Raw genomic sequence first — 57671 nt, 5'->3', positions numbered from 1 at the left:
AAGTGGTGATTTAATACCTGAATCGATGAGCCGGGTCTTGCTTCGGGGAAAAGGCCTGCCATTATCCGACAATACGACAATAACTGTTTGTTCCAATACCCCCTGCATTTTCAATTCTGCTTCCACCTTTCCGATATAATCATCAAAACGGGCAATTTCATCATAATATTGGGCCAAATCCTTCCTGGTGGCTTCGGCGTTTACCAAATGTAAGGGGACATCGACCAGCGCTTCCTCATGAGAACCTGAAAAATCGTTGGGTCCCCAGGGACGGTGCGCATCCAACGAGGCCAACCATAGAAAAAAAGGTTTGTCCTTTGGTCTTTCCTGCAACAAGGGCACCCATTGGGCTTCTCCTCCATCACCGATTTCCTTACCACTGTCATAAATGACATCAAAACCTTTCCTTGGAGCAGGGCCCATGTGCCATTTCCCAGACTGGCCGGTGAAGTATCCGGCTTCCTGCAACAATTCGGGAAAAGTAAGGATGGATTCCGGCAAAGGCGTATGCAATTCGGCTGCGCCAGTGTTGTGGGGATACCGGCCGGAGATGATGCTGCAGCGGCTGGGACTGCAAGAGCTCGTCGTCAAATAAAAATTGGAAAACATCAACCCCTCTTTTGCCATCCTGTCAATATTGGGCGATTTGACCTGCGTATTTCCTGTTGCACCCAGGTCCTCATAGCCAATATCATCCGCTATGATCATGATGATATTGGGTCTGGTGTCCTGGGCCCATGCAGCAGAATAGGCCTGGTCAACCAGTAAAATCAATAAGAATAGAATTAGCTGTTTCATTCTTGAAAGTCTTTTTCAAAGTCCGAATCGTTGACCCAGCCGGTATTGAATGACTCCCCTTGCATGAATCTGGTATAAAAATCCCTTTGGCTTTCCTGGGCATACTCGTAATTATCAAATATCTCTCCATTGCCAAACATACGGGGGTCATCCTGTTCTTTCAATTGATTCACCATTTGCTCAGCCAGGTTTTCTTTTATGTTTTGGTACTCCGGGTGCAACGCCAGGTTATTCAGGCACAATGGGTCCTTCTGCCGGTCGTACAATTCTTCTGCTGCCCTTTTTCCAAAAGACAGGTTCCAGAAATGCTCCTCTCCTTCTACCCTTCTTTGGTTGAGGATGACCGTTTTTGTGGCCCCGCCGTCCGTATTGAGATAGCCGGTTTCCGGATTTCCTGCCGGCCAGCGGTTGGGTTCAAAATTTTGAATATAGGTGTATTCCTCTGTGACTATTCCCCTGATGGGATAGCCCTGGTCATCAGGCCTGCCGATATCATGGCGCTCTTTTCCGATCAAAACCCTGTTTCTGGAAGGATCGGTTTTTCCTGATTCCTCTGAACTAAATATGGGAAGCAGGCTTTTGCCAGCCATGGGGGCCATACCTGCACTGTCCGGATGAATTTCCGCCAGTTCCAAAAATGTAGGAGAAAAATCAGTGAAGTTGACAAAATCATCGATTACCCTGCCGGGATTCTGAATGCCCTTGCCCCACATGATGGCCAGCGGCAAATGATTGGAAAGCTCGTAAGCCTGCCCTTTTACCCGGGGAAAGGGCATCCCATTATCTGCGGTCACAATTACCAGCGTATTGTCCAACTCCCCCCTTTTTTCCAACTCGGCCAACATGTCTACCAGGTGCCGGTCAAAATATTCCGTTTCAAAGGCGTAATCCAATAAATCATTCCTTACCGAATCGTTATCAGGCCAGAAGGCTGGAACCTGATCAATCATATCCAAGGACTTCCCTCCAAGGGCCACACCAGACCCATAAGCATAGGCCCTGTGGGGCTCTGTGGATCCGTACCAAAAGTAAAAAGGCTCCTCTTCAGGTTTCTCATCCAAAAATTTTTGGAAATTGCCGGCATAATCCACCCGGCTAATCTTCTCAGTAGGCGGTTCGGTGAGCAGCTCACTGTACCTGGGGCCGGTAAGGAGACGTGGTTCTCCATTTCTCTCTCCGGGATTACCAGGAGCCCACCCTTTGCCTGTAAAACCGGTAAAATACCCGTTTTCCCCCAAAACTTCTACATGGGACAAGAATTTAGAGGGGAAAAAAGGCACATGATTGGCTGCCTCTTCCAGCTGCCAGGAATTCCTTCCCGTAAGGATAATCGACCGGGAAGGGGAGCATTTGGCATTGGGAGTATAGGCTCTGGTGAATAATAAGCCTTCACTGGCCACCCTGTCAAAACCAGGGGTATTGATCCAATCTGTACCATAAGCCCCCATGTGCGGATAGGATAAGTCATCTGCTATTGCAATGAGGATATTGGGTCTTTTGATCTCTTCTTCCTGAGTCTGACAGGCCATGCTAAGGATAAGCAGTAAAATCAGAAATTCAGGCAGGTACTTTGGGCATGACATGCTGATATCAATTAGTTGGAAGAAACACAACGAAAACCGGTATGCTCCAGACCTGTATCCGGAGAAGATTTCATTTTTGCACTTACCCGGTATCCTTCACAATAGGACACATTGCAGAGAAAAGAACCTCCTTTGACGATTTTTTTGGGGACAGTGGGCTCCTGAGGATCATAACTGTCCTTTGGCCCCTGAGGATTGACTGCAACATCTCCATCCAATCGGGAATAATAATCTTCCCGGTACCAATCATTCGTCCATTCCCACACATTGCCTGCCATGTCATACAGGCCATAAGGGTTGGGTTCGTAGGACTTGACCGGCGCTGCTCCCTGGAAGCCATCCTCTCCTTTATCGGTAACGGGAAATTCTCCCTGCCAGATATTGGCCATAAAACCACTTTTCTCCACCGGATCGTCTCCCCAGGGAAAGGATTTCTCCTCCAGACCCCCGCGGGCTGCAAATTCCCACTCGGCTTCAGTAGGTAAACGCTTTCCGGCCCATTTAGCATAGGCGACAGCATCATCCCAGGCAATATGAACTACCGGATAGTCTTCCTTACCTTCAATGCTACTGCCCGGTCCCTGTGGTTGCCGCCAGTTGGCTCCCGGAGTCCACTCCCACCATTGAGAAGCATTGTTCATGGCCACTGACCTGTCTGTAGAATGAAAAGTCAATGATGCCGCTACCAATACTTCTTCCGGTGGTTTGGGTGTACCGGGAGGCAATTGTTTTTTTATTTCTTCCCAATCTGGCTTTTGCTCAGCTATGGTCACATAGCCTGTAGCCTCCACAAAGGCAGCAAACTGCTCATTGGTAACTTCTGTTTCATCCATCCAAAAACCATCCACCTTTGCCTTATGGGCGGGCAACTCATCCTTTCTGCCCCGATCATCGGTAGCCCCTCTGGTAAATTCACCACCCTCAATCCATATCATGCCATCGTGGGAAGCCGGTGCTTCCCTTTCAGGAATATCATTTGATGTAGCATTATTGTTTGTTGAAAACCTGTCTGGTACATTGTCATGGCAGGAAGCCATGTCTTCTGCTAACTCCTCATCTCCCTGCTCTTCCTTTTCAGCGGAATTGGAACAGGAAAATTGAAAGGCCACCGCAATGACCAGAATAAACAAAAGGCTTGTTCTTTGGTACTTCTTCATTATTAATTATTTTATACTTTCAATTCAATCAAGTTAGGCAAAATGACCTATAGATCAGTTTTATTTTTGACCAATGCCTCAGAAAATACATGTAAGGTGCTTTTACCATGTACCATTCAGATAATCCAACCTGCGTTTTACCTCCGCATTGGAGTTTTTCAATTCTAAATTACCGGCATCGACTATTCCTTTATATTTGCTATGGTCCTTGAAATATACCAGAGAATTCATCGCTATCAAAATGGATACCGGGTCCTCTTCTTTTTGGATCCAATCCAGGAGCAAGGGTATCGGATCTCCCTCTTCCAGTACCCCATGCAATTCAATGGCCCTTAACTTCACCATGGCATCTTCCTCTTCTTCCCAATCGGGAAAGGCGCTGTAATCTGCTATGCTAGTTTTTCCATGGGAAGCGGCCACCTGATAGGCCCAGTACCTTTCCAATGCCGTACCCTCCCTGAGGATTTGCATGTTTTTCTCCCGCACCTGATCCCAGGGCTGCAAAGCCCAATCATTGATCTCTATAATTTTTTCAAGTTTGGGATGAAAGGACTTACCATATGACACTGGGTTTTGCAGGGCTTCATTTACCAAAACATTTTCGGGTAAAAAACCCAAATCATTTTTTTCCAATAACCAACCATTTAAATTCACCCTCAATTCCATTACTTTTTGCTTCATCTGGGGGTCTCCAGCCAGGTTATTGGTTTCAAAAGGATCCTTTTCCAAATCAAACAAACGCTCTGCCTGCTTAGGTTCGAAAAAGGCCTTTTGGATGGCTCCCAATTTCCCTGCCTCATACAGGCGCTTCCATTCGGCAAAAGCCAGCATTTTATAGCGGTAATTGTTTTGCAAAGCATCCGGATAAAAAGGTTGGTAGCTTCGAATGTATTTCCACTTCCCTTTGCGAACCGACCGGACCATTTCATATTTCTCATCGAAGCGATCGGCATGTCCATAGGCTTCATCTCTGGATTCCAGCTGTTCCCGCCTCAATGCTTCTCCTAAAAATGGCTTTCCATCCATGGCTTCGGGTAGGTCGAGTCCCGCCAAATGGAGCACGGTAGGGGCAAAATCAATAAAACTCACAAATGCTTCCGGCTGCTCTCCCCTTTGGTAAGGCACCAAATGCTTCCAATTTTCCGGAACCCTGACTACCAGGGGCACATTCAGCCCGGTTTCATACAAATATCCCTTACTTCCCGGTAACACCCCTCCGTGATCCCCAAAATAAAATACAAAGGTATCTTCCAGCAGGCCTTCCTGCTCAAGCTCCGCAATTTTCCGTCCCACCCAGTCATCTATTTCACGAATTTTATCCCTGTGGTAGGCGGTGGTAAACCGAAATAAGGGGGTATCTGGAAATTGGGAAAACAGCTTCACCTGATCCGGATGATCCGTTGGCTGGTAAGACTCCATCAGTTCTTCCGGGAAATGCAGGCGACTTTCATGGGATTCCATAAAGGTCTCCTGGTGAAAAAAAGGCTGACTTGATACAGGTCTGTCTTGCCAGGAGGCGGTATTGGAGGAGGCATCCCAAACGCCATCACCTTCCGTTGCATTGTAATCTTTTTTGGCATTATTGGTTGTGTAATAGCCTGCCTGCCGCAAATATGCCGGAAACATTTCCAGTCCTTCGGGCATGGGTGCCATTTTAATTTTACGGTGCAGGTGCATGCCTGTTCGGGTAGTCAGTGTCCCCGTAATCAGGGTACTCCTGGCTACGGAACAAACGGGAGCATTTGAAAAGGCATGCTGATAGGTCAGCCCATTGGCTGCCATAGCCTGTATATGGGGGGTAGCTACGCCTCCGGAGGTAAACAGGTCCATAAAATGCTTTGAATTGTCCTCAGAAATCAAAAAAACAATATTGGGACCCTCCTTTTTTGAAGCAATGCTTTCATCTCCTTCCTGCGCCAATAATCCGGTGGAAAGACTCCCTAAAAGGAAACCAATGAGGACAGGTACCTGTAAAATTTTACTTTTCAATACCATATTAAGAAATTCGAATTTGATGGTGAAAAGGGGTAAATCCACACAGATAGGCCGTAGGCGCATCCATTTTAGGCAAAGCACCTCTTATCTGCACCCAGCTGTGTTCGTGAATGCCTGGACCAAAATGAATGGCTGATTCCCCATAGGAATATTTTCCGGTATCTTCCTTTAAATAAACCACATCAGCCAACTGCTCATGAGGAACGGTGCCTACAAAGGTTCCCCCTGGCCTGAAAATCAATTCTACAGCCACAGGGACACGGTCGGTTCCCTGTATTTCAATGTCTATTAAAAACCCTTCCTGGTCCTCGCTGATGGTGGCTTTACTGGTCAAATGCTGCACCTCGGAGGTTGGTCTTTCAGACCTGGACATTTTAGACCAATCCCCATCCCCTGGTATTTCATCTTTTGGAAAAGGTTGGTAATAGGGACCTTCCAAATAGCTTGTCAATACGTATTTACCATTTTCTTCGCTAAATGAATCTGAAGAAAACTGGCCCTTTCCAAAAAACGCACTGGCAAATCTGATTCCCTGCAATGCTACCTGCTTTTTATGAAAGGTAAAAAAAGCTGTACTCCCGGCCAAAATAGAGGCATCATAAGCTCCTCTCCTTATCCTGGTCAACCTGGAATTCTCAAAGGTCCGGGCATAATTCACCGGCAGAGGTTCTGCAGCCGGTAAATCTTTCCAAAGATCCGGGTCTTCCAAAAAATAATACAGAAAACCGGTGGTTTTCTCAAATGCGGTATCCTCAATTAGTTTACAAGCAGCAGCGAATTGGCCATTATTGTCCTTCAGGGCTAGGTACCTGTAAGGATAATAATAGTTTTCCAGCGTACCAACAATGGAATTGTCCTGCCGGCCAGAAGCCTCTGTGACAATCTCCCCATTTGGGTGCAGGTAATAAAAATTCATTTCCAGGTTCTTTCGCACATAATCCAAAAGTTCCGGCTTATCAAATCCTCTGGCCATACTGATCAACACCCTATTGCTGAGAGAAGAATAAATATAGCTGCTTTTCTCCTCATACTGTCCATCAGCATCCATATCTATCCCCTCCATTAGCCATCTTTCGGCCCTTTCCAGGTATCCCTGGTCCTTATTTATTTTATACAATTCCGCCAGGGCAGCACATACCACCCAGCGGTGATTGGGTGTATGTATCCCTCCCACTTTTAAAGCCTCCCCTGCCTGTTTCAAAAAACCATAAAGGGGTGTACTGATTTTTTCCTTTTCGGAAACAGTACTTTCTTCCAATAGCCGCCAAACGGGAGCCAGCCATTTTACAATAAACCCGGTATCCGGTGTGGAATGGAAATTCGTGGATAGCAAATCTATGGTACCATCCTCATGCTGCAGGTTCTTGAGAAATGCTGCCGCATGTCCCAAATTCTCCACCAGTGCCCGGTCCTTAAAAAAATCCGATTCAGGACTTACCAGGGAACAAATGCCTGTTTTAAGAAAGCTGGTTACCGCATGTGGGGATGCGATGTCATTACCATCCAACACGGCCCCAAAGACGGGGGAAGAAGGCTTGTCTACATACCTTGCCTGTATCCTGTTTACCGCCTGGTCATTATTAGCAATCATTTTGATCAGCCAGGCTGGTTTTTGCAGCTCCCTGGAAAACCCGGTCAGGCCTTCCATGGTGAACGGAATGAATGGTGCCAAAAGGGTGAGTTGGCCATTTTTACGGATAAATGATCTCCGATCCATCAAATTTGGTTTGGTTTTGGGTTTAAATGAAATGTTGAATATACCAAATTTTACTTTCGGTAAAACACTGGGAGTAAAAAATATATACCCCGATACTTGATTTAAGATTTACTAAACCAATAGCAAACCGCATTCCCGCAGGTCTGAACGAAATTCCGCTGTCCAGAATTGTTCGAAAATGCCGCCCGTTTTTTCAAAACTCTCCTTAAACTGAACAAAGGTCATTCCCGCATTTTCCCGGGCCAGTTTTTCAAGCATCCCGACCAACCAACGCCCCTGCTTTTCCTCAAGGGTAAAATCTATGATTGCTGCCGGACTGTGGAAAGTCAGGTCCAGAAGGGTTTGGGCCTTTCCTTTACGGCTTATTTTTTTAATTCCTGGTGGATTTCCCAGCCAAACCACCTTGGCTGCCTGCTTCTGAACCAAGGCATCTGCTGCTTCCAGACAGTCGGCAATGTAATGCTCCCCAATACCAGGATGGGGAATCTTAAAATCGAACCAATCCTGCAAGGGAAAATCAAAACCTACCCCATGCATGTAATTGTATAGGGAGGTTTTTAAACCCTGACTGAATTTTTGGTGGTCTATCCCGGATTCATCCCGAAAGGCGATATCATTATTGGCAAAGCCAATGGTCTTTTTTTCCGGTATGACCTGAAAGGCCTCAGGATGTAATCCTACCGGGCTGTGGGCAGTCATGGCAAATTGATGCCAAAAGCCGGATTGCAGCACGCCGCATTCGAAAAGCTGCCTGACCATCTCCAGGCTGTCTATGGTTTCCTGAACCGTCTGGGTAGGGTAGCCATACATCAGGTAAGCGTGTACCATGATTCCTGCTTCGGTAAAATTGCGTGTCACCTGCGCCACCTGTGCCACCGTCACTCCTTTATCGATCAGTTGCAACAGCCGGTCCGACGCCACCTCCAATCCTCCAGAAACCGCGATACAACCAGAGGCTTTTAGAAGCAAACACAGGTCCCTGCTGAAACTTTTCTCAAAACGTATATTCGTCCACCAGGTAACGGTCAATTTTCGGCGCAGGATTTCCAGTGCTACAGCCCTCATCAAAGCCGGCGGGGCAGCTTCATCCACAAAATGAAAACCATTGTCGCCGGTTTGCTGCATCAGTTGCTCCATTCGGTCCACCAGCAAGCGGGCCGCAATGGGCTCATATATTTTGATGTAATCCAGGGAAATATCACAAAAAGTGCATTTTCCCCAATAGCAGCCATGTGCCATGGTGAGCTTGTTCCACCTGCCATCAGTCTATAAACTGTGCATGGGGTTCGCTATTTCGATGACCGAAATGTATTGGTCCAGCAACAAGTCCGAATAATCAGGCGTACCCAACTCACTTTGCCGGTAGTCGTTTTCTTCCGATAGGTTATTATAAATCACCTTCCCCTGATCCAGCATAAAGGTCCGCTTCAGGCGGCCGGGACTTACTTCTGATGCAGTCTGATTTAAAACATGATCCGCCAACAATTCTATGGGCTTTTCCCCATCATCCAAACAAATGTAATCCACAAATTCAAACACCCTGGCATCGGTCAGGGAGCGCAATTCCGTATTGGGAAAGCCTCCACCCATGGCTATTTTTATTTCTTTGAAATGGGCTTTGATGTAGGCACCACAGCGTAAGGCACTGTAGAGATTTCCCGGAAAGGGAACCGAAAAACAAACCATTTTTGGCTGGATTTGCCGGATTCTCTGATCCAGGATAGTCAATGTGAGCTGATCAATGAAGGTAGGCCCCTGCTGCAGATTCCCATACAACTCGTCAAAACTATTGGCACTTTTTCCCAGGCGTTCGGCATAACGGCTAAAACCAAAATGGGGATCGATGCATTCGATGATAAAATCTGAAAGGTCTTCCAAATACAAGGTGGCCAGGTGCTTGGCCCGGTCCTGCAAGCCCATGTGGCCAAAAGCCTCATCCAGATCATCCAGCTGTTCAAAACGGGATGCCCTGGGGAGGAAGTTTTCCGTACACACCTGCCTGGCAAAGGTGGGGGTTTTGTCCTGAAGAAACCGGATCACTCCTTCTATGGTACGGATATAACGACCCCGCAAAGCATAAATCCTGCCGGCATTCTCTGAGCCAATGGTCTGCGCATTTTCCGCATGGGAAAAAATTCCTTCTAGCCCTTTCTTTGAAAAAAGCGAAAGAATAACCTCAATCCCCAGATCCATTTGAAAACAGGAAATATTCCTGGTGTTTAAAAAGCCCTTTAGGTAAGCTGTGCCCGGATAGGGGGTATTCAACTGGGTAAAAGGAGGCGTGATGAGTAATAAATCTTTCAAGGAAACGGTATCTTCGTGATAGAAGGATAAAGGTAGAGAAAAACCACCTTTCCTTTTCCGTTTTAGGGCTTAATTTACTTTTTTCCTTTTACCCGCCGGACAAGATTTTTACTCCGTGTAGGCCCATTCTACCTGGTCCCAAACTTCCGGTCCATCGTTTTTCTGGAAACTTCCCGGACTGCTTCTGCCATTTTTGATCAGGGTGATCATTTCTTCCTTCATCTCCTGTACCCTTTCCGGGTATTCCGCTACGAGATTATTTTTCTCCTTCGGATCTGCAGCAAGGTCAAATAGCTGCCAGTCCGGAAGACCTTCCAAACCATCCCTGCTAAGTGGTTCGGTCCATCCTCCGGAGCCGGGCCAGAAAATCAGTTTCCATTGGTCTCTTCGGATGGCAAACCGGCCTTCTATGGAATGATGGACAATGGATGCCCTTTGCGGTTGTGCATCGGGCTGGGACAGCAGCGGAAAAAAGCTGAAACTATCTTCTCCAGCATCATCAGGTAGCTTGTTTTCCAGCATTTCCGCTACGGTAGCCATCAAATCCGTGGTACAGATTAGCTGATCTGAGGTCTGGCCGGGGGAAACCTTTTCCGGCCAGTGGACAATAAAGGGAACCCGGTGGCCACCTTCGTAAATATCCGCCTTATGTCCACGAAATCCTCCGCTGGGATCATGGCCTACCTGGGCCAATTCCGGATAGTTTGCCCTTGGTGAACAACCATTGTCGGAAGTAAATATCAGCAAGGTATTGTCCAGGATACCCTGCTCTTCCAGGGCCTGCACAATTCGGCCCACCACATCATCTACCTGCAGCATGAAATCCCCGTACATGTTGGTATTGCTTTTGCCCATGAATTCCGTGGTGGGTAGAATGGGTGTATGAGGAGCCGGAAGTGCGAAATAAAGGAAAAAGGGGTCTGAAGTAGCTGCCTGCTGCCGGATATAATCCACTGCTTTGCCGGTCAGGTGAGGCAAAACCTGCACATGGTCAAAATCCGCTCCGGTAGGACCGTCCCGCCAGAAGCCTTTGTCATCCACATTGACCGTCCTCCTATCCGGCAGGGCAGTAACGCGGTCATTTTCGACGTATACATAGGGGGGGATATCCAGGGAACTGCTAAACCCATATGCATAGGAAAACCCGACCTGGTTGGGTCCGTTTTTTATCGGCTGGCTGTAATCCACTTCCAGGATCCGGTTCAGGTTATCAATATTTTCATATTCCTGCTTGAAAGACCAGTCCCATCCCAGGTGCCACTTGCCTACAAATGCGGTACGGTATCCGGCATGCTGGAGGAATTTGCCTACCGTCAGGCGGTCAGTAGAGATCAAAGGAGCAGAAAAACCTCCCAGCACCCCATTCTTTAGGCTTGACCTCCAATTGTACCGCCCTGTCAGAATCCCATAGCGGGTTGGCGTACAAACGGCGGAACTGGTATGTGCATCCGTAAACTTCATTCCACCCTGAGCCAATTGGTCCAGGTGCTTTGTCAGAATCCGGGATTCGGCATTGTAGCAGGAGGCATCCCCTATTCCCATGTCATCTGCCAGAATGTAAACGATATTGGGCTTTGTCTGATTTTGGGCTTTACCTGTGAAATCGAGAGCAAAAAATAAAATGATCAGGATCAGGGGTATTTTTGGGGGCATCATTAAGAAAGTTTTTTGTATGAAAAGCATTGATTTTCTGGGGTTGAAAATAATGGTTTGCTTCTCCCAAAGCAAGAGGTAGTTTGCGATGTTGACTAACTTTGCCAAAGTTTTGGAACTTTGGCAAAGTTAATCGCACCGTTTCAATAAATTTACTATTTTAGGGTATGGAAAACAAGAAACCTAACGAAAAGCAGATCGAAGAAATAGCCGATTTACTGGACTGTGGTATGCTGTGCTTCTATCACCGGCCGACGGGTGCCATCGAATCCCATCCTGACCCGGATGATCCCTTTTTTGATCCCGAACCCTGGGAAGACCTTATGGAAAAAATCGAAGCAGACTGGACCAATTATGACAGATTTGAAAAAATGGAATCCCGGGAGGCATATCAGGTAATGGAAAATTTCGCCTTCTCTTTGAATGATGCTGTTTTCAGGGAAGAAATATTACATGAATTGTCAAAGCGAAAACCTTTTCAGCGCTTTAAGATGATGATCGACGATTCTGATTACCGGCAGGACTGGTTTGATTTTAAGAAAAAGGCCTATATTGATTTTGTAAAAGAACAGATTTATGGGATGTATGGAAGCTTTTAGCCATTCATAAGGTCAAGACCTGTCAGGTTTTGGAAACCTGACAGGTCTCTTTGTTAAATTATGGTTTTATTCCAAATCCTTATTCATCAACCCCTCTTTTTTCATCTCCATCATGTTTTCTACATGGTCCCAGCTATCAAAGAAATTCAGAAAAAAATCCCTATTCAACATGAATACTTTTCTGGGATTTTCGTAAGCATGCCAACTCGTCCATTTCCAGCGGGGATGATTTTTAACGAAGCCATGTTTGACAGGATTTAAATGGATATATAGAAAAGCTTCCTGCCACTGTTGTTCGGAGAGGATGGGTGTTCTTTTGAAGTTTTTGATAAACAGACTAACCCTTCTTTGGTAAACTTTATTGTAAGATTGGGTATAGGAACTAAAAAAATTAGCGAATTGCCGGGTGACTAACTTTTCCAAAGTTTCAAACTTTGGAAAAGTTGAACGTAACCTGTTTTCCGAACAGACGCCTACCAGAAAATGGAAATGATTCGGCATTAAACAATAGGCATAGGTATCTACTACCTTATCGAGGTATTTATTATACTGCTTTAAGAAAAACCGATAATTCTCCTCCTCTCTGAATAGGTTCTCTGCTCCGTTGGCGTGATTAAAGATATGGTAGGACTGGCCGGGTTCCATCTTTTTGACTTTAAAATAGCTGCCTATCAGTTTTTAGGAGTTTAAGCTTTCCCAAAGTTTCAGAACTTTGGGAAAGCTACTATTATTGGAAAGCTATTTGAAAATACTATCATTTTGTCAAACTTTAAAAAAATCAGGTTATTATTTTCATCCTTACTTTGAATGTGCTAAAAAGTTTAAAAAAGCAGGGAATTGCTTTCAGATTGGTATCTTCATGAGGAATTGACAGCGAAGCAATTCACAATAAGGATTATTCCGTTGTGAAAACATTTATGAGGGCCCCGGTAGATTTATTCTGCCGGGGTCGTTATTTTTATCCACACTTGAAACTACTTTTTTTTGCTAAAATTTAAAAATTTAAGAATGAATTTTTGACCAAATCCAGTTTGAAAATCATTTTTTTGCCAATTATCACTTCACCATCCTATTATTTTGTTCTTCAACTATTGTCAACCTTATAATTTTAAAAAATTAATCCCTAACGAGGAAGCAGATTGAATTGTTGGTTTGCCTTTCTACTAACTTTGCCAAAGTTTTTGAACTTTGGCAAAGTTAAATTAAATGTATTCCTAACTGGTTTGTCAATTGTAAGGAAATTTAAAAAATTCGTACATTACGTCCAGAAATCAAACCTATAAACCCAATCCACCATGACTCGAATAACTGTTTTTGCCTTATTCCTTTTATTCAGCCTGAACCTAACTGCTCAATCCATTGACCAGTCCATAGACCAGCACCGAAAAGGCCAACTCATCATCGAAGCCAGTCCAGGGGCGGAGGTTTCGGTAAAGCAACTTTCCCATGAATTCTGGTTTGGAGCGGCGATTGCAAATGGGCTGGGTTCCGGAAATATGAGTCCGGATGACCTTCAGGAATACAAAGCCCATTTTTTGAAAAACTTCAACAGTGCCGTCACTGAAAATGCCCTCAAATGGGCCAATATGGAACCTGAAAAAGGAAAGGTAAACCACCAAACCGTAGAGGGAATCCTGCAATGGACGGAGGAAAACAACATACCGCTTCGGGGACATAATTTGTTCTGGGGCATTGACAAGTTTGTACAGCCCTGGGTGAAGGAGCTCAGCGATGCCGAGCTGGAAAGCACCATTAAGGAAAGGGCCATATCCATCGCCCGCCGCTACCGGGGCCGTTTTGTTGAGTATGACCTGAACAATGAGATGATTCATGGCAATTATTACGAAGACCGGCTGGGGCCGGATATCACGGCAAAAATGGTCCAATGGGTCCTGCAAGGAGATCCTGATGCCAAACTTTACCTCAACGATTACGATATCCTGACCGGCAACCGGCTGGAAGATTACCTGGCACAAATTCGGGGCCTGTTGTCACAAGACGTGCCCCTTGCCGGCATAGGGGTACAGGGTCACCTGCATGGAAGTACCTTTGACCGGCAGGCGCTGAAAGCCAGCCTGGACTCCCTGGCCCAATTTGGATTGCCCATTCGGATCACGGAATTCAACATGCCCGGTCAGCGGTCCAAGTTCTACACAGACACCGACCTAAAAATGAGTCCCGAAGAAGAGCAGGAAAATGCTGCTGAGCTGGTGGATTATTACCGCATTTGCTTTGCCCATCCTGCCGTAGAAGGCATCCTCATGTGGGGCTTTTGGGAGGGAGTCAACTGGATCCCCGCCTCCTCCCTTTACACCCGGGACTGGCAAGCCAAACCGGCCGCAAAAGCCTATCAGGAGTTGATATTTGATACCTGGTGGACAGAAACCACTGGTTCCACAGATGCTGAGGGCAAATTTTCCATCCCAGCATTTTATGGAGATTACCAGGTAACCGTTGATGGGAAGTCACAAGAACTGTCTCATCGCAAGGCCCGGGGAGAAACGAGGATTGAATTCCCCCGGCCTTGATGACTTATTCGTAATCGGCTTCAGTCAGACTTTCCAACACCGATTGTTGCCATTCCCTGAGTTGGTCTTCCATATTCCCGGCAAGTTCCGCCTGGCTGTCAATCAAATTCTTTTCTTCGGCAGGATCGGATCGGATATCAAACAATTCCCTTTTGGCATCCTCTCCTGTTCCCCCGTGAATCACCAACTTGTATTGCTTGTCCAGCAAAGCTCTGGGACCCGAAAAATCTTCCTCCTGAATATCCCTTTGATGAAAATTTCTGAAGTTTCTGGTGGCAATGCCATTCATCAGTTTCACCAGGGGGGTAGTACCTTTCTGGAGCTCGGGATCGATATAGTCTTCCAAGCCATCCCCACCATTTCTGGGGCTGCCATTCCAGAAGGCAATGGGCTCCGGTCTTTGGTGCATCCTGTTTTCCAGCATGGGCAATAAACTGATGCCATCTATGGGTCGCTCAGGCAAGTCCGCTCCAACAATATCCAATAGGGTTGGCAGTACATCAGAAGAAACCGCATGGGTATCATTGATCATGGGCTGATTGATTTTAGCAGGCCATTCCAGTACCGCAGGTACCCGGACACCTCCCTCATAGACATTTCCCTTCTGCCCCCGGAAGGGTACGGTAGCATTTCCCTCCTGTGGGGTACCATTATCTCCAAAATACCAAAGCAGGGTATTGTCCCGTTGGCCTTTTTCCTGCAGGTAATCTCTCAATTGGCCTATAGATCGGTCCATGGCAGTAATTTCTGCAAAACGCTCTTGCAGCACATCTCTTTGCAGGCGTTCTACCCGGGATCCCGTTTCGTTGGATGTCAGCTTTACCATGCGGTCACCAAAATCTTCCGGAAGGTCGTCATACAAGGCCAGGTCTTCCGGAGTACCACTGTAAGGTTCGTGGGGAGATCCATACCAGATAACCACAAAAAAAGGTCGGTCTTCTTCCATGGCTTTATCCATAAATTTCCGGGCTTCACGGATCAGTATTTCAGAACTCTCTCCCTCAAACACGACGGGCGCTGCCCCATTGAGAGAAAGCGGCGGGTCCATTTCAAAAAAATTGTCATGAGACAGGTATTCCTCAAAACCAAAGGCTGCAGGATTGGTAGGGGATCCGGTTTTCACCGGGCCCAGGTGCCATTTGCCATAGTGTGCGGTGGCATAGCCGTTATCTTTCATCAAGCTGGCAATGCTGATTTCTTCAGGTCTGATGGAATATCCCGGAGTGAATGTACCATATCGGTTGGGGTGTCTTCCAGTGATGATACTTCCGCGGGTGGGCGAACAAACCGGAGAAGCCGAATAAAACCGATCCATTCTTAGTCCTGTGGCCGCCATTTCATCCAGTACTGGCGTATGCAGGTAAGGGTGGCCATTGTAGCCGGTCTCATCCCAGCCATGATCATCCCCCAAAAGTAAAACCACGTTGGGTTTGGATATGTCGCTTTGCTCCTGGCTTTCTGGTTGGCAGGAAACCGCCGCCGGGAGGAGAATGGTGAGCAATAAGTATTTCAGGTTTTGGGTGATTCTCTTCATAAAATGATTATTTATTTTGGGATTGAAAATTAGGTTTCTTTTCCTCTCTTTCCAAATAGCTATTGATTTCCGCTTCGATCAGCCGATGAGGTTCTTCCATTTTACGAACCAAGTCGGGGTGTAAATCCGAATAAAAGAAAACCAATAATAGGCTATTTATCCGCAATTTCATTTTCATTCGCTTCTTTTAAGAGTTATTTTCCTTTTCCGGTAAATCATTTTCCCTTATTTCCCGCAGTTTTTGCCCGAGAATTTCCTGCATCACCTCCACCCTTTGTTGATAGGCAGGATAATGTGCCAGATTGTTATATTGCTTGGGATCAATTTCCATATCAAACAGCTCCATTCCCTCTTCCCCATTTTCTCCATATTGGATAAAGGCCCATTTTTCATTCCTGATCAGGAAAGTATGGGTACCTCTCCAGACATTGACTGAAAAGGCAAAATCCCTGGTTTGGTAGTCCGGATCATCCAGCATGGGTGCAAAACTGAGTCCCTGGATTTGATCCTCAGGGACAATACCCGAAAGTTCGGCAATGGTGGGATACAAATCGATCAGCTCTACAAAAGAATCACAAACCTGTGCTTCTTTACCAGGAACTTTTACGATCAGGGGCACCCTGGAAGATTCTTCCTTTAAGCTGACTTTCATCCAGAAATCATGTTCCCCCAGGTGAAACCCATGATCAGAAGTAAAGATCACAATGGTATTGTCCTCCAGCCCTTCCTCTTCCAGGGTTTGTAAAATTTTACCTACCTGGGCGTCCATATACGTTACAGAAGCATAATACCCGGCAATGGCCTTTTTCTGTTGGTCCTCCGTCATCTTGGCATTAAGGGTGGTTACGTAATTGATACCCTTCTCCGGAATATCATCCCAGTCGCCCAACACCTTGGGCGGAAGCACTACTTGCTCATAGGGATACCGCTCAAAGTAATTTCTGGGTGCCACAAAGGGCACATGGGGCCGCACCAGTCCCACCGCCAGAAAGAAAGGTTCATCTTTTAGTTTACGGATCAGTTCAGAAGCTTTTTGCGCTGTTTTCCCATCGGAGTGCACCAAATCATCTCCATCGGCTTTGACTATGGTCATGACGTTCCCACCCTTTCTGGGCAATAGTCCAAATGGATTATTTTGCACCAGTTCGGCCTCTCCTTCGGCGGTCCATTCCGGCCCCCGGCTATTGTATCTTTCGTTCCAGGAAGCCTCATCATCCGTACCGTTCGAGCCTTTTTCTATATCCCCAGGCACTCCCATATGAAAGATCTTACTTACCCGTGCGGTATGCCAGCCTTTTTCCTTGAACAGCTGGGTCCACATCTTCTTTTCCGGTCCGATATTTTCCCGGCCACTGACATAGCCAAAGGTACCGGTGGCATGCGGGTAATAGCCCGACATCATGGACGCCCTGGAAGGACCGCAGACAGGATATTGACAATAAGCCCGTGTAAACCGCGTACCCTCACTGGCCAGCCTGTCTATATGGGGGGTATAGCCGGCACTGTTCTCATAGGAAGACACCGCCGTAGTGGTCAGGTCATCGGAAATGATAAACAGGATGTTGGGTTTTTCGCTGGACTGGGCGTAGCCGGCCATACAGCCGAAGAGTAACAGCCCAAGTAGTAACTGTTTTTTAATCATGGATCTATTATTTAATGGTATTGACGTGCAAAAAAGACAAAAAATCCCTCCGAAAAAAGCCGGAGGGATTTTCAAATCAATAACCTGCATTTTGTGTCAGATTGGTATTCAATTCCCGCTCTCGCTGAGGAATGGGCCAAAGGTAATCCCTGGCTGGATCAAAGGAACGGTCAAATCCATCCAGGCGTAGTTGTTTCCATTCCCCATCTTCTTCATAAAAGCGCCCCATTGGTACCCCTGGCATGACCTCTTCTGCCAGCTGCCACCTGCGGATGTCAAACAACCGGAGCCCTTCGAAGGCCAGTTCTACCGACCTTTCCGTCCGGATTAGTTCTCTTAATTCATTTGCCGTAGAGGCCATTTCAGGCGTGATGGGTGGCAAATCTACACTTTCCCGCTGCCTTACTTCATTGATCGCCTCATAAACAGTTGGGTCAATTTCGCCCAGTTCGATCTTTGCCTCTGCGTAGGTCAGTAAAACCTCCGCATAGCGCAACAGCATGATGTTTAACCCGGAGTTTGAAGGATTCGAATAGTCTTCTTCATCTACGTATTTCCGGATATTGTACCCGGTGGCGGTAGAATAAACGGTAATCTGTACCGCATCCGATCCATCTGTACCGGGAGTAGAACCATATATTCCTCCATCCGGCAGGGGTGTTCGACCGGAAATGAAAACGGATTGATAAAGCCTGGGATCCCTGTTTTCCAACGGGTTTTGTGGATCGTAGCCACTTTGGGGGTGGGTGATGGGCAATCCATTTTCCATGGGATACAGGTCGATCATGGCCTGAGTTGGGACATACAGGCTTCCCGAACTACCCGGAATCTGGCTCCAGGGAGCCGCTGAGGCATAAATATTATGCGCATTGACATCAGCAGCAAATTCTCTGGCCAAAAGCACTTCCTGGTTGTTTTCCCCTTCGTATTGAAATAGCTCAAAATAGTCCGGATACAAGGCGTATTCCTGACTATCCATGATGGTTTTAGCAGCTGACGCAGCCTCGGCATACCGGCCTGCATAGAGCATTGCCCTTGCCTGAAGCCCCAATGCTGCCCCCTTTCCTATCCTGCTACCATTCTGGTAGGGCAACCAGTCTGCTGCCTGGCTCAATTCCTCAGCTACAAAATCCCAGATTTCATTTACCGGAATACGGGTAACAGACCTTCCGGTCTCTATGTCAATCCCGGAGGTAAGTAGAGGCACATCCCCAAAAAGCATGGCCAACTTGATATAATGGTACGCCCTCAGCGTCATGACTTCGCCTTTCAGCCGGTTGATCGCAGCCGGGTCCTCGGCTTCTACCTGGTCGATGTTATCCATGAAATCATTCGCTCTCCGGATAGCGCGATAAGCATTTTGCCATTCGCTGAAATACCTACCCGAGGCGATGGTTCCAAAACCCCGCTGCAAGTCCACATTGGCATTGAAGGGATGATTGGTCAATAAATGATCCGTCAGGCCATCATAGGAGAATATGCTGGTCCCATCCAGTGTGGGATAAACCGCATTGGCTGCAAATTCAGCATCCCCCAGGGTTTGCCAGAATATTTCTTTTGAAATTCTATCATTTGGTATGGTTTCCAGCAAATCGGGTTGGCAACCCATCCATGCTAAGGTCACCATGGAAATCCATATTTTTATATTGCTATATTTTTTCATCTCTCATCTTGTTTAGAATCTAACATTGGCACCTAATGAATACATGCTCACTTGTGGATAATATTGTCCCCTGCCGGAAGGAATTTCCGGATCCAGGTCCCAGCGATTAAGTTCTGAAAAAGTCAATAAATTAGTAGCTCCCAAAAACAACCGAATCCGCTCTACTGAGAGCTTATCTATAATCATGGAAGGTAAATTGTAACCCAACACGATGTTTTTCAACCTCAGGTAAGAGGCATCGATCAGCTGCGTATCAGAGGTTTGGAAGTTTCTGCCATCACCTTTGATGGGCCGGGGAAATTCCGCATTTGGATTTTCCGGGGTCCAGTAATTGTCTGTGTAAATGGCGTGGGTAAAAGTTTCATAGGTTGCAATTTGTTGGAAAGCGCCGTCCAATCTGGTTTTATGCCCTGCCGCTCCCTGAAACTGAAGGAATAAATCAAAGTTGCCATAAGTAAACGTACCGTTTAGCCCAAAATCAAATCTGGGAAAAGACAATCCAAGATACTGGTGGTCCTCTTCATTGATGATACCATCTTCGTTCATATCCAGGTATTTGACATCCCCCGGGGCAGAATTAGGTCGGAGTGTGGGATAATTGTCTGCTGCTTCCTGGGTTTGAAACACACCTTCTGTCAGGTAACCCCAGTGAGAATTGATCGGTAATCCTTCTTCTATGATAAAGCGGGGACCCGTAGTGCCTCCCGAAATATAGGGCCCTGAATTTACCAGGTCCATTACTTCGTTGGTATTGTCACTGAAATTGAAGCCTAAGTCATAGGTTAATTTTTGCCCTCCCCTCAGGTTTAAGCCGATCTCATAACCTTCATTTTTAACCTTTCCGGCATTCTGCACGGGTGCTCCCAGGCCTATCAAGGCAGGTATGGGCAGTTGCAGCAGAATGCCATCTGTAAGTTTATTGTAATAATCGAAAGTTAAAGACAACCTGTCATCAAAGAGCCCCATATCGAAACCGATATTGGTTTGATAGGTGGTTTCCCAGGTAAGATTTTGGTTGGCCAGATTGGACTGGGCAAAACCTTGTGCGGCGGATTCATCAAAGGAGTAATTGATGGCACTTAGCGTTTCAAAAAAGGTATATAAATCTACCGCCTGATTACCTGTAGCTCCCCTGGATCCACGCAATTTAAATTCGTTTACGGTCTCTTTCAGGTCCAGCCAGAAATTTTCCTCTGACAACCTCCAACCGGCAGAAAAAGAGGGGAAGAAGCTGTAGCGGTTGTCTTCACTGAATCTGGAGGAACCATCGTAACGGCCATTGAGTTCAAAGAAGTATTTATTTCCAAAATTGTAATTAAATCTCGCAAAATAGGACCTCAAGCCCCATTCCGCATCAAAGCCATTGGCGTCACGGTTTTCGTCCGAACCCTGACTCAGGGACTGTACATCGTTGTTGTAAAATTCCTGCCGGAAGCCACTTACCTGATTGCTCTTGTTGTCAATGGTAGAATACCCCAATAAGCCTGTAAACTTGTGGGCTCCGATCTCCTTCTGGTAGGTAAGAAGGCTATTCAGGGTATACTCTGTCAGGTACCTTCTGAATTCGGTAAGGCGGTTGACCTGGCGCTGTGCCACCCTGCCATTGAGTGGGTCCCGGTTAAAATAGCGGTTGGAAAATGTTTTTACCTGGGAATGATCATTCCGCATGGCATACTGGGTAGAGAAAGTAAGGCCGGGCAAAATATCATAATCAAACTTTACACTTCCGGTAATATAATCATTGATCGTTCGGCTGTCGCCGGTTAGTTCTGCAAAAATGAGTGGGTTATTGACCTGAGGTCCCAGCCCATACTCTCCGGTTTCGTACCTGGGCCAGGAAAATTTACTGGCGTGCAGCATGTACTGAAATACCCGGGCTTCGCCATCACCGGAGGTGGACAATCCGGCAGGCTGTAAAGACTCTTTGGTCCGGTAGTTTAAATCTCCGGAAAACCGTATTTTTTCTGAGGCTTTTAAATCCAGATTTATCCTGAACTCATTCAGCTTGTCGCTGAAATTTGGAGCTACCCCGTCAATGCTTTGGCGACGCACGCTAAATCGGCCACTAAAAGATTCCCCTCCACCGCTTACCGAAAGAGTATGATTTTGCTGTGGTGCTACCTTCAACATGCCCAGTTCATCTCTTCGCCAGTAGGGATATGGCAAGGGAAACTCAGGGCTGGGTGCATTGGCTACATATTCCTGAATATCCGCATCGGTATAGGGCAATGCCCTTCCTGCATTGGCATGTGCCACATTTTCCAATCGCAGGTAACTTTCCACATCCATGTGTTCGGGACGGTTGGTCACGTCCTGCAGCGCATAATAGCCGTCGTAAGCGACACGGATTTGTCCTTCTTTTCCTCTTCTGGTGGTGACCAGAATTACCCCATTAGCAGCCCTTGATCCATAGATGGCAGCTGAGGAGGCATCTTTCAGGACCGTTACCGATTCAATATCGTTGGGATTGATATCGTTGATCCTTTGTTCGATGCCATCTACTATAATCAGGGGATTGTTGTTTCCCAAGGTAGTAATCCCCCTGATGCGGATATTTATATTGTTGTTACCGGGTCTTCCTCCCTGGTCTACCACGGTCACTCCCGGGGCAAAGCCCTGCAGGGATTGCTGGAAATCTGCTACCGGCCTTCTTTCCAGTACCTCTCCGGAAACTTCTGCCAGTGAATTGGTTACGGATAATTTCTCCTGAACACCATATCCTACTACCACCACCTCATCCAGGGAAGTTTGATCCTCTGCTAAAGTAATTTCCAGTTGGGTACGGTTTCCGGGTTCAACCCGCTGGGATTGGTACCCGATAAAAGAGATCAGGATCACCCCACCTTCCGGAACATCCAATTGAAAGGTACCGTCTATGTCGGTAACCGTCCCCGTGGACATCCCCTCAATCACTACTGTTGCGCCGGGAATGGGTTCCCCATTGGCATCTTTCACTACTCCGCTGACCGGATCATCCACCTCGGATGCAGGGGCATCTATTTTCCGGATATTTCTCAGAGATCCTACGTAAATGGTATGGTTCACCTGTTTGAACTTTAACCGGGCTGTTTTTGAGATTTCGGCGAGCAATGCATACACCGAGTGTTCACCCGGTTTAACGGTTATGGATTGGTCAGGATCAATCAAATCGTCTGCAAATACCACATGAAATTGGGTTTTGGATTCCAATTCCTTGATAATGGCTGCGATCGGCCAGTCGGCTTTGCTGAGACTGATAAAGGTTTCATCGATGGGTTTGATTTGTGCTTCCGTGTCATTGGCCAGAAGGGTGGTCAGGAACAGGGATTGAAGCACCAATCCATACAAGAGTTGACGTGATACCATCTTGATTAGGTAAAGTATGTTTCTTTTCATAATTTCAAACGTTTTTATTGTTGATACACATAAAAGCAGGCAGGGTAAACCAGGACATTTGGCGATGGAAAGGTTTATCCTGCATTTTTTTTCATAGGCTACAGGGGATATATGGTGACGACATTATTTTCTAACTTATGGTTGAAATTCAGGGTGAAACCCAGACCTACTAGCATGTTTTCCAGGTTATCATTGGCAAAGGTGCCCGAAACGGTCCTGTTAAGATCCAGATTACCCCGGGTCTTAATGGATACCCCGTACCAATTTTCAAGAGACGTCATTATATTGCGAATACTTTCATTCCTGAAATGGATCAGTCCGTCCTTCCATAAGAAAGGATCCAGGCTTTCAAAGGTGGCCAGGTGAAGCTTTTGGCGATTTTCCTGCCGGTAAGCTGCCAATTGACCAGGATTCAATACCAGCATCTTTTCTTTCTCCATGTTGATTTTCACCCTGACCTTACCTTCCAGGAGTGCTACATCTGTTTTTTCTCCTTGAGACTTAACATTGAATTTTGTTCCCAATACTTCCGTCGTCAATTCACCTGAGTGGACCCTGAAAGGGCGATCGGCATCATGGCTCACTTCAAAAAAAGCCTCTCCTTCCAGAAACACTTCTCTGGACTCCCGGTCAAATCTCTCCGGAAAACGGATTTTTGAGTTGGCATTTACCCAAACCTTACTGGCGTCCGGTAGCTCCATTATCAATTTTTGACCTGGCAAAACACTTCTTTCTATCCAATGGACGGTACTATTCTCTTCTTCAGGCATGTTTTGATTATCCTTCATCACCTGAAAGCCTAAAAACGCCAACCCGATAAATAAAAGCCAGCTAGCCGCTGAACGGATCAGGGCCCGATTGAAAAAAGATTCTTTTTGAATGGTGCGAGGAGCCCTTTTTTGGATGCTGGAATTGATTTGAACCAGGAGACGCTCATTGCGCTCCTCATCGCTTGAAGCATTTTCCTTTTGGTCCCAAGCCTCCTGTAGCATTTCTTCCAACTGACGGCCTGAGCCAGGTTTATCCAACCAGTTTTGTACCAGCCTTATTTCGGTAGGACTTGCCTGCCCGTTTATGAATCGCCTGATGATAGATTTGTCCAATGTATTCGTCCTTTATTAGAATACACCGGTTTTGAAATTTATACTTAACGGAATCTCCAAGAAATATCAGAGATCCAAATTAATCAATTCCCAACAAACCCTCAATACAAAATTATATATGTCAACACAAAAAATAATATGGATTTATCCAAATTTTTACTGTTTAAAAACTTCTTTCCCAAATAAAGATGGTGCTCTATCGTCCTGACGGAAAGTTTTAATTCCAAAGCTATTTCCCTATTGGATAATCCCTCCAACCTGCTTAGCATAAAAACCCGCTGTTGGACCTCCGGCATTTCACCAATCCTGTTCAATGCCTGCCGCTTGCTTTCCTGGAAGCATATCCTTTGAAGTGTGTCCTGCTGATCCATCTGGGAATCTGCCGGAATGGCTGAAAGGTCACAATGCCTTTTTCTGTCACGCAAGCGATTTAAGATTTGATTCTTTACCGACCTGAAAAGATAAGCAGCAATATTCCTTTCCGGATCCAATTGTTGCCTTTTTTCCCAAATGTTAACAAATATGACCTGAACTACTTCCTCAGCATCAACCGGATTCCCCACAAAAGCATCTGCAAAACCCAACATTTTATCCACGTACCTTTGATAAAGTTCTTCAAAGGCCGATTGGTCTCCCTGCCTTATCAGGAACACGATTTCGGATGCTTTACGTTTTGAATACTTTCTCACTTAATCCAAGTCATTACTAACAGGATTAAATTAAGCAAAAATTTACCATATTTTCCAGCCTTAGGTAAAACTTCATCCGGGAATTTGGGATTTTGAGCCATTACCCCTCCAACCTCTCCGAATGCATCACTTCTCCCAGTACATCCCGGTGCTCGAAAAGGATTTCGGGTTTTCCGGATTGACGAGCTACCCGGATGCTTAAAAACCCTCCCTTCAACCGCAAAAACCGATGCTCAGGACGCACATCTCCTTCCTTCCAGCCCTGGGAATGGTAATCGCTTACTGGGCCCGACCCAAATTCCATCAGCCCGGTTTCAGTATCCTTTGAAACGTATTGCCAGTGCCGGTCTCCGTTGACCACATACATGTTGCGTTGACTAGAAAGAAAGTTGCGTAACCATTCTCCCTCATGCTGAAAACTCTCATTGGCATGATTGTCACTTTTCTTTTCCCGATCAGGCCCTACTACCGGAGTAGCGGTAAACAAGATCTTAAAGGTGGCATCGGAAGCTTTCACACTTTCCTGAAACCATTCCTTCTGCGCTTCTCCCCAAATGGTCTTCCCCGGACCGTCTTCCATGGTGTTTTCAGAGCGGTATTCCCTACCCTCCACCAGCCATATCTGCAGGTCCTTGCCCCAGCGAAGGGTGCGGTAGGGTTTTCCTTCTATGGGTACGTTTTCGTACCAAAGTTTCAGCCCATCATCAAAGGTCAAGTCTCCATAAGGTCCCTTGCCCCGGTACATGTCATCCTTGAGCAAGTCGTGATCATCCTTAACCATATACACCGGCACATCCTTGTAGAAATCCCGCAAGGAGAGCCAGCCGTCCATGGCATGCCATTTATGCCTGGCCTTTTCCAGGTTTTTGGCCAGCGGTCCTGGCTTATCGTAATAGATGTAATCTCCGGTATGGATAAAAAAATCAGGCTGTAGCCGCCTCATGCTATCGTACGTTTGAAATCCCCTGCGCTCATCATCGAAACTCCAGAAATATTGGCAGGTAGAGGTGGTGAAAAACACAGGCACCGGATCCGTTTCGGAAGCCGGGGTACGAAAACTACCGCTTTCTTTCCTGATGGTTTCGCTCTCCAATGGCTTCGCCTCCCATTCCACCTGATAGGCCGTATTCGGCTGAAGGCCCTTTACGGGAATTTTCACGGTAAAATCAGCGGTCTGCGCAGCGGCTTGCCAGGAAGAAGTATACACAGACCTGCCACTTTTGGTACTTACCTTTGCCCGGACCAGGCCCGGGGAACCTATAACCGCTCCATCCATTTCAGCTACCGGCTGCTCCTCGTCAAAATCTATGGGGTGACGGAATACTTTTTCCTGTCGCTGATGGCGTACCGGCTGCGGGAATTCCTGCCCACAGAGCCGGGTCCAGAGCATGGCGGATTCTTTTCCTACCTCAGCTATTTTAAATCCATTGGTAAAATAAACACCGGTAGCAGACCTTGAAACCAGGTCCAGGAATTTATGGATGGGTTGGGCAAAGATTTTTGGAATGGCCATTAGGGAAAGGAGACTCATCCCAGTTTTCTTGAAAAACCCTCTTCTGTTTGCTTTTTTCATAGATCGTTTGGTTTTAATTGGGTGCATTGGACATCCTGTGCAATCTGGATCATAAGGTGATATAAACCATTTAAGGTGTTTTCTCAGCTGAACCTTAAATTCAGGACAAATCTGCTCTGATCCGGCCGTTTGCCTGGTTTGCTGATGCCGATGGTTAAATTTAAATAAAAATACTGTGATCTGTATGTGCTTTATACCTTAATTGGCCTAATCAAACTATTGCAATAATTTACTTTCTATTATGTAGCAATAAAAAATTACATCCATTTATTTTCAAATGAAGCCAAAATTCCTTTCTGACCTGGACAATAGTAATTCACTTGTCTAATTAATACCTGATCTTGTTCATGGTAATTAATCAAGAACTATTTTGTTAAATATTTGGGTTTTTGCTGGTCTATAGATTATCACTTAGTCTTGCAAATTTGCCCTTTTTTCCTCTTTCTTTTTGTTCCCGATTCGCTTTGCTACTCGGGACAGGCTTTGAAACAAAAAGAAACAAACCCGCCTGCGGCAGGCAGGAAATTCAAGACAAAAAAATCCTTCTCCCCGCCATCCTGCCGCGCCCTCCCGAGAAAATTCAGGACAGGCCACTGACTTCCGTCAGGACAGGCCACTGACTTCCGTCAGGACAGGCCACTGACTTCCGTCAGGACAGGCCACTGACTTCCGTCAGGACAGGCTCGGTTTTTTGTCAGCCCTACACTCCTTTCATACATCAATAAAACTTTCGTTTTAATTTTCAATCTTTTAATTCATACATTTTGAATTTAACCCACCTTGCAAATAACAAGGAATCTGTGGAGTTAACTTTCACTGATGATTCTGAAAAACATATCCTTAAAGAAGTAGGTCATTTGGGCTATTTTTTCTAATATGATGATTTCATTTATTGATGATGATCATTTAAAGCCTCCTCCATTATTTACCTATTAGGCTTTGAATATCAATACCTAACACCAACCTCTTCAGCCCAACTAGCGTAATCTTTAACCATTTTCTCAAGAATTTGTGGATTTTGCCTGCCGATTTCGTTGAGTTCGGTGGGGTCCTTTTCCAGGTCAAATAATTCCCAGTCAAATTCCGGTGCTTTGGAAATGATTTTCCATTTCAAAATAGCTGCTGCCGCCACTGATTAATCCAAAATACCTGTCAAAGCCCCGTGTTCTGGGCCAATGCTCCTTTTTCTCCCCCACATGCCATTTTCCGGACATGTAAGTGGAATAGTCTGCTTCCCGAAGTAGTTCTGCAATCGTGACGGATTCCTCATTCAAAAAACCCTGGTAGGGTCCTGGATCCGGATCGCTGGACACCGAACTGACCATCCCCCCCATACCGGCTTCATGGGGATACAAACCCGTCAGCAGGGAGGCTCTGGTAGGGCAGCACCTGGCGGCATTGTAAAACCGCTGAAACATCAAACCATCTTTCGCCAGGCCATCCAGGTTTGGGGTAGCGATTTCAGACCCGTAGCATCCCAGATCGGAATAACCCAAATCATCCGCCATGATGATAACAATATTAGGTCTGTCATCTACCTGGGTTTCACCAGGGGTTTGACAGCTTAAGGTCAGGCATAGCCCACCCAAAATTAGAAATGTTGGTTGTTTTTTCATTGGAAATGGTTGTTTGGATGGTTGTGGAAATATTAACCCCGAAATATGCAATAGGAATTCTATTGCAGGCTGAAATTACTTCAAAATCAGTCACTTCGCTGCAGTTTTCAACTTCACCGTTGCGGTGCAAGTTTCCAAACTGCCTGATTTTCTTGCCATTTCAGCCTTCATAACGAGACCTGATACATAATCGGGGTTAAATGTCATGCTTTACCTCAATATGGATAGCTCATGGCGTTTAAAACAAAGAGGCCCCGGATAATGTACCAGGGTCCTCCATTGTTAAATACTTACCTGAATTCCGCCGCATGACCCTATATTCAATAGAAATGGTAAAAGCCTGTCAGGTTTCAATCGCTCAGCATTTGCTGTTGGTTGAATACCAACAACATGGGGACAGGTTGGCGGATTCTAGGAATCATCAATAACCAGGATTTTGGGAAAACTCACCCGGGTTCCCAACCCGGTCAATTTGTGTCTGTGGAATAGGCCTTACCAGGTGCATGTCCTGGATATTGGGAGCCGCATCCAGGTTGTGCTGCCGTACCCTTTCCAACAATGTCCCGGTTCGCTTCAGGTCATACCAGCGGTGTTTTTCACCGATCAATTCCCTGGCCCGCTCTTCCAGTATAAAATCCAGGTCAATGTCTCCCGGAGCCACCTGCATTTCTTCTTCCCTGCCGGGCAGGGCCGCTCGGGTTCTCAGCACATTCACATAGTCAGCAGCAGCTGCATTGTCATTCTGCCTCCAGGCCGCCTCGCAGGCAATCAGGTACATTTCTGCAAGCCTCATCACAGGAAAGTCCCTTCTTCCGGCTGTTTCGTTGATACTGGGCCGTAGGGGATCCAGAAACTTCAATAAAGAAGGGTAATTTCTGCGCTGATTGGTACCGATTTCCTGATAGGCACTTACATCTCCTATCCAATTGCCCTTGTAATCGATGATCCAATAAGGCGCTGCCTGCTTGACCTCATCGGGAACCGGTTCCATGACGATATGGATGGCGGTATCGCCCGGATTAACCTGATGACCATTGATTTCTCCTGAAATATTGGCATACCAAACGGTCTTGAAAGACCCGTTCCAGCGGGCATCTTTTTCACGGTCATACAGACTGAAAAGATAATTGGTAGGTAAAAATCGTTGGAATGGCCTGCCATTCTCCGTATCCCGAACCATAGCAGGATTAAAGGTATAATCAAATATAAAATACAGGTGTCCGGAATTGCCAGGTCCATTCAGCAAGGGATCATCGGTAAACTGTACCGTCCAGATAAATTCACTATTGTCCTCATTATTGATATCCCACAAGTCACCATAAGGAGTCACCAAATCAAAAGTGTAATTGTTGATTACATTGGCGGCCAAACTTTCTGCTTCTTCCCAATTGCCCAGGGTAAGCTGCACCCTGGCCAGCAGTCCCTCAGCTGCTGCCTTATAAGCCCTTCCGGGCTCGGATGCACTTTCAGGTAAATTGGCTACGGCGAATTCCAGATCAGGAAGAATGCCATTTTCATAAATGGTATTTACCGGGGTTCTATTGGCTTCCGTTTCCACCCCTGCTGTTTCATCCAGGGAAAAATGCACATCTCCCCACTGCTGTACCAGGTGGAAATAATACAAAGCTCTCAGAAAACGTGCCTCGCCTTCAATTTCTGCTTTTCTTTGATCAGGTAATCCGGTGACATCCTGCACCCTGTTAACTACCGTATTGCATTGGTTTACGCCTATATAAAGGTTATTCCAAATGTTCGTTACCGTGCCGCTGGTTCCTAGAAAATTGGGGGAATAATTGTTGATGTGTGGGTTATTGGCGATGCCACCAAAGCCATTGGTAAAGATATCGGTGCCGGTAACGGTAAGGAAAAAACCATTTTGCTGTCCGTAAAAGCTCCTCAATGTGGTATAGGAAGCTCTAAGCCCATCTTCAATTCCTCCGGGGGTAGGGTAATACCCCTCTGCCGTGGCCAGACTTACCGGATCCTCGATCAGGACCTCCTCACAAGCGCTTAAACCAAGTAAAAGCGTCAGTCCAAATATTATTACTATATTTTTCATTTCAGGAACAATTTAAAATTTCAGATTCAAACCAAATATGTATGTAGCCGTGGTGAGCGGACTTCCCCCTCCAACGATACCATTGGATGTTTCAGGATCTACCGTGGAATAAGGCGAAAAAATGAACGCATTGTTTACAGTAGAATATATCCTGGCCGAACTCATGCCCAATTTGCTGATCCAATTCGCATTGAAATTGTAACCAAGGGCAACGTTCCGGATCTTGATATAAGATCCGTCAAAATACCGCACTGCATCCGAATACAGGGGTGCATCCCCGGCATTTGGCAATGGAATGGTATTGCTGGGATTATCTGGTGTCCAATAGTCATGGTTGATGGAATTGTACCTGCCCTGCCAGTTATTACCTCCAAGGTTATGGTAATCACTCCTCAGCATTTGACCCATGCGGGCATGAACCAACACGGATAGGTCAAAACCTTTAAAGGAAATCCTGTTGGTCAATCCTCCCGACCAGTTGGGTACGGTAGATCCCAGGACTTTTCTGTCATCTGCGTTGATATTGCCATCCGGTTGTTTGGTCAGTTCCCCATTTTCATCCCTTCCATTCACATCATTGATGCGAATATCTCCGGGCTGCTGGCCAAAGTCAGCTGCCCGATCTGCTTCATCGGATTGCCAGATGCCGCCTTGTTCAAAGCTGTAGAATACGTTGACAGGCTCGCCGATAAACCACTGGTTGCCCACATCATCACTTTGACCTTCAAACAGTTCAGTAATTTGTTCGCGGTTGGAAAAAACATTCATGTTGATATCCCACCTGAAGCCACTTGGCCGGTTGAGCACATTGGCATTGGCCGAAAGCTCCCAACCCGAATTTCGGGTACTCCCAATGTTCTGAAGAACAGAGTTGTAGCCGGAGGTAATGGGTAAAAGGCGGTTTAACAACAAATCGCTGGTATTGGTGATGTAGTACTCCAGGGACCCATTGATTCGGTCATCAAAGAAACCATAGTCTAAACCTATATTGGTTGTTTTTGAGATTTCCCATCGTAAATCAGGGTTGGGAATAAGGTCGTTGCCATACCCAAATCCAGCATTAGATCCAAAAATATAGGTGGTACGTTCCAAGCCGCCCAAAGTCTGAAAGGGATCAATTGCGGTATTCCCAACTTCTCCATAACCTCCACGTAGTTTCAGGAAAGAAACCTGGCTACCTTGTAGAAATTCCTCTTCCGTAAGGACATATCCCGCTGAAAATGCAGGAAAAAAGGCCCATTTATTTCCTTCTGCCAGGCGGGAAGAACCATCGGCACGACCGGTAAGGGTAAAGAGAAACTTGTCATCAAAACGGTAATTGGCCCTACCCATATAGGACATCAGGCCCCAATCTTCCAGGGAACTGCCAATCCCTGTAATGGTAGAAGAACTGGCCAGGTCATAAAAAAGGGATTTTTCAATGGGTATATCCTGACCGGATAAAGACGATTCTTCAAATCGACTGGCCTGAATGGAAAACAAACCGACCAGATTCAATGCATGTTTGCCAAAAGTTCGGTCGTAAGAAAGGATGTTTTCCTGGGTATAGGCAAAATCCATATCGTTCTCTACAGATCCCTGATTAATATTCCCTTCAAGCCTACCCGTATACCTACCCCTTCTCGCAATGTTAAAGTCAGGTCCGTAGTTTACACGAAGTTTCAAATGGTCATTGAACTGGTATTCTGCGAAAATATTGGCGAATATCCGGTTCCTGCGGGTCTCGTCCACATATTGGTAGGGTTGATAATTCAGCAAAGGATTGGCCAGCAGTCCTTCCCGTGGATTGGGAAAAGCCAGAAAATTCCCTTCTTCGTCCGTAGGTCCTACCAGGGGGGAGTAGCCCAGGGAATTGTTGTATGGCGCATTAGACATCTGGTTCCGCTCGCTGAGGCTAACGGTTCCACTCAGGCCCAACCGAAGTTTATCTGTCAATTGCGATTCCAGATTCACCCTGACCGAAGTTCTTTCAAAATTGGTGCCCGGAATATAGCCGTCCTCATTGAAAAAGGAACCGGATACGTAATAATTGATTTTATCCGTTCCTCCACTTACAGACACCTGGTGGTCCTGCTGGCTTCCGGACTGGATCGCCATATCCAGCCAGTTGGTAAATCTTCCTGCCTGCAGGTTATCGATTTCCAGCGGTGCCAGGAAATTACTGTCAAAGCTGGAATCATCTCCATCATAGCCCCTTGAAATCCTGGAATAAGCCGCAAATTCCTGCCCATCCATCAAGTTCAGGTCCTGTATGGGTTCCTTGACCCCATAATAACCATCGTAGCTGATGACCGCTTTTCCTGTTTTTCCCCTTTTGGTGGTAATCAAAACCACACCGTTGGCACCTCTTGAACCATAAATGGCTACCGCACTGGCATCCTTCAATACTTCCATGGACTCAATATCATTGGGGTTAAAATCACTGATATTGGCACTGGTAGGAATACCATCGATGACATACAACGGATCATTCGAGGCATTGATGGAACGGTTGCCCCTGATACGGATTTGTACGGGAGAACCAGGAGAGCCGTTGGCCCGGACGATGTCCACCCCTGCGAGCCTTCCCTGGGATTGCTCCAGGAAATTCCCTGCTGGCGTTTCCTTCAAGTCCTTGCTGGTCACGGAGGAAATCGCACCTGTCAGGTCGCTTTTTCGCTGGGTACCGTAACCAACTACCACTACCTCCTCCAGACTGGATTGGTCCTCCTGTAAGGCAATATCCAGATTGGTTTGATTGGCAACGGTAATTCTTTGGGATTGGTAACCAATGAAAGAAACCAATATCACCTCGCCTTCATCGGCATCAATACTGAAATTGCCATCAATATCGGTTACGGTTCCTTTATTGGTTCCTTCCACAAGGATTGTTGCCCCTGGTATGGGCTGGCCATTTTCGTCCACCACGGTCCCCGAGATTTCAACCCATTCTTCTTCAGGCAGTTCATTGTTTGAAAGATAATCGGTCAGCGCATTGGTTTCTATACCTTTGTGTCTGGTAACAAAAATATTTTCATTGACTCTTTTGAAATCAAAATCCACCTGCTCGGTTAGTTTTTGCAGGATGGTTTTTAGATCTGCGGTCATGTCTAAGGTAACCCGGGAATCATCCCTGGCTACCTCCTGGTTGTAGGCAAACATGAAATCGGTCTGCTTCTCCAAATGGGAAAGCACACGGACCAGTTTTTGGTTATTGGCCCTTAGCGTGACCTGATAATCTTCCAGTCCCTGACTGGAAGAGGGTTCTGCCATGATGGCTTGAATCAGCAGCATCTGTAGCAGGAAATACTTCAAGGTTCGTTTGGAGTAAAACACAATTAGCCTTAGTAAATTAATTTTCATAATTTTAAATGTTTTTTGTTAATAGTTGATGGGTACTACCCGTTACACTAGAGTCCGGGGCTGTTACCGCAGCTCCGGATTCATTGCCGGTTATTTTTCCATAGGCTTCTTTATCGGTTAAAATTTACATCCCTTATAATATAATGTCATGTTTCTGCCTTCACCGGATTCATATTCAAATTCCACTACGTTCTTAAGGCTATACAATACATGATAAAGACTTCTATTGATATAGTTGGCCCTCACCAGACAGTCACCTTCCTTATATCCCTCCAATTCGATCTCCATGCTGTACACTTCCTCCAGTCGCTCCACTACCCTGTCGAAGGGCAGCAAATCAAAACTGATCGACTCGGAACGCCAGGCCAGGTAGTGGTCTATATCTATGGATTCGACCGAAACGTTATGGTTTATTTTGTCTACTACCGCCATTTGCCTTGGACGCAACACCAGGTATTGCTCCATTCCCTCCCTGATATTTTGATTTTCCCTAACGCCTACACTGCCACTGGCTACTGCGATTTCCACCTTATGGTCACGATAGGCATTCACATTGAATGCCGTACCCAACACCTTGGTCTCTACCTCATTTACTTCGACCACAAAAGGGCGGGAGGCATCATGGGCTATTTCAAAAAAAGCCTCTCCTTCCAGGGAAACTTTCCGTTCGTCGGATCCAAACTGATCCGGAAAACTCAATTTGCTACTCACGTTAAGGTGCACCTTACTACCGTCCTTTAGGGTAATGGTTGCCTTTTGCTTATCATTGGTAACCCGCTCATCCATTTGAGCAAAAAATTCAGCATCGGTAGCAGGAACTAAAATAAAGGCAATCATCAGTATTCCAACCAGGCTAACAGTCATTATCCTCAAAATTCCGGATACTGATGAATAGTCCTTTTGGGGCTTCAACTCCAGGTCTATTTTCGCTTTGATGCTCTCCCTGACTTCTTCTGCACTGGCATCCAGCTTCCAATGCATCCCCCTGCCTTCCATCCGTTCAAAAATGGCATCAATCAGCCGGTCTTCACTTTCAGAGGTAAGACCTCGGATCTGCTTTTCCAAAAGGGCTAAAAACTGGTGTTTACTCATGCCTGACGGTCTATTTAAAAGGATAGACACAAAAGGAAGTTCTATTACGTACGCCCATTGCTTATTTTTCCTTGTTGCTATAGGAAAAAATAAAATAAATTATAAATTTAGTGAGTTAATTCAAAATAAAAGAAAAGTATCAGGCTAGAAAAATATGCTTTTCAAGGTATAGTTTCTCCAAAACGAGATTACCAAAAATAAATTTGCCCAAGGTTTTTTTTTATGAATTTCAGGGCCTTGTGGATTTGGGTTTCCACGGTTCTTACAGAAAGATTTAACTGTTGAGCGATTTCCTTGTTGCTCTGAAAATCATCCCTACTCATGATAAAGACCTCCTGGCACCTGGAGGGCAGGCTGCCGATACTTTCCCGAATGATGCGTTCGGTTTCTTTTTCTTCTATCAACAGATCTGCATTCACTTCTTCCACAAGGTTAGCCATATAATCCTCTAAGGGTAGCCTGATCCTCCTGTCTCTTATCAGATTTGAAACACCATATTTGGCAGATTTAAACAAATAATTTTCCAATTGATTGATCTTCCTGACCTGCCTTCTCCGCCAAAGTTTTACAAAAACTTCCTGGACAATATCCTCGCTTTGGTACCTGTCGCCAGATATTTTATAAACATATAAAAAGAGTCTTTCCCAGTACTTCCGATAAATGCCATCAAAAGCCTTTTTGTCCCCTTCATAAAGCTTCTGACAAAGCTCCTGGTCGGTCATTTTGTATTGGGTTTAATAACTTGTATCTGACAAGATAATATTTTATTTATATCAATCAAAAAAAAACCTTCAGCAGGAATTGTTCCAAATTCCTGCTGAAGGTAAGTGTGATTAAAGTAGGGATGACCTTTATGACAACAGGACTTTGGCTCCTGCTTTAGCCACCTCGTGGTCATCTTCTACGGTACTCCCGGAAACGCCGATTGCTCCTAGGATGGTCCCCTCTTGATTTTTCAAGACCACACCACCCGGAAAAGTGATCAATCCCTGATTGGAGTGTTCTATGTTATAAAGTGGAGATCCGGGTTGAACCAATGGGCTGAGCTCAGCCGTATCCATGGTAAAGAATATGGCTGTTTTGGCTTTTTTGATGCTGATATCAACGGAGCCTAACCAGGCGCCATCCATACGTGCAAATGCCGTAAGGTTGGCACCTGTATCCACCACGCAGATATCCATTTTTGTTCCAATAGCAGCCGCTTTCTTTTTGGCTGCTTCAACTACTTTTTCCGCTTCTGACAAGGTAATGTTCATTTTTTCGAGGGTTTAATATTGAAAATTATTGTTTGTTGGTTACTATTCAAATGCATTGTGCTTACACAGGATGGAGGTGTTTTAGGTAAATATACGCATCTCTTTCGGCGAATGCCCGAAGTAAGGCCCACATTTTAGTTTCCCATTCCCTGAGGTCCAGCCCCTGCTCCGCCAAAGCTCTTCAGATTATAGGTTAAGGTAAGCATAAAAAACTGCTGCACCACCTGTGTGCGCTCATCTTCTATGTATACATCGGTTACATTTCGGTCAATGCTGGTATTCTGATTCAACAAATCAAATACGGTCATTTTCAGTTCAAAATTCTCTGTTGGAGGAAACCGATAGCCCAGATCGGCATTCATCAGCCAGACCGACTGGTCAAAATCCTCGCCTAAACCCTGGTACCACTGGTTGTTGACATTGGTACTGACAAAAAACCCTCCGGCAAAATTCCAGTATAAATCCAGGCGGGTGCTTTGGGTGTAATAATTGTTATTCAGATTTTCCTGTAAACTACTTCGTACGATATTGTAATTTCCTCTGGTAGAAAAATTGAAATCTATGTGTTCGCCCAAATTACTACTGATTCCTATTCCCGGCCCCACATACATGTTTCGATTGTAGTTGGTTTGTTCATTAATCAGCCCGGGCCGATTAGAAACGCCAGCTCTGGCACTGAGGTTCAGGTTACTCTGCATGAAATTGAGGGGGAAGCCAAAGGAAAAGTAGCTTCTCAGGTCCCAGTAATTATCCAGGTTTTCCGGTCGGTTCAGCTGCCCACCCTGCCTGAGCAATACATCTCCCTGTATCAAGGTGTCCCTACTTGCGATGTAGGTAGCATTGCCCAGGTAATTGCTGGTCATCCTACCTCCAAGGTACATGAAGAAGGACTTATTGGTTTCAGGATTTATTTTACGGATTCGGGTAAACAAGCGGTGCTCGTACTCCTGGTCCAGATTGGGGTTACCTGTTGATATCTGGATGGGGTTGCTGTTATCTATCACATCCTGCAACTGCCTGACCGACGGAGCATCCGTATCTCCGCGATAATAAATGCGGATATTGGTGTTTTCATTGGGGTCATAAATAAATACCATCCGGGGCACAAAATTCCGGAAGGTACGGTTGGTGTTTTCAAATCCGGGAAACAGGCGGTCGCTATCCAATACCGAAACCTGGTAGTCAAAAGAAGAGAATATCCTGATTTTGTTTTTGTTATAGCGATACCCCAGTCCAAGTTCATGTTGCAGGTAAGTATTTTCAAACTCATTGGATAAGGTGGTATCCAGTTCGAAAAGGGTGGATTCCATTTCCCGCTGCGAGACCTCCTGCAGGGTGTTGCCCAAATCATTGCCTACTTCGTATTCCAATCTTACCTGCGAATGATCTGCAATAGGCTCTGTGTATTCTACTTCAAACTCATAATTAAAGGAACTTGAACTTCCCAGGGAATTTTGAATGAGGCTATCCCTGAGGCCGGTCTGGTAGTCTCTATTGACAGAAACCAACCGGGACTCATTGCTTCGGTCATCCATGCGTGTATCAAATTTAGCAGAAAGCGTCCGCCCCTCTTTATTGAATTGATACCTGTAGGTAAAATCACTTAAAAACCGAAAGGATTCATTGCTGCCTGAGGTGGTATTTTCCGTCTCATTGATCGGAGTAGTGGGGTTAAAAAGGTTTTGCGCAGATAACAGGTTAAAGGAGGTTCCCTTTTCATACCTGATGCGGGGTCTCCAGATGATGGCATGCTTTTCGGACATGTCATAATCCAGCCGCAGGTCCAGGCGGTGGTTTTGGCTGTTGATTTCACTATTCCTGATCTCATCATATAATTGCAAGCTATCGCTTGGAAGGATGTATTCCCGGGATGAATTTCGATTAAGGAAATTTTTACTTTCATTGAAAAAATAACTCCCGGTAATTTTAGCCCTGCCTTCGTCCCATTTGTCGGTAAAATTCAACCCAATGGCATTGGTATGGGTAATTCCGGGTCTTTCCCTGGTGGTAAGTGGATTGCCCCTACGTCCTCTGCCTCCCCTCCGGTTATCACTTCCCCCAAACGCTCCTGAAAGGTCATCTGCAGAAAAATTCTGCTGGTTGATGTTGTTGCTTAAGCCAAGGGCGGTAATGCGCTGGGCTTCGCTGAAAAAATTCACGCTTCCACCGACCAGGTAATTGTCATTCGTCCCATATCCGGCAAACATTCGTCCAAACTTTCCACCCCGCTTTTCCTTTTTGGTGATGATATTGATGGTTTTAATGGTTTCTCCATCGTCAAACCCAGTTAATTGGGCCTGGTCACTCAACTGATCCAGAAACTCTATCCGGTCTATGATATCCACCGGTAAGTTCTGTAATGCCATGGCAGGGTCATCCCCGAAAAAGGGCTCTCCATCTACCAATACCCGTCCTACAGTTTCGCCCTGTACTTCTATGGTACCTCCCTGCATGACCACCCCAGGCATCTTTCGTATCAGTTCACCAGCACTTGCCTGCGATCTGGTCTGGTATGACGATGCGTTCATGGACACCGTATCTCCCTTCATTTCACCTGAAATAGCCTGGCCTTCCAGTTCGTAGGTTTCCAGCAAACTCCCTTCCTCTACCAATTTAAAAGTGCCCAGGTTTCTACCGGATAAATTTTCTATGGTTTGTTGCAGGTCTTCGTACCCCACAAAACTGATGCTGATATCAATGGTATTGACAGCTGGCCGGTTAAATTCAAAGCGTCCTCTGTCGTCTGTAAAGGTATTGGCCAAGGTATCTCCTGCAGCATTCTTTATAAAAACATAGGCCCCAGGCAAAGTTTCATTGCTGGCCTTGTCCTGCACCTTCCCCCTGATGGTAGTTTGGGCTTTTGCAGTTACATCAATTAATAAAAATATTACAAATAAATATACAAATCTAATCATGTTGGTTTAGGTAATATTTAACAGATAAAGGGTTTATTCTATAAATATTACCTTAAAAATAAGAAAAATATTACTTGATAATTTTTTTATTCTATTAGAGGGGTATATATGGAATGAATGGACAGATAGTTGTACTATCCCTAATTTTACCTCCAATAACCTGGATTCCTGAAAAAAAAGTAACGCAGACCAATCCATGGATATAAAACTGAGAAAAAAATAAGGTGGAACAGATCCTGATGGAAAATTCATCAGGATCATGCTCCTAAAAACTCCTCAAGGGAAGCGTTACCACAAGCTGAAAATACAACTTGCGCCAGGCAATCGCAGCATATTGAACCGCCAGTCAGGGAGCAGCCGTGTAACAGACACCCACCGTGACCTCAGAGACAATGGCTTAGGCGATCTAAAAAAATTTAACCTAAAAATTATCACCCGTTAAACAAAATGTATAGGGGTAAACGAAACCAAGTCCGGCCTTTTTAACCTTCATTTTCAATTTCGTTTTTAATCTTACTTATGGTGGATTCGACTTCGTTTTCGAGTTTTTCAAATTCCATTTTAATTTGATCCCTTCTTTGCGCTGTTGACTTCTCAAATTCCCTGGATTTGATCTCCAGGTCATTCAATCCCTTATCCAATTCGGTCAAATATTGATCTACTTTTTCATTGGCCGGTTCTCCCAGATTTTCCTTCACTTCTGCTTTAATTTCTTCCACCTCTGCTTCAAGTTCTGAGGTTTCTTTTGAAATGGCTGACCTGGCCTCAGCAAATACTTCTTTGGTCTCTTCTTCTGCTTCATTCGTCATTTCCTGATGATCATTTTCCCTTTCCTTGTTTGCCTCACAGGAAGAGAACAAAATGGCACAAGAAACACAAACTGCAGTAATTACTGATCTAAACTTCATGGTACTTTGTTGGTTTGGTTGTACATTTATTCCATCAGGCGGTAGGCATTGTTTTGCCTTACCGGCTTATCTGATGTTAACATAGAAACAAAATAAATGCCATAAATGAATCACAACCATCCATGAAGCCTAATAGATGCCGCAAAGATTCTGGGTTAAACTGTTTTTTGTAATTGCTGTCACATTCCTTATTTTTATCTTAAGAAATGGTTCAAACCAAAAATTTATTCCCTTTTTCGTAACCTTTTAATTTTAGTAAACCATTAAACCTTAGCAAAGCATGGACAAAAAATTAAAACGAACCACTACTGACAAGATGATAGCCGGGGTATGCGGCGGCCTGGCCAAATACCTGGGCTGGGATGCCGACAAGTTGAGAATCGTATATGTGTTGGTTTCCATATTGAGTGCCGCTTTTCCTGGACTCTTGGTTTATCTGATCCTTTGGTTTATCATGCCGGAAGAAACTGAATTGGGGTAGACAGCCTGAAATGCAGTACATTTAAAATTCCTTTAAACATAAACAGCTGTTTTACCGTTTTTAGGGAAGATTCAAAATAATATAAATTTTAAACAGATGAGATTTAGCATCCCCTATTTAACAGCTCTTTCCCTGCTGTTGTTTTCATTTTCCAGCTGCCAGGCAGCTGACAAGTCCGAAAGCAATGAAGAAGAAATTGCATTGGAAAATTACCAGGGAAGAACTGAAAAAGCAACATTTGCCGGAGGGTGTTTCTGGTGCATTGAATCCCCTTTTGAAGGGATAGACGGTATCCTATCGGTGGTATCAGGCTACTCGGGCGGAAAGGAAAAAAACCCTACCTATTCCCAGGTGTCTTCCGGACAAACCAGTCACAAGGAAGCGGTACAGGTTACCTTTGATCCGGATGTCATCAGTTACAGCGAAATCATTGATATCTTCTGGAAATTGTATGATCCTACCGATGCGGGGGGAAGTTTCTACGACAGGGGTAGCCAGTATGAATCTGCGATTTTTTTTCACAACCAGGACCAGAAATCTGTCGCCGAAAATTCGAAAAAAGCCCTGGATCAATCCGGTATATTTGACAAACCAGTGGTAACTCCGGTCGTTAAATTCACCAATTTCTATCCTGCCGAAGACTACCACCAGGATTATTACAAAAAACAACCCAAGGAGTACAAGGCCTATCGTACCGGATCGGGAAGGGATCGTTTTATCCAGCAGTATTGGGAGGTACCCTCCGCTGAAAAATACAAAAGCCCGTCAAAAAACGAACTGAAAGCCCAGCTGACCAGTCTTCAATATCAGGTCACCATGGAAGAAGCTACTGAAAGGGCCTTTGACAACAGCTATAATGACAATAAAGAGACAGGCCTATATGTTTGTATTGTCTCCGGTGCACCCCTATTTAGTTCGAAAGATAAATATGAGTCGGGGTCTGGATGGCCAAGCTTTTCCAAACCAATAGACGCCCGGTTCCTGGAAAAACCCATAGACCGGAGTCAAGGCATGGTGCGGGTAGAAGTCAGAAGCAAGTTCGGTGATTCCCATGGAGGTCATGTTTTCAATGATGGACCTGAGCCTACCGGATTGAGGTATTGCATGAATTCGGCGGCCATGAAATTTATCCCATTAGAAGAAATGGAAGCAGCAGGCTATGGTGCCTTTTTGTATGCTGTTGAATAAGGTGATGTGTACGAAATAAGGAATCAGGCGAATGGTAGGTTAATCTGCCATTCGCCTTTTTAATTGATCCATTTGTCAATAAAACGAAGAAAATTTTCTTTGTAGCCATCACTTACTGAAATGTTCATGATGCCCATGTTGACCGTACCCTTGCTGATGGACTGTATGTGATCCAGGGAAATGATATAAGAGCGGTGAATGCGCATAAAATGGTCCTCCGGAAGCATTTCCTCCATGCTTTTTAGGGTAGTTAGGGAAAGCAAAGGCGAGGATTTACCCTCCAGGTGAATTTTCACATAATCCTTATACCCCTCTACCAAAATGATTTCCTTGAGCATGACCTTGACCAGCTGGTATTCGACTTTGATAAAAATGTAATCCTCAGCAGTGCCCTTGGTGGCCTGGCTCCTGTTTTCAAAGAAGCGCAAGGCTTTATGGCTGGCGGTTAAAAATTCCTCATAGCTGAACGGTTTGAGCAGGTAATCCAGGGCATCCACCTTGTATCCTTCAATGGCGTATTGATTGTATGCAGTAGTAAAGATAATTTTAGGTGATCCCTGGTGTTTTCTATTCTCCAATACCCTGGCCAGCTCCATTCCTGTCAGATCCGGCATTTGTATGTCCAAAAACATCAGGTTTACTTCATGGCTATTGATAAATCCCAAAGCTTCCATGGCGCTATCAAATCGGCCAAGAAGCTCCAAAAACCCAGTTTTCTCCACAAAATTACATACCATTTCCAAAGCCAGGGGTTCATCATCAACTACTATACATTTGATTTTCATGCCAGGTCTATGGTTAGATCCACCCGAAACTCGTTCTCTTGATTTTCCTGATCTATTGCCAGTCGGTGTTTGTCTCCATAGATCAGGGCCAGCCTTCTTCTGGTATTGTTCAGGCCTATGCCGCTGCTAAGCTTTTCCTTACTGTTGGGGTTGGCAGGAAATTTGGCATTGATGGTTTTCAAATGCAGGATTTTTTCTTCCAGCCTTATTGAAATCTGAATTTTACTTTCACTTTTGGCGCTGATTCCATGCTTGAAGCAATTTTCCAGGAAAGGAAGTAAGAGCATGGGAGCAATGGGTAAATCTTCGGTATTTTCCTGGATGTATATGTCCAGGATCACTTTCTCAGACAGCCTTAGGCGCATCAGTTCTATGTAATCCTTGATAAAATCCAGTTCCTTGTTCAGCAAGGTGAGGTCTTTATCCGTTTCGTACAAAACATAGCGCATCATTCGGGAAAGCTTCAGTAAAGCCTTCTGAGCCCGCTCCACATCAATATTGGTCAGGGCATAAATGTTGTTTAACGTGTTAAAGAAGAAATGGGGATTGATCTGGGCCTTGAGGTAAGACAGTTCGGAAGAGATTTTTTCCTGTTCCATCTGCCTTCGTAATTCTGCGTCGGCCTGCCATTTTTGTACCGCTACCACACTGGTGCTGATACCGAATCCGAAGAGCAATAGCAGGATGGTAAACATGTCAAAGTTAAAATTTCTGGGCCTGGGTTCATAAGGCACATTGGGCCTGAAGGCATAATGCATCAACTCCTGCAGGTTGATCAGGTTTTCAAATTGAATGATCAGAAACAACACCAGTAAGGTGCTGGAAATCGCTATCAGTATAAACTGCCAGTTCATTCCTTTGAAAAGCACCTTGGGCACAAACAGGTACATGTTCAGGTAAAACAGCAGGATGAGAAAAAACAGTACCAATCCCTGCTTGAACCAATATTCAAGGGGCAGGTCTACTTTCCAGGAAAGGGGGCTGACTACAAAAATCACTATGGCAATAAAAATCCATACCAGAATATGAATGAGAAAGGTGATTCTTTTTGGTTCGTTGGAATGTGTCATAACAAGGATTTTGGAGATGAAAAGCAACAAATGCTCCACAAATCCAGCATAAACATAAAGTAAAGTAAATGAAACTTTGCAAAAAATCTACCAATTCCCGGATTTAGGCTACCGATCCCGTATTAGGGTCTACCAAAGGAAAAAGTAAAGTTTAAAAAATCATTGGTCTGATGTTTTGTGACATTTGTCGATGGATGGGGGCAGCCCATCTATTGCATTTTTTATTAAGAGGGGAAAGATTTTCCTTTGTTGCAGTTATATTAACAGAGATCAACTTATTTTAACATATCTACTATAATGAAAAGGCTATTTGGATTATTACTATTGACAACCTTCTATCTTGCGATAGGTTCCCCGGATGCATTCGCCCAGGGAAACGCTGAAAAAAAGGAATTTAAGATTTCAGGTAAAGTGGTGGACAAGGAAACGGGTGAACCTGTTCCTTATGCTACTGCCATGTTGAAGAAAGCCGAAAGTGAAGCCTCTTTGGCTGGCGGGGTTGCCGATGATAATGGAGAATTCTTTTTTAACGTAAAGGAAGCCGGCAAATACAAAGTAGAATTGAGCTATGTAGGTTACGATGCCATTGTCAGGGAGGACATCGAAGTGGGTCCAAATACCCCTTCCCTATTTTTGGGAAACATCACCTTGTCCGAATCGTCTGTAGCATTGGATGAAGTAACGGTGCAGGGTCAGCGGAGCCTTATCACAGAAAAGGTGGACCGGACCATATACAATGCAGAAAATGATAAAACAACCATTGGTGGTGATGCTTCCGATGTGCTCAGGAGGGTTCCCATGCTTACCGTAGATCTGGATGGCAATGTATCCATGAGAGGGAGCAGTAATATCCTGGTGTTGATCGATAACAAACAATCCGCCATTGTGGCCAACAATATTGCCGATGCATTAAAGCAAATTCCTGCCGAAGAAATAAAGTCGGTAGAAGTAATCACCTCCCCGTCTGCCAAATACGATGCGGAAGGCACCGGAGGGGTAATCAATATTGTGACAAAGAAAAATAAGTTACAAGGTGCTTCCCTGAACATCAATACCAGTGCCGGGATAAGAGGATCTAATTTGGGATTGAATGCCGCTCTTAAAAAAGGGAAAATGGGCTTTAGTCTGGGCGGATTTGGTCGTGCCGGATATAATATACTGGGAGGGTTTGAAAATGAGCAAACGCTGCTGTCCGCCGATGGACCTGACAGACGGATACTTCAAGCTGCCGATACCCGCAATAACATGATGTTCGGAAGGTATAATTTTGGATGGGACTACGAAATCAACAAATTTAACTTCATGACCACTTCCGTCAGTTTTGGTCTGAGAAACATGAAAATGAACCAGGATGACCTGACCACCGAAACCTATGTGGAAGATGTATTGGTAAGTGAGTTGCTGCGAGATGTACGTACAGATAATCTCTCCAACAGTGTGGATGTAAGCTATAATTACACCAAAAGTTTTGAGAAAAAAGGGAAAGAATTTAGTGTGTCTGGCTTGTATAGCCGAAACAACCGAACCAATGATTTTATCAACAGTTTGTATAACGAGTCGTTTGACCAGGTAGTAAGCCGATTGAAAAATGACAACGATAACCTTAACGAAGAATTCACGGTTCAATTAGACTATGTCAGCCCCATGGGCTCAGGTGATAACCAGATTTTGGAATACGGTGCGAAAAACATTCTTCGGAAAGCCGTCAGTGACTTTGCGTATTTCCGGGCAGAAGGAGCCGATGGGGAATTTGAAGAAGTGGACGATATTAGCCTTTCCAATAAGTTTAATTACGACCAGAATGTAACCGCAGGATACTTATCCTACACACTGGGCTTCCTGGAACACTATACCATCAAAGCAGGAATGCGCTACGAATACACCAATATAGAGGCTGATTTTCTTGATTCTGATTTGCCTGCCGATATACCTTCTTACGGAACCTTCGTTCCAAACATGAACTTCGGTAGAAAATTGGAAAATGGAAATATGTTAAAAGCGGCGTATAACCGAAGAATTCAAAGGCCTTCCCTGAATTTTCTGAACCCAAACATTGAAGCGGCCAACCCCCAACAAATCACACAGGGAAACCCGCTATTGGATCCGGAACTTACAGACAATTACGAATTATCCTACAGCACGTTTATTAAAGGAACATCGCTTAATTTCACTACCTACCTGAGAAATACCACCGGATCCATCCAACCGGTAAGAACCATTCAGGATGACGACGTGATCTTCACCACCTACGAGAACATAGGAAATGAAAGAGCGTATGGCCTGAGCGTGTTCTCCAACATCAACATTTCAGGTAAGTTTTCGCTAAATGGATCCATAGACAGCTATTTTGCCCAATTGGATAATGGCTTAGATGATCCTGCATTTGCTGCACAAAACGAAGGGTTGGTATTGAGCGGAAGGCTGTTCGGAAATTACAGCCTACCAAATGACTGGCAAATCCAGGCATTCAGCTTCTATCGGGGCCGAAGGGTTCAATTACAAGGTTCATCCGGGGGCTTTGGTATCTACAGCTTAAGCATAAACAAGCAATTTGCTGAAAAAAGAGGAAGTATCGGATTCGGAGCAGAAAACTTTTTCACCCCTGAATTTAAAATCCGAAATGAGTTGGTGACTCCTACCATCATGCAGGAAAGTGTCACCAGTATGCGTTATATGAACTTCAAAATTAACTTCTCTTACCGGATTGGAAAACTAAGTGTCGATGGAGGCAGAAGGAAGAAAAGAGGCGTGACCAATGAAGATTTAAAAGAGGGCGATGGTGGTGCCGGCGGTGCCGTCATGGGAGGCGGTGGACCAAACTAATTCTGCCCCCTTAAAGACTGTTAATTCTCTCAATTAACAGAACCCCGGTACATACCTGAAAAGGTTACGCCGGGGTTCCTTTTTTTAGCCCCATTAGCGCATGCCTGTTTCCTCATAAACGGCCGCAGCGATCTTAGAATCGGCAGTCCCGTAATATAAAAACCAGCTACCATTATAGGGCACCATTCCTTCAATGAAGCAAACCAGATTTACTTGTCCTTCAATTTCATAAGGTTCTTCCGGAGTCATGAAATAAGTTTCGGAACGATCGATCAGTTTGGAAGGATCATCACCATCAAACAGGGCCTGACCGGCAGAATAGGCCCCCGGCGGCAGGGAAGGATCCAGCTCTTGCCCCTCTTCCAGGTTCATCCCATTATAAAGGAGCACTATCCCTTCGTTTCGAAGCAAGGCATACGGCCCCGATTCTACCAGGCGACTGTCAAAATAACCGGGCCGAGGCTTCATCACAGGTTTCAACGCCCCATCGGTTTCCAACGGAACCCAATGAAGCAGGTCCTCAGAATGAGCCAAAAAAAGATCGGTATCCCCAAAATACATCCAGTATTTGCCTGCAATTTGCCTGGCAATAATTTTATCGCCCTGCCTCTCTGCTACGATGGCTCCTGCCTTTGACCAGGTATCTTTAAATTCGCCGGTCAATACCCGGCCATGCTTTTCCCAATCCATGAGGTCCTCCGAGACAGCCAGCATGAGCCTGGCCACCTCTCCATCATAACTGGTATAGGTCATGATATACCTGCCATCCTCACTTTCTACGATCCTGGGGTCTTCCACACCCCCATCCCATTCCAGCGGTTTTAAACTGTCATTTTCCGGATAAAAAACCGGCTCCGGTAGTTTATCGAAGGTATACCCATCCTCACTTAAAGCCAAACCAATCCTTGAGGTACCATTATTACTGCCTATGGAATCCTCCGCCCTGTAAAGGAGGTTGATTTTTCCGTCTTTGACCAGCGCCGCAGGGTTAAAGACATCTTTCTCTTCCCATTTGACAGAGGCCTCCAAAATGGGGCAGATAAAGGTCAAATCCCCAGGCAGCAATACAGGATTGGCTTCATCCATTTTCACGAAGGGCACCATTTCCCATGATTTATGGGAGGGGGCATTTTCTATTTCAGCGGCATTTTCCTTTACCTGGCTTTCCCCACAGGACCAGGAAAGGATGATGAGCAGCAGCCCTGCCGCCCATGGCACTTTAGAGGTGATTGGTTTTTTTGTCATACTTCATGGTTGATTTAATACATTGATTTCTACCCTTCTGTTCTTTTCCCTTCCCGCTGCATTGCGGTTGGTGGCAATGGGCCGCCTGCCACCCCAGCCATTGACCCGGATTTGCTCAAAGTCAACCCCTTTTTCCACCAAAAAATCTCTGATCATCTGCGCCCGTTCCAGCGAAAGCCGCTCATTCAGTCTGGCACTACCATAATTATCGGTATGGCCATCTACCGAAATTACGGTTTCCGGGCGAGACAGCAGATAGGTTGCCAGATCCTCCAATTGCGCCATACCTGCACTGTCAGCCAAAATTGAGCTGCCTCTTTGAAATAAAAGCTGGTCCAGAATCACGGCTTCTCCCCTATCCAATTGGTCGAAGGAAACCCTGTTTTCCATGGGTTCTGCATCCTGGACAGCAGTTTCTGTTTCTGTTTCATCCTTCTCCCGACTCAGGTCCGGCATTTCGGCTTCCTCCACCACAGCAGGCAAAACCTCATCAACTTCTGCTACCAATGCCTCTGCCTTAAAATCGCCTAATAACAGGATATTCCCATAGCCATCACTGGTCTGGGTATTGGTAAAAAAGGCCCTCTCACCGGTTGGGTCCGGGAAGTAATATAAATCAAAACCTTCCATGGCTGGCAGGTTCAATCTGCGGGGAAGGCTCCATTCGTTCCAACCTTCTCCCTCCCTTTGGCTGAAATAAACGCCCATGCTCTTTTCACCGCCGCGGGCGTTGGTAGAAAAATACAAGGTACGGGTATCGGCCGAAAGGAAGGGGCTCAGCTCCTGTTGGGAAGTATTGATGGCAGCACCCAGATTAAGCGGCCTGGACCAGGCCTTTCCCTGCCTGAAGGCAACATAGATATCTTCATTGCCATAGGTCCCGAAGGAATCCATGGACATGACCATCAAGCTGCCGCCGGCATGCAGCCGGGCACTAAAATGATCGCCATTGATCTTAAAACCAGGCAAATCCTGGGCTTCTCCCCTTAGCCATTCCGAACCTGTGCGGTAGTAACTTTGTATGACCTGCCTGTTTTGCAGGTTTTGGTGGTAAACCAGTAGGGTATCGGGGTGGATAAAGCCGATCAGCAGGTCATAATAGGGTGTAGAAAGCTGGGGCAAGCGCCGGGGGCTGTCAAAGCCTCCTGTTTTCTCTGCTGCATACCAGATGTCTCCGGGATCATTGATCCCGTTTTGGTTGTCGGGATGGTAGGCCAGGGTAAAAAAGAGTTTGCCATCCGGACCCATGATGGGTTGGTGTTCATCATAATCAAGGGAAAATACCTGATTGACTGCCATTGAATCCTGCGCAGGCAAGGGCAGATAAAACCAACAAGCAAGTGCCATGATGGCACTTGCTTTGGTTATATAGGTCATTTTCCTTTCCATGAGCAGGCGTTTATTGCCCCAGCACAATGGCAAAGACCAAAGGTGCTACGATGGTGGCATCCGATTCAATGATAAATTTGGGTGTTTCCAGGCCCAGCTTTCCCCAGGTGATTTTCTCATTGGGTACTGCCCCTGAATAAGAGCCATAGGAGGTCGTACTATCAGAAATCTGACAAAAGTACCCCCACAAGGGAATGCCATCCCGCTGCAAATCCTGGTGCAACATGGGTACCACACAGATGGGGAAGTCACCCGCAATGCCCCCGCCGATCTGAAAAAAGCCAACCTTGCTTTCTTCCTTGGCATTTTCTGTATACCAATCTGCCAGGTAGATCATGTACTGTATGCCGCCCTTGACCGTATGCACATCTTTGATATCTCCGGAAATACAGTGGCCGGCATACATGTTGCCCAGGGTAGAGTCTTCCCAGCCCGGAACGATGATGGGTATGTTCTTTTTTGCAGCTTCCATGAGCCAGCTGTTTTTCGGATCTATCTGGTAATCTTTCTCCAGTTTTCCGGAAAGCAATATTTTGTAGAAAAATTCATGAGGAAAAAACTGTTCCCCCGCCTGATCCGCTTTTTGCCATTCCTGCAGGATGACATCTTCAATTCTCCTCATGGCTTCCATTTCGGGAATACAGGTATCCGTGATGCGATTCATGTGCCGGTTGAGCAGGTCTTGTTCCTGGGCAGGCGACAATTCCCTGTAATGGGGAATCCTTTCGTAGAAATCATGTGCCACCAGGTTAAATACATCTTCTTCCAGGTTGGCTCCGGTACAGGTGATGATTTGCACCTTATCCTGGCGGATCATTTCCGCCAGAGAAATGCCCAACTCTGCCGTGGACATGGCACCTGCCAGGGTAACCATCATTTTTCCATTGTTATCCAAATGGGATTTATAGGCTTCAGCTGCATCGATTAGTGCTGCTGCATTGAAATGTCTGTAATGGTGCTTTAGAAAGTTGGTTATTTCCATTTTGATTGGTTAAAATTTAAATATTTACCTGAAAAGAATTTAATTGATAACTTACTTGGAATATAGTAAACTAAAGGTAGAATACCAATTACCCGGATTCAAACTAAAAACAAAAAAGCCCGGGATCTCCGGGCCTGATTTGATAAATAAAAGGATCATTGCCCTTACTCTTCCTCAGAAGTCTCCTCCTTTTCGGATGCAGCTGAATCTCCTTCTTTGTTGTTATAGTCTTCATTGATTCCCTTGACCACTGAATCTGTAATGTCCAGGGTTTTGTTGGCATACCATACGCCTCCACCCCTGGTGTAGGACAGAATCATCTCCAGGTCATGCTCTGCGGCATAATCATTCAGGTATTCCTGGATCATATCGTAAACGTCATTGTACAATTTGGTCTCATCGGCAGACAATTCCTGCATGATGTTTTCCCTATAGGCCACCAGGTTTCTTTCCTTGGTTACCAATTCTTCCTCCTTTGCCCTGGCTTGGTTCATGGTCATGGAGGAAGCCGAACTTTGAAAATTTTGAACTTCCTGTTCAAATCCCCTGGCCCTGCTGGTCAATTCTCCCTCGTACTTTTTGCCTTTTTCGGCTATTTCAGCAGATTTTTCTTTAAAATATTCAAAATTATTGATGACACTGTCCGTGATGATATAGGCCACTTTCAGGTCAGCAATATTCACCTCATCTGCAATATTGGTAACCTCCCCCTCAGGTGCCGGAGCGTTGCATGCCCCGCTGAGCAATCCAAATACTGCTAATGCGCTGATAATTGTAGTAAATTTTCTCACTTCTTATGGTTTTAAATTATTTGGGGCAAATATAAGGATTCTTATGCTTTTACAATTTTTTCCGGGTCAATTAATCCGCTAATTCATTGCTATTTTCCAATTATTACCTGCAAAGAAAGCCTTTAGCCCTGGGTGCTTCCCTGCTTCAATTAAAAATGGAAGGGCTTCAAAAAAAACCTGGTGCTACCTGCTTGCTCCAGATATAAAAATTCACTTTAAGGCTTTTGTTGTTTTTCCAGTTTCATTCTGTAAATGACTGCCTGTCCAAAAAGAGATATTCCCGCATTGAAAACAATCAGCGCAAAGGTCCCCCAAAGAAACCATTCCAAAAACGGTGCATTATCCCATTTCAGAAGCAGTGCCTCGCCAAAAAAACTCAATCCTGCTCCCAGCAGCAATAAGCCTCCCACCGCATAGGCCAGCCACATTTTTTTCAAATCATTCATCTCTTCTATTTTTAAAATAAAGGGTTTAAAAGAATATTTCCTGAGCCAGCCGGAACGTATTGGCATGTGCTTCTATGATATCGTTTATTTTTTTGGCATAACCTCCCCCCATGCAACACATGACAGGTACCCTGTGTCGCCTGGCTGTTTCCAAAACTATCCGGTCCCTTTCCCTGCAGCCCTGAATACTCATGCCAAGCCTACCCAGTTTATCTGTTGCCAGCACATCCACCCCCGACTGGTAAATGATGAAATCAGGTTCAAATTTATCCATCAGTTCCGGCAGGTGATGATTCAACAAGTTCAGGTAGGTACTGTCATCGGTCTTGTCCTGCAAGGGAACATCCAGGTCAGAAATTTCCTTGTGCAAGGGGTAGTTGTGGGCCCCATGCATGCTGAAAGTGAATACCTGCGGGTTGTCCTCAAAAATTTTGGCGGTTCCATTTCCCTGATGCACGTCCAGATCCACCACCAACACCTTGCCTAAGCCATGTTCTTTGATCAGAAATGCAGCCGTAATGGCAATATCATTCAGCAGGCAAAACCCTTCTCCCTTATCTTTATAGGCATGGTGGGTACCTCCGGCAATGTTCATACCTACCCCGAAATCCAAAGCAAAGCCGGCAGCCATCATGGAACCCTGCATGATATGTACTTCTCTTTGTACCAGGGCCTGACTCAAAGGAAAGCCTGTGCGCCTGATTTCTGAAGCACTTAATCCCAGAGAAAGCAGTTTATCAAAATATTCCTCCTCATGGACCTGGAGGATCCATTTCTTCTCCGCGGTTTCCGGAGTGAAAAAATTTTCGGAGCTCAGCGTGCCTTCATAAAGCAATTGCTCGGGAAGGAGCTCGTACTTTTCCATAGGAAAGCGGTGCCCCTCCGGCAAAGGATGCGCATAGATTTTAGACCAGGCCACTTTTAACATAGCTTCAAAACCTGCTCATGCCGGAAATGTTGGCCATAATTAAAAGTATTTTACCTTCAGAATTCATCCTCCTCTTCCTCAGATTGGAAAGTATAGAAAGTGTCGTCCAGTCGTAAGGAATCGTTGTTAAAGGAATTTACAAATTTTTGGAGGGTTTCTTCGTCTATGCTTTCAATGTTAAGGGCCGCATCCAGGCCGATTCCAAAATCATGGTGGGTATCCAGGTCCACAAACTCCTGGACTTTTACGGTTCCCTCCTCTTCCATTTCCATGATGAGTTCAGTGATAAACCAACCCACCTCTTCCTCATCGGTTTTTAAGGGTTTCAGGTTGCCATTCTCATCCTCTTCATAGGATATCCCATGGAAATCCGGAAATTTTTTCGCGGCTTCATGCTCTGCCAGCTCATACAACTCACTCTGATAGTGAAGCCTGAGCGTATACAAGGCGGCATCATAAATCACATCTTTACCCTCATATTTGCCAATAAAATAGAAATTGACAAATTCTTCTGAATTATCCTCGCTGGGTACAATCTTAAAGGATTTACCGGATTCCTCTAATTCTCTTTTTAAGTTGGCTATGGTTTCAGGGGAAAAACCTTCATTTGGATATTTCATCTGTTATAATTTTTTTATTGGTCAGATGGAATCTTTGACAATTAAAATAATCATTGCCCTGTATGTTTAATGATAATTTTAATCGTGTCGATTTCATGTGTTTAATTTTTTTTAATAGGCCATAACTTGTCCCGTACCGAAGGTCGGGGTGGAATCCCTGCCTACCGGCAGGCAGGTCTCATGTTGGATAATCATTCCAATGTGTGGCGTTCCCGTCATGCTCGATTTCATTTGACACTTAGCTGTAGGTGAAACGTATATGGCTGTTTTTGTTTACAATTAAATAAAAATTTAATATTGCTCATACAAACTCTCCTATAATTTACAATCTTTTACCTTTTAAAAAAATGTTTTCTCCTAAAAAAAACAATGATGCTTTTAAAAATCTGCTTTCAAAACCGGAAGGACAGCATTTGGATTACAAACAAAGCATCAGCAGCCAAAGAAAAATTGCCCGGACATTGCTGGCCTTTGCCAATACGGAGGGGGGAAACATCATTGTCGGGGTCTCAGACAATAAAACCATCACCGGTATTGATCCGGAAGAGGAAATGTTTATGATTCAGGAGGCCATCAGAAAATATTGCCAGCCACCATTTGACGTTACATTTGACGTATTTGAGCTGCAGCAGCAAAACCCGATCAACCCCTTGCTAACCGAAGAAAAATACCTGCTTGCCGTAGGCATTCCCAAAAGCCCTGCCGGTCCGCATGCCCTGCAGGTAAAAGGTGAGGCACCTGTCTACTACCAAAGAATAAAGGACCGGTCCCTACCCGTTAATCTTTCCGATTTCACCTGAAGCAGCCAAAGAAAAGCCGGCTATTTGAAGGCATCATTTCCGGAATCCACTGCCCAGGGAAATCCCCAAAATGGAATTTACCAAAGAAAGCACCAGGCTAAAAAGGAGGGCCCACCAGAAATTATCGACGGTAAATCCACTTACTATACTTGCCGCAATCAGGACCAGCAAGGCATTGATCACCAATAAGAACAAGCCCAGGGTGACAATGGTAATGGGGATGGTCAGAAAGATCAGAATGGGCTTGATGGTGATATTCAGCAAGGCCAGCAAGGCCGCAATGATCACCCCTGTAATCCAGTCATCGACTACGATCCCGGGCAGGAGATAAGCGGTAAAAATAACGACCAGACCGGCAACGGCCAGTTGTAGGAGGATAGAAAATATGTCTTTTGATTGGCTCATTTTTGCGAAATAGATTTAGCTGAATATTTTGCAGGATAAAAATAGCCATTAATTGGATAACAAAAAAGCCCGGTTAAGTTCACCGGGCCTTTGCACTGTATCAACTCCAGGTCCTGTCCCAGGAGCGAATTTCATTCCAGTCATCGGTAGGTGCAAAAAACTGCTCCCCTTCCCTTAACCGCTTCTTTACTTCATCTTCATTCAATTCCAAACCTATTCCGGGAGATTCAGGTACCTCCACATAGCCATCCTTCACAAAGGGCTTGTCTATACCAGTGACCAGGTCCTCCCACCAGGGATTATCCACCGAATGGTGTTCCAGGCCAATGAAATTATAAGTAGCTGCTGCGGCATGGATGGTACCCATAAAGGTAATGGGAGAAGCGGCATGGTGCAAGGCCATGCCTATGCCATACTCCTCGGCATAATCACCGATTTTTTTGGTTTGCAGGTACCCTCCTGCACTTCCGGGGTCCGGATGTACCAGGTCTACCGCCCTGTTTTCAATCAAATCCTTGAAATTCTTTTTGTGATAGGTATCTTCTCCCGTCAGGGTAGGCGTGGTAATGGCTTCGGTAATCCTTTTCCATTGTTCGGTATTTTGCCAGGGAATGAGGTCTTCCAGCCAGGCGATGTTATAAGGTTCGAAAGCCTCTGCCAGTTTGATCATTTCATTGTAGCCCATATGACCAAAATGATCGATGGCCAAGGGGATTTCATAGCCCACCTTGGCCCTGGCCTTGGCTGCATACTCCACCATCCTTTCCAGTCCTTTCTGGGTAATCTGCACATGGGTAAACTGATGCGGGGTCTGGGTATAACTCATCACATCCTGATCCGACCAGCCCCGCATGGGTCCCCAGGGAGATTTATTGGTCAGGGTGTCTTTTTCATCTTTGATCAATCCAATGCCTATATCCATTTTGAGCATGGTAAAGCCCAAGTCCACCCTTTCCTTCATTTTATTGGCAAACTCATCCGGATCGCTTACGGTGGGGGTATCCACATAGATCCTGACTTTATCCCTGAATTTACCTCCCATCAATTGGTAAAGGGGGACGCCATAGGCCTTTCCGGCCAGGTCCCAGAGGGCCATTTCTACGCCGGAGACACCGCCTCCCTGCCTGCCATGCCATCCAAACTGTTCGATTCTTTTAAAAATCCGTTCCACATTACAGGGGTTTTCACCCAATATTCTGCTTTTCAGCATCAGGGCATAGCGCTTGTCTGCTCCATCCCTTACATCTCCCAAACCATGGATCCCCTGATTGGTATATATTTTCAAAATGGGAACATTGCCATATTGGGCAATGCGCATGTCTGTAATCTTCAAATCGGAAGGATTGGAAAGGCGGTTGACTTTAGAAGTCGTATGTGCCAGGGTATCCTCCAGAGGCATCATCATCATTCCCCCGAGACTCAGCCCACCTAAAGCGGCTTTTTTAAAAAAAGACCTGCGGTCATTTTCAGGTTCGGTAGGTATAGTTTCAAGGGGGCTGTTTAAAGAGGGCTTTTCCTTGGCCAGGTCATGGTGGCTTTGCTGCAAATGCTGGATTTTTTTCTTCATGAGTTAATAGGTTTATTGAAGTATTGAAAAAGATAATTGATGTAATGGTTACAATATGATTAAAAATTGTAGTAAAAGGAAATTTTCACCAACAAAAACACAAGTAAAAAGAAAATAGTAGGAGTTTTGAAGGACATGGCAAATCACCTTAAATTAAGCGCTGGTAAATGAACAAAACCTCTTCAATAGGAATGCGGCTTTAGCCCATTCCAAAAAATAATTTTCCAAAAATACCGGCTTTAGCCAAAATTGAGGAAATGTAAGGGCTTTCGATTTTTAATTGGATTCGAAAAGAAATAATTTCAAATGATTTAAATCTAATCCACCTTGAAAATTATAAGAAATCAGGACTGTTCCAACGCCGTCAAAAAGATCCCGGAAATGAGGCTTATTATTAACAAAGCCATTCTCCCGGGATATAAGTAGCTTGGACCCGAAATACGATCTATTACGATTCCTAATGCATGGTCTGGGTTGAATGGTGGAATAAACCCAGGCAATAATTTTAGGTAGACAAAATCCCCGCTATTCGCAATTCTTCTTCATCCACTTGCTTATCATCTACGATGGCCCTTTTGATGGGCGTAAAAACAATTTTATTATTGATAATCCCTGCCATCACATCATACTTGCCCTGCAAAAGGCCCTCTACAGCGGAAACACCCAGTTTACTGGCCAAAATCCGATCAAATGAGGAAGGGGCTCCTCCCCGCTGAAGGTGGCCTAAAATGGTTACCTTAATATCATAGGTAGGAAGGATTTTTTTGACTTTCTCGGAGATTTCCTGTGCGCCGCCACTCTTTCCACCTTCTGCCACTATCACCACATTACTCTCCTTTTTGGCTTTTTCCCTGAATTTAAGCCGGTCAATCAGCTTTTCTACCGGGAATTTCTTTTCGGGTATCAATATGGCTGCAGCAGCACTACCAATCCCGGCATTGATGGCGATAAAGCCGGCATCCCTGCCCATCACCTCTACAAAAAACAGGCGGTCGTGGGAAGTAGCCGTATCCCTGATTTTATCAATGGCCTCTATGGCCGTATTACAGGCCGTGTCAAAACCGATGGTCAGGTCCGTTCCAAATAGATCATTGTCGATGGTACCGGGCAATCCCACGGCCGGTATACCAAACTCCTTATAAAACAAATGGGCTCCTGTAAGCGAACCATCCCCTCCGATTACTACCAATGCATCTATACCATGGCTTTTGAGGTTATTGTAGGCCTTTTGTCTGCCTTCTACGGTTTTGAATTCTTCGCTTCGGGCCGATTTTAAAAATGTCCCTCCCCTCTCCAGCACATGCGCAATGGATTTATTTTCCAGCTTGCGGATATCGTTGTTGATCATCCCTTCATAACCGCGGTAGATGCCATAAACCTCCAGCTTGTAATAAAAGCCGGCCCGCACCACTGCCCTGATGGCGGCATTCATCCCAGGAGCATCTCCTCCGGAAGTAAGTACCCCAATTTTCTTTATATTAATAGGTTGATCTGTCATGTTTGTAAGTAAATATGCGCGCTTATTTCAAATTTTTGAACATCAATTCGGCTGCTGCCAGGTTGGTGGCCAGGGGTACATTGTGCACATCACAAATGCGCATCAGCATTTGTACATCCGGTTCGTGGGGGTGTTTTCCCAGGGGATCCCTGAAAAATATTACCATGTCCAGTTCCTTCTGTGCCACCATGGCCCCAATCTGGGCATCCCCGCCAATCGGTCCGGATAATAATTTCTCCACCTCAAACCCCGACTTTTCTATGTGCATACCTGTAGTACCGGTGGCTACCAGGGAAATCCCCCCCAAAGCTTCTTTGGAGCGGCTGAGAAAATGAACCATATCGGCTTTCTTCCCATCATGGGCAATCAATGCTATTTTCATCCGTGTAGATTTTAATTCGGTAATTTGCAAAGTTACTAAAAAACAATTCGGTATTGGCCAGGGCTATTGGATCTGTTGGGATCACTGATCACCATCCACCACTTTTGCTTAGCCTTCATCCTTTTCCAAAAAATAATGTACCAGGGTATCCCATTCCTCTTCCAGGCTGTTATCGGGTTGGGTTTTGCCCGCTTTCCGGTACCAGTAGCCTGCATTGGACAAGTCTCCTTCTTTCCGGTGCAGGTAAGCATGAAGCCAGGCCGCATCTTTCCCAGCCATGGAATCAATTAATCCATGGGCCTGCCCCCAGTCACCTTTTTTATCCAACCACAAGGATTGTAAATATACAGATAAACCTTCCGGCATCTGCTGCGCTTGCAGGTTATTGATAAAATCTGAATGGTTCATGTCTGTTGGTTAAGTAAGCGAAATCAAAATAAATACATAAAGGTGAAGCCGGCAAATATTAAAGCTAAATTTCAAAGGAAAGTTTAGCCCGTTCAGCATATTCTAATATTTACCTGAACTTTAGGAGGCTTATTTGAACCAGAACGCAAAAAAAATGAGCAATTCTATCGCCTGCCTCAAGTGGGAAAGCGCCTTCTTGATGTGGTTTTCGACCGTAAACACGGAAATGCCCAACTTGCCGGCAATTTCCCTATTGGTTAAAGCGCCAAACCTGCTCATCTCAAAAACATGCCGGCATTTTCGGGGTAGACCCTGAATGATCGTCAGGATCCTTTTCCTGGTTTCTTCTGCTTCCAGGTACTCCTCTGTATTGTGGGTGACATATAACTGCCTGAGGTAGGCGTGCTGATCCGCATTAAACTTACTTCTCCTAAACTCCTTTGCCATCTGCTTGCGGGCAGCCCCAAAAAGGTAAGGCTTGATCTCTTTCACCTTACAGTTACGGGCATTTTTCCACAGGCTGAAAAAAATATTCTGTACCAGGTCTTCCGCAGTAGCCTTGTCCTGCATGACCTTATACACAAATGCAAACAAGGCATCGAAATGCCTCTGGTAGATGGCCTCAAAGGCTTTTGGATCAGCCTTATCCGTTAGTAGTGCCAGCTGGGTATTCCGGTCGGACCATGCCAGCGTTTTCGGTCAAATGGTGCCACTCTAAAAGATGCTGCAAAGTAGTGAAAATTTTTTATTCTTCTTTTAAGA

Annotated in this window: 44 protein-coding genes and 1 pseudogene (1 of these 45 running past the window's edge); 6 read left to right on the top strand and 39 right to left on the bottom strand. The window is 45.3% G+C overall.

The window, feature by feature from the left end; genetic code table 11:
* The 7 genes and pseudogenes from GL182_RS08260 to GL182_RS08230 all read right to left on the bottom strand — a co-directional run.
* On the bottom strand, positions 1-798 hold the 5' portion of the coding sequence (locus GL182_RS08260) for a sulfatase (RefSeq protein WP_163379199.1). It extends 651 nt beyond the left edge of the window; only the first 798 of its 1449 coding nucleotides appear in the window; its start codon is at positions 796-798; the stop codon falls past the left edge of the window.
* The gene (locus tag GL182_RS08255) at positions 795-2381 is read right to left on the bottom strand and encodes a sulfatase (RefSeq protein ID WP_163379198.1); all 1587 of its coding nucleotides are present in this window, start codon (positions 2379-2381) and stop codon (positions 795-797) included. The genes GL182_RS08260 and GL182_RS08255 overlap by 4 nt, the downstream gene beginning before the upstream one ends.
* Before the next feature lie 11 nt (positions 2382-2392).
* A complete protein-coding gene (locus GL182_RS08250) occupies positions 2393-3538 on the bottom strand; it encodes a formylglycine-generating enzyme family protein (RefSeq protein ID WP_163379197.1) in 1146 nt (381 codons plus the stop codon).
* Positions 3539-3640: 102 nt separating this feature from the next.
* Complete coding sequence (locus GL182_RS08245; protein ID WP_240469742.1) at positions 3641-5596, bottom strand: sulfatase; 1956 nt, start codon at positions 5594-5596, stop codon at positions 3641-3643.
* Positions 5535-7250 carry a hypothetical protein gene (locus GL182_RS08240; RefSeq protein ID WP_163379196.1) on the bottom strand — a complete coding sequence of 572 codons (1716 nt, stop codon included), beginning with the start codon at positions 7248-7250 and terminating at the stop codon, positions 5535-5537. Before GL182_RS08240 ends, GL182_RS08245 begins: the two co-directional genes overlap by 62 nt.
* A 111-nt stretch (positions 7251-7361) precedes the next feature.
* Positions 7362-9554: pseudogene (locus tag GL182_RS08235) on the bottom strand (B12-binding domain-containing radical SAM protein).
* Between the two features lie 108 nt (positions 9555-9662).
* Positions 9663-11315: a sulfatase family protein gene (locus GL182_RS08230; protein WP_240469741.1), complete on the bottom strand. Its 1653-nt coding sequence runs from the start codon at positions 11313-11315 to the stop codon at positions 9663-9665.
* Positions 11316-11374: 59 nt separating this feature from the next.
* Here GL182_RS08230 and GL182_RS08225 point away from each other — a divergent pair, with 59 nt between their 5' ends.
* A complete protein-coding gene (locus GL182_RS08225) occupies positions 11375-11806 on the top strand; it encodes a hypothetical protein (protein WP_163379195.1) in 432 nt (143 codons plus the stop codon).
* A 66-nt stretch (positions 11807-11872) separates the two neighbouring features.
* Here GL182_RS08225 and GL182_RS08220 read toward each other — a convergent pair whose 3' ends face one another.
* The gene (locus GL182_RS08220; RefSeq protein WP_163379194.1) at positions 11873-12451 is read right to left on the bottom strand and encodes a transposase; all 579 of its coding nucleotides are present in this window, start codon (positions 12449-12451) and stop codon (positions 11873-11875) included.
* A gap of 650 nt (positions 12452-13101) precedes the next feature.
* On the opposite strand from GL182_RS08220, the gene GL182_RS08215 reads away from it, so the two are divergent.
* Positions 13102-14334, top strand: coding sequence for an endo-1,4-beta-xylanase (locus GL182_RS08215; RefSeq protein ID WP_163379193.1), 1233 nt, complete (start codon positions 13102-13104; stop codon positions 14332-14334).
* Positions 14335-14338: 4 nt separating this feature from the next.
* Here GL182_RS08215 and GL182_RS08210 read toward each other — a convergent pair whose 3' ends face one another.
* From GL182_RS08210 to GL182_RS08135, 16 genes are all read right to left on the bottom strand, one after another.
* Positions 14339-15868, bottom strand: a complete 1530-nt coding sequence (locus GL182_RS08210; protein WP_163379192.1) for a sulfatase — start codon at positions 15866-15868, stop codon at positions 14339-14341.
* Between the two features lie 7 nt (positions 15869-15875).
* Entirely contained in the window at positions 15876-16046 is a 171-nt protein-coding gene (locus GL182_RS08205; protein ID WP_163379191.1) for a hypothetical protein, read from the bottom strand.
* Between the two features lie 9 nt (positions 16047-16055).
* A complete protein-coding gene (locus GL182_RS08200) occupies positions 16056-17510 on the bottom strand; it encodes a sulfatase (RefSeq protein ID WP_163379190.1) in 1455 nt (484 codons plus the stop codon).
* 76 nt (positions 17511-17586) lie between these two features.
* On the bottom strand, positions 17587-19173 hold the full coding sequence (locus GL182_RS08195; protein ID WP_163379189.1) for a RagB/SusD family nutrient uptake outer membrane protein: 1587 nt from the start codon (positions 19171-19173) through the stop codon (positions 17587-17589).
* A 12-nt stretch (positions 19174-19185) separates the two neighbouring features.
* On the bottom strand, positions 19186-22548 hold the full coding sequence (locus GL182_RS08190) for a SusC/RagA family TonB-linked outer membrane protein (RefSeq protein WP_163379188.1): 3363 nt from the start codon (positions 22546-22548) through the stop codon (positions 19186-19188).
* 98 nt (positions 22549-22646) lie between these two features.
* On the bottom strand, positions 22647-23651 hold the full coding sequence (locus tag GL182_RS08185) for a FecR family protein (RefSeq protein WP_163379187.1): 1005 nt from the start codon (positions 23649-23651) through the stop codon (positions 22647-22649).
* Positions 23652-23752: 101 nt separating this feature from the next.
* Positions 23753-24340 (bottom strand): RNA polymerase sigma-70 factor, encoded by a 588-nt coding sequence (locus GL182_RS08180; RefSeq protein WP_163379186.1) that lies wholly within the window; start codon positions 24338-24340, stop codon positions 23753-23755.
* A 100-nt stretch (positions 24341-24440) separates the two neighbouring features.
* Entirely contained in the window at positions 24441-25913 is a 1473-nt protein-coding gene (locus GL182_RS08175) for an alkaline phosphatase D family protein (RefSeq protein WP_163379185.1), read from the bottom strand.
* 1076 nt (positions 25914-26989) lie between these two features.
* Positions 26990-27529 (bottom strand): sulfatase-like hydrolase/transferase, encoded by a 540-nt coding sequence (locus GL182_RS08170; protein WP_163379184.1) that lies wholly within the window; start codon positions 27527-27529, stop codon positions 26990-26992.
* Positions 27530-27950: 421 nt separating this feature from the next.
* Positions 27951-29588, bottom strand: coding sequence for a RagB/SusD family nutrient uptake outer membrane protein (locus GL182_RS08165; protein WP_163379183.1), 1638 nt, complete (start codon positions 29586-29588; stop codon positions 27951-27953).
* Between the two features lie 12 nt (positions 29589-29600).
* Positions 29601-32930 (bottom strand): SusC/RagA family TonB-linked outer membrane protein, encoded by a 3330-nt coding sequence (locus GL182_RS08160; RefSeq protein WP_163379182.1) that lies wholly within the window; start codon positions 32928-32930, stop codon positions 29601-29603.
* A 117-nt stretch (positions 32931-33047) separates the two neighbouring features.
* Positions 33048-34022 carry a FecR family protein gene (locus tag GL182_RS08155; protein WP_163379181.1) on the bottom strand — a complete coding sequence of 325 codons (975 nt, stop codon included), beginning with the start codon at positions 34020-34022 and terminating at the stop codon, positions 33048-33050.
* A 188-nt stretch (positions 34023-34210) separates the two neighbouring features.
* On the bottom strand, positions 34211-34744 hold the full coding sequence (locus GL182_RS08150; protein WP_163379180.1) for an RNA polymerase sigma-70 factor: 534 nt from the start codon (positions 34742-34744) through the stop codon (positions 34211-34213).
* A gap of 129 nt (positions 34745-34873) precedes the next feature.
* A complete protein-coding gene (locus tag GL182_RS08145; protein ID WP_163379179.1) occupies positions 34874-35278 on the bottom strand; it encodes a GlcG/HbpS family heme-binding protein in 405 nt (134 codons plus the stop codon).
* Positions 35279-35412: 134 nt separating this feature from the next.
* Positions 35413-38193 carry an outer membrane beta-barrel protein gene (locus GL182_RS08140; RefSeq protein ID WP_163379178.1) on the bottom strand — a complete coding sequence of 927 codons (2781 nt, stop codon included), beginning with the start codon at positions 38191-38193 and terminating at the stop codon, positions 35413-35415.
* Positions 38194-38675: 482 nt separating this feature from the next.
* A complete protein-coding gene (locus tag GL182_RS08135; protein ID WP_163379177.1) occupies positions 38676-39101 on the bottom strand; it encodes a hypothetical protein in 426 nt (141 codons plus the stop codon).
* Positions 39102-39381: 280 nt separating this feature from the next.
* On the opposite strand from GL182_RS08135, the gene GL182_RS08130 reads away from it, so the two are divergent.
* Together GL182_RS08130 and msrA are read left to right on the top strand one after the other, a co-directional pair.
* Positions 39382-39582, top strand: coding sequence for a PspC domain-containing protein (locus GL182_RS08130; protein ID WP_163379176.1), 201 nt, complete (start codon positions 39382-39384; stop codon positions 39580-39582).
* A gap of 96 nt (positions 39583-39678) precedes the next feature.
* Positions 39679-40770: a peptide-methionine (S)-S-oxide reductase MsrA gene (gene msrA / locus GL182_RS08125; protein ID WP_163379175.1), complete on the top strand. Its 1092-nt coding sequence runs from the start codon at positions 39679-39681 to the stop codon at positions 40768-40770.
* 59 nt (positions 40771-40829) lie between these two features.
* Here the strand turns inward: msrA and GL182_RS08120 are convergent, their stop codons facing one another.
* Both GL182_RS08120 and GL182_RS08115 read right to left on the bottom strand, forming a co-directional pair.
* Positions 40830-41555, bottom strand: coding sequence for a LytR/AlgR family response regulator transcription factor (locus GL182_RS08120; RefSeq protein WP_163379174.1), 726 nt, complete (start codon positions 41553-41555; stop codon positions 40830-40832).
* Complete coding sequence (locus GL182_RS08115; protein WP_163379173.1) at positions 41552-42625, bottom strand: sensor histidine kinase; 1074 nt, start codon at positions 42623-42625, stop codon at positions 41552-41554. Before GL182_RS08115 ends, GL182_RS08120 begins: the two co-directional genes overlap by 4 nt.
* A gap of 297 nt (positions 42626-42922) precedes the next feature.
* Between GL182_RS08115 and GL182_RS08110 the strand changes: the two genes are divergently transcribed.
* Positions 42923-45448: a TonB-dependent receptor domain-containing protein gene (locus tag GL182_RS08110; RefSeq protein ID WP_163379172.1), complete on the top strand. Its 2526-nt coding sequence runs from the start codon at positions 42923-42925 to the stop codon at positions 45446-45448.
* A gap of 93 nt (positions 45449-45541) precedes the next feature.
* On the opposite strand, the gene GL182_RS08105 is transcribed toward GL182_RS08110, so the two are convergent.
* The 7 genes from GL182_RS08105 to GL182_RS08075 form a co-directional block, all read right to left on the bottom strand.
* Entirely contained in the window at positions 45542-46693 is a 1152-nt protein-coding gene (locus tag GL182_RS08105) for a glycoside hydrolase family 130 protein (protein ID WP_163379171.1), read from the bottom strand.
* Positions 46694-46696: 3 nt separating this feature from the next.
* The gene (locus GL182_RS08100) at positions 46697-48082 is read right to left on the bottom strand and encodes an OmpA family protein (protein ID WP_163379170.1); all 1386 of its coding nucleotides are present in this window, start codon (positions 48080-48082) and stop codon (positions 46697-46699) included.
* Between the two features lie 10 nt (positions 48083-48092).
* Complete coding sequence (locus GL182_RS08095) at positions 48093-49064, bottom strand: deoxyhypusine synthase family protein (RefSeq protein ID WP_163379169.1); 972 nt, start codon at positions 49062-49064, stop codon at positions 48093-48095.
* A 164-nt stretch (positions 49065-49228) separates the two neighbouring features.
* Positions 49229-49855 (bottom strand): OmpH family outer membrane protein, encoded by a 627-nt coding sequence (locus GL182_RS08090; protein WP_163379168.1) that lies wholly within the window; start codon positions 49853-49855, stop codon positions 49229-49231.
* A gap of 215 nt (positions 49856-50070) precedes the next feature.
* Positions 50071-50301 carry a hypothetical protein gene (locus GL182_RS08085; protein ID WP_163379167.1) on the bottom strand — a complete coding sequence of 77 codons (231 nt, stop codon included), beginning with the start codon at positions 50299-50301 and terminating at the stop codon, positions 50071-50073.
* A 25-nt stretch (positions 50302-50326) separates the two neighbouring features.
* Positions 50327-51229, bottom strand: coding sequence for a histone deacetylase (locus GL182_RS08080; protein WP_163379166.1), 903 nt, complete (start codon positions 51227-51229; stop codon positions 50327-50329).
* A 56-nt stretch (positions 51230-51285) separates the two neighbouring features.
* Complete coding sequence (locus GL182_RS08075; protein WP_163379165.1) at positions 51286-51849, bottom strand: hypothetical protein; 564 nt, start codon at positions 51847-51849, stop codon at positions 51286-51288.
* Between the two features lie 347 nt (positions 51850-52196).
* On the opposite strand from GL182_RS08075, the gene GL182_RS08070 reads away from it, so the two are divergent.
* Positions 52197-52649: a helix-turn-helix domain-containing protein gene (locus tag GL182_RS08070; protein WP_163379164.1), complete on the top strand. Its 453-nt coding sequence runs from the start codon at positions 52197-52199 to the stop codon at positions 52647-52649.
* A gap of 33 nt (positions 52650-52682) precedes the next feature.
* On the opposite strand, the gene GL182_RS08065 is transcribed toward GL182_RS08070, so the two are convergent.
* The 6 genes from GL182_RS08065 to GL182_RS08040 all read right to left on the bottom strand — a co-directional run bounded on the left by GL182_RS08065 (position 52683) and on the right by GL182_RS08040 (position 57572).
* The gene (locus tag GL182_RS08065; RefSeq protein ID WP_163379163.1) at positions 52683-53054 is read right to left on the bottom strand and encodes a phage holin family protein; all 372 of its coding nucleotides are present in this window, start codon (positions 53052-53054) and stop codon (positions 52683-52685) included.
* A 100-nt stretch (positions 53055-53154) separates the two neighbouring features.
* Positions 53155-54621, bottom strand: a complete 1467-nt coding sequence (locus GL182_RS08060; protein ID WP_240469740.1) for a mandelate racemase/muconate lactonizing enzyme family protein — start codon at positions 54619-54621, stop codon at positions 53155-53157.
* Between the two features lie 505 nt (positions 54622-55126).
* Positions 55127-56119 carry a 6-phosphofructokinase gene (gene pfkA, locus GL182_RS08055; RefSeq protein ID WP_163379162.1) on the bottom strand — a complete coding sequence of 331 codons (993 nt, stop codon included), beginning with the start codon at positions 56117-56119 and terminating at the stop codon, positions 55127-55129.
* Positions 56120-56141: 22 nt separating this feature from the next.
* On the bottom strand, positions 56142-56501 hold the full coding sequence (locus GL182_RS08050) for a methylglyoxal synthase (protein ID WP_163379161.1): 360 nt from the start codon (positions 56499-56501) through the stop codon (positions 56142-56144).
* Positions 56502-56609: 108 nt separating this feature from the next.
* On the bottom strand, positions 56610-56909 hold the full coding sequence (locus GL182_RS08045) for a hypothetical protein (protein WP_163379160.1): 300 nt from the start codon (positions 56907-56909) through the stop codon (positions 56610-56612).
* A gap of 129 nt (positions 56910-57038) precedes the next feature.
* Positions 57039-57572, bottom strand: coding sequence for an RNA polymerase sigma-70 factor (locus GL182_RS08040; protein WP_262889332.1), 534 nt, complete (start codon positions 57570-57572; stop codon positions 57039-57041).
* Positions 57573-57671 lie beyond the last annotated feature (99 nt).

Source organism: Cyclobacterium sp. SYSU L10401 (assembly GCF_010993705.1).
Classification (GTDB): domain Bacteria; phylum Bacteroidota; class Bacteroidia; order Cytophagales; family Cyclobacteriaceae; genus Cyclobacterium.
Note: the sequence above shows the minus strand (reverse complement) of the source record. Positions and strands in the feature narration are given on the sequence as shown.

Excerpts from the sequence above, each read along its gene's own strand:
- GL182_RS08045 (WP_163379160.1), bottom strand. The coding sequence starts at position 56,909 with ATGAACCATTCAGATTTTATCAATAACCTGCAAGCGCAGCAGATGCCG.
- GL182_RS08255 (WP_163379198.1), bottom strand. The coding sequence starts at position 2,381 with ATGTCATGCCCAAAGTACCTGCCTGAATTTCTGATTTTACTGCTTATC.
- GL182_RS08225 (WP_163379195.1), top strand. The coding sequence starts at position 11,375 with ATGGAAAACAAGAAACCTAACGAAAAGCAGATCGAAGAAATAGCCGAT.
- GL182_RS08060 (WP_240469740.1), bottom strand. The coding sequence starts at position 54,621 with ATGAAGAAAAAAATCCAGCATTTGCAGCAAAGCCACCATGACCTGGCC.
- GL182_RS08050 (WP_163379161.1), bottom strand. The coding sequence starts at position 56,501 with ATGAAAATAGCATTGATTGCCCATGATGGGAAGAAAGCCGATATGGTT.
- GL182_RS08250 (WP_163379197.1), bottom strand. The coding sequence starts at position 3,538 with ATGAAGAAGTACCAAAGAACAAGCCTTTTGTTTATTCTGGTCATTGCG.
- GL182_RS08105 (WP_163379171.1), bottom strand. The coding sequence starts at position 46,693 with ATGACAAAAAAACCAATCACCTCTAAAGTGCCATGGGCGGCAGGGCTG.
- GL182_RS08215 (WP_163379193.1), top strand. The coding sequence starts at position 13,102 with ATGACTCGAATAACTGTTTTTGCCTTATTCCTTTTATTCAGCCTGAAC.
- GL182_RS08100 (WP_163379170.1), bottom strand. The coding sequence starts at position 48,082 with ATGGAAAGGAAAATGACCTATATAACCAAAGCAAGTGCCATCATGGCA.
- GL182_RS08195 (WP_163379189.1), bottom strand. The coding sequence starts at position 19,173 with ATGAAAAAATATAGCAATATAAAAATATGGATTTCCATGGTGACCTTA.
- GL182_RS08160 (WP_163379182.1), bottom strand. The coding sequence starts at position 32,930 with ATGAAAATTAATTTACTAAGGCTAATTGTGTTTTACTCCAAACGAACC.
- GL182_RS08245 (WP_240469742.1), bottom strand. The coding sequence starts at position 5,596 with ATGCGCCTACGGCCTATCTGTGTGGATTTACCCCTTTTCACCATCAAA.
- pfkA (WP_163379162.1), bottom strand. The coding sequence starts at position 56,119 with ATGACAGATCAACCTATTAATATAAAGAAAATTGGGGTACTTACTTCC.
- GL182_RS08130 (WP_163379176.1), top strand. The coding sequence starts at position 39,382 with ATGGACAAAAAATTAAAACGAACCACTACTGACAAGATGATAGCCGGG.
- GL182_RS08065 (WP_163379163.1), bottom strand. The coding sequence starts at position 53,054 with ATGAGCCAATCAAAAGACATATTTTCTATCCTCCTACAACTGGCCGTT.
- GL182_RS08175 (WP_163379185.1), bottom strand. The coding sequence starts at position 25,913 with ATGAAAAAAGCAAACAGAAGAGGGTTTTTCAAGAAAACTGGGATGAGT.
- GL182_RS08155 (WP_163379181.1), bottom strand. The coding sequence starts at position 34,022 with ATGAGTAAACACCAGTTTTTAGCCCTTTTGGAAAAGCAGATCCGAGGT.
- GL182_RS08110 (WP_163379172.1), top strand. The coding sequence starts at position 42,923 with ATGAAAAGGCTATTTGGATTATTACTATTGACAACCTTCTATCTTGCG.
- GL182_RS08210 (WP_163379192.1), bottom strand. The coding sequence starts at position 15,868 with ATGAAGAGAATCACCCAAAACCTGAAATACTTATTGCTCACCATTCTC.
- GL182_RS08075 (WP_163379165.1), bottom strand. The coding sequence starts at position 51,849 with ATGAAATATCCAAATGAAGGTTTTTCCCCTGAAACCATAGCCAACTTA.
- GL182_RS08240 (WP_163379196.1), bottom strand. The coding sequence starts at position 7,250 with ATGGATCGGAGATCATTTATCCGTAAAAATGGCCAACTCACCCTTTTG.
- GL182_RS08140 (WP_163379178.1), bottom strand. The coding sequence starts at position 38,193 with ATGATTAGATTTGTATATTTATTTGTAATATTTTTATTAATTGATGTA.
- GL182_RS08120 (WP_163379174.1), bottom strand. The coding sequence starts at position 41,555 with ATGAAAATCAAATGTATAGTAGTTGATGATGAACCCCTGGCTTTGGAA.
- GL182_RS08145 (WP_163379179.1), bottom strand. The coding sequence starts at position 35,278 with ATGAACATTACCTTGTCAGAAGCGGAAAAAGTAGTTGAAGCAGCCAAA.
- GL182_RS08190 (WP_163379188.1), bottom strand. The coding sequence starts at position 22,548 with ATGAAAAGAAACATACTTTACCTAATCAAGATGGTATCACGTCAACTC.
- GL182_RS08150 (WP_163379180.1), bottom strand. The coding sequence starts at position 34,744 with ATGACCGACCAGGAGCTTTGTCAGAAGCTTTATGAAGGGGACAAAAAG.
- msrA (WP_163379175.1), top strand. The coding sequence starts at position 39,679 with ATGAGATTTAGCATCCCCTATTTAACAGCTCTTTCCCTGCTGTTGTTT.
- GL182_RS08085 (WP_163379167.1), bottom strand. The coding sequence starts at position 50,301 with ATGAATGATTTGAAAAAAATGTGGCTGGCCTATGCGGTGGGAGGCTTA.
- GL182_RS08220 (WP_163379194.1), bottom strand. The coding sequence starts at position 12,451 with ATGGAACCCGGCCAGTCCTACCATATCTTTAATCACGCCAACGGAGCA.
- GL182_RS08080 (WP_163379166.1), bottom strand. The coding sequence starts at position 51,229 with ATGTTAAAAGTGGCCTGGTCTAAAATCTATGCGCATCCTTTGCCGGAG.
- GL182_RS08200 (WP_163379190.1), bottom strand. The coding sequence starts at position 17,510 with ATGATTAAAAAACAGTTACTACTTGGGCTGTTACTCTTCGGCTGTATG.
- GL182_RS08070 (WP_163379164.1), top strand. The coding sequence starts at position 52,197 with ATGTTTTCTCCTAAAAAAAACAATGATGCTTTTAAAAATCTGCTTTCA.
- GL182_RS08095 (WP_163379169.1), bottom strand. The coding sequence starts at position 49,064 with ATGGAAATAACCAACTTTCTAAAGCACCATTACAGACATTTCAATGCA.
- GL182_RS08135 (WP_163379177.1), bottom strand. The coding sequence starts at position 39,101 with ATGAAGTTTAGATCAGTAATTACTGCAGTTTGTGTTTCTTGTGCCATT.
- GL182_RS08170 (WP_163379184.1), bottom strand. The coding sequence starts at position 27,529 with ATGAAAAAACAACCAACATTTCTAATTTTGGGTGGGCTATGCCTGACC.
- GL182_RS08165 (WP_163379183.1), bottom strand. The coding sequence starts at position 29,588 with ATGAAAAATATAGTAATAATATTTGGACTGACGCTTTTACTTGGTTTA.
- GL182_RS08115 (WP_163379173.1), bottom strand. The coding sequence starts at position 42,625 with ATGACACATTCCAACGAACCAAAAAGAATCACCTTTCTCATTCATATT.
- GL182_RS08205 (WP_163379191.1), bottom strand. The coding sequence starts at position 16,046 with ATGAAAATGAAATTGCGGATAAATAGCCTATTATTGGTTTTCTTTTAT.